Origin of the sequence: Roseibium porphyridii (genome assembly GCF_026191725.2) — a bacterium.
GTDB lineage: Bacteria > Pseudomonadota > Alphaproteobacteria > Rhizobiales > Stappiaceae > Roseibium > Roseibium porphyridii.
This window is the reverse complement of the sequence record NZ_CP120863.1, coordinates 1,369,628-1,427,298: the sequence shown is the minus strand read 5'-3', so window position 1 is coordinate 1,427,298 and position 57,671 is coordinate 1,369,628. Positions and strand designations below refer to the sequence as shown.

General features: G+C 56.2%; 53 protein-coding genes (2 of these 53 running past the window's edge). 26 read left to right on the top strand and 27 right to left on the bottom strand.

Going from position 1 to position 57,671, the window contains the following annotated elements:
* The 15 genes from K1718_RS06725 to K1718_RS06655 all read right to left on the bottom strand — a co-directional run.
* Nucleotides 1-190, bottom strand: partial view of a feruloyl-CoA synthase gene (locus K1718_RS06725; RefSeq protein ID WP_265683248.1) — the beginning only. It extends 1,637 nt beyond the left edge of the window; the window shows 190 of its 1,827 coding nt (coding positions 1-190); its start codon is at nucleotides 188-190; its stop codon lies beyond the left edge, outside the window.
* A 24-nt stretch (nucleotides 191-214) separates the two neighbouring features.
* Nucleotides 215-700 carry a MarR family winged helix-turn-helix transcriptional regulator gene (locus K1718_RS06720; protein WP_152500196.1) on the bottom strand — a complete coding sequence of 162 codons (486 nt, stop codon included), beginning with the start codon at nucleotides 698-700 and terminating at the stop codon, nucleotides 215-217.
* Between the two features lie 4 nt (nucleotides 701-704).
* On the bottom strand, nucleotides 705-1,472 hold the full coding sequence (locus tag K1718_RS06715) for a crotonase/enoyl-CoA hydratase family protein (RefSeq protein ID WP_265683247.1): 768 nt from the start codon (nucleotides 1,470-1,472) through the stop codon (nucleotides 705-707).
* A gap of 10 nt (nucleotides 1,473-1,482) precedes the next feature.
* On the bottom strand, nucleotides 1,483-2,244 hold the full coding sequence (locus tag K1718_RS06710) for an SDR family NAD(P)-dependent oxidoreductase (RefSeq protein WP_265683245.1): 762 nt from the start codon (nucleotides 2,242-2,244) through the stop codon (nucleotides 1,483-1,485).
* An 84-nt stretch (nucleotides 2,245-2,328) separates the two neighbouring features.
* The gene (locus K1718_RS06705) at nucleotides 2,329-3,645 is read right to left on the bottom strand and encodes a TRAP transporter large permease (RefSeq protein WP_265683243.1); all 1,317 of its coding nucleotides are present in this window, start codon (nucleotides 3,643-3,645) and stop codon (nucleotides 2,329-2,331) included.
* On the bottom strand, nucleotides 3,642-4,229 hold the full coding sequence (locus tag K1718_RS06700; RefSeq protein WP_265683241.1) for a TRAP transporter small permease: 588 nt from the start codon (nucleotides 4,227-4,229) through the stop codon (nucleotides 3,642-3,644). Before K1718_RS06700 ends, K1718_RS06705 begins: the two co-directional genes overlap by 4 nt.
* A 67-nt stretch (nucleotides 4,230-4,296) precedes the next feature.
* Entirely contained in the window at nucleotides 4,297-5,337 is a 1,041-nt protein-coding gene (locus K1718_RS06695; RefSeq protein WP_152500191.1) for a TRAP transporter substrate-binding protein, read from the bottom strand.
* Nucleotides 5,338-5,749: 412 nt separating this feature from the next.
* Nucleotides 5,750-7,396: a dihydroxyacetone kinase subunit DhaK gene (locus tag K1718_RS06690; protein ID WP_265683240.1), complete on the bottom strand. Its 1,647-nt coding sequence runs from the start codon at nucleotides 7,394-7,396 to the stop codon at nucleotides 5,750-5,752.
* 11 nt (nucleotides 7,397-7,407) lie between these two features.
* Nucleotides 7,408-8,403 carry an ABC transporter ATP-binding protein gene (locus K1718_RS06685; protein ID WP_152500189.1) on the bottom strand — a complete coding sequence of 332 codons (996 nt, stop codon included), beginning with the start codon at nucleotides 8,401-8,403 and terminating at the stop codon, nucleotides 7,408-7,410.
* On the bottom strand, nucleotides 8,396-9,493 hold the full coding sequence (locus K1718_RS06680) for an ABC transporter ATP-binding protein (RefSeq protein ID WP_265683239.1): 1,098 nt from the start codon (nucleotides 9,491-9,493) through the stop codon (nucleotides 8,396-8,398). Before K1718_RS06680 ends, K1718_RS06685 begins: the two co-directional genes overlap by 8 nt.
* A 5-nt stretch (nucleotides 9,494-9,498) precedes the next feature.
* Nucleotides 9,499-9,687, bottom strand: coding sequence for a hypothetical protein (locus K1718_RS06675; RefSeq protein ID WP_152500187.1), 189 nt, complete (start codon nucleotides 9,685-9,687; stop codon nucleotides 9,499-9,501).
* A complete protein-coding gene (locus tag K1718_RS06670; RefSeq protein ID WP_152500186.1) occupies nucleotides 9,684-10,625 on the bottom strand; it encodes a carbohydrate ABC transporter permease in 942 nt (313 codons plus the stop codon). The genes K1718_RS06675 and K1718_RS06670 overlap by 4 nt, the downstream gene beginning before the upstream one ends.
* Entirely contained in the window at nucleotides 10,622-11,569 is a 948-nt protein-coding gene (locus K1718_RS06665; protein ID WP_152500185.1) for a carbohydrate ABC transporter permease, read from the bottom strand. The genes K1718_RS06670 and K1718_RS06665 overlap by 4 nt, the downstream gene beginning before the upstream one ends.
* Before the next feature lie 168 nt (nucleotides 11,570-11,737).
* Nucleotides 11,738-13,057 (bottom strand): ABC transporter substrate-binding protein, encoded by a 1,320-nt coding sequence (locus K1718_RS06660; protein WP_152500184.1) that lies wholly within the window; start codon nucleotides 13,055-13,057, stop codon nucleotides 11,738-11,740.
* 228 nt (nucleotides 13,058-13,285) lie between these two features.
* Nucleotides 13,286-14,314: a LacI family DNA-binding transcriptional regulator gene (locus K1718_RS06655; RefSeq protein ID WP_265683233.1), complete on the bottom strand. Its 1,029-nt coding sequence runs from the start codon at nucleotides 14,312-14,314 to the stop codon at nucleotides 13,286-13,288.
* Between the two features lie 324 nt (nucleotides 14,315-14,638).
* On the opposite strand from K1718_RS06655, the gene K1718_RS06650 reads away from it, so the two are divergent.
* The 12 genes from K1718_RS06650 (at nucleotide 14,639) to K1718_RS06595 (ending at nucleotide 28,709) form a co-directional block, all read left to right on the top strand.
* A complete protein-coding gene (locus tag K1718_RS06650) occupies nucleotides 14,639-15,715 on the top strand; it encodes a hypothetical protein (protein WP_152500182.1) in 1,077 nt (358 codons plus the stop codon).
* Between the two features lie 17 nt (nucleotides 15,716-15,732).
* Nucleotides 15,733-16,866, top strand: a complete 1,134-nt coding sequence (locus tag K1718_RS06645; protein WP_265683230.1) for a hypothetical protein — start codon at nucleotides 15,733-15,735, stop codon at nucleotides 16,864-16,866.
* A 9-nt stretch (nucleotides 16,867-16,875) separates the two neighbouring features.
* Complete coding sequence (locus K1718_RS06640; protein WP_265683228.1) at nucleotides 16,876-18,825, top strand: AAA family ATPase; 1,950 nt, start codon at nucleotides 16,876-16,878, stop codon at nucleotides 18,823-18,825.
* Nucleotides 18,822-20,198: a DUF6638 family protein gene (locus K1718_RS06635; protein ID WP_265683227.1), complete on the top strand. Its 1,377-nt coding sequence runs from the start codon at nucleotides 18,822-18,824 to the stop codon at nucleotides 20,196-20,198. Before K1718_RS06640 ends, K1718_RS06635 begins: the two co-directional genes overlap by 4 nt.
* The gene (locus K1718_RS06630) at nucleotides 20,195-20,866 is read left to right on the top strand and encodes a DUF1523 family protein (RefSeq protein WP_209006853.1); all 672 of its coding nucleotides are present in this window, start codon (nucleotides 20,195-20,197) and stop codon (nucleotides 20,864-20,866) included. The genes K1718_RS06635 and K1718_RS06630 overlap by 4 nt, the downstream gene beginning before the upstream one ends.
* Before the next feature lie 288 nt (nucleotides 20,867-21,154).
* A complete protein-coding gene (locus K1718_RS06625; RefSeq protein WP_265683225.1) occupies nucleotides 21,155-22,186 on the top strand; it encodes a LacI family DNA-binding transcriptional regulator in 1,032 nt (343 codons plus the stop codon).
* A gap of 85 nt (nucleotides 22,187-22,271) precedes the next feature.
* Nucleotides 22,272-23,576 (top strand): ABC transporter substrate-binding protein, encoded by a 1,305-nt coding sequence (locus K1718_RS06620; RefSeq protein ID WP_152500177.1) that lies wholly within the window; start codon nucleotides 22,272-22,274, stop codon nucleotides 23,574-23,576.
* A 122-nt stretch (nucleotides 23,577-23,698) separates the two neighbouring features.
* Nucleotides 23,699-24,565 (top strand): carbohydrate ABC transporter permease, encoded by an 867-nt coding sequence (locus K1718_RS06615; RefSeq protein WP_152500176.1) that lies wholly within the window; start codon nucleotides 23,699-23,701, stop codon nucleotides 24,563-24,565.
* Nucleotides 24,566-24,577: 12 nt separating this feature from the next.
* Nucleotides 24,578-25,408, top strand: coding sequence for a carbohydrate ABC transporter permease (locus K1718_RS06610; protein WP_265683222.1), 831 nt, complete (start codon nucleotides 24,578-24,580; stop codon nucleotides 25,406-25,408).
* A gap of 11 nt (nucleotides 25,409-25,419) precedes the next feature.
* On the top strand, nucleotides 25,420-26,424 hold the full coding sequence (locus K1718_RS06605) for an ABC transporter ATP-binding protein (protein WP_265683221.1): 1,005 nt from the start codon (nucleotides 25,420-25,422) through the stop codon (nucleotides 26,422-26,424).
* Nucleotides 26,421-27,194, top strand: coding sequence for an L-iditol 2-dehydrogenase (locus K1718_RS06600; RefSeq protein ID WP_265683219.1), 774 nt, complete (start codon nucleotides 26,421-26,423; stop codon nucleotides 27,192-27,194). Before K1718_RS06605 ends, K1718_RS06600 begins: the two co-directional genes overlap by 4 nt.
* Nucleotides 27,195-27,197: 3 nt before the next feature.
* Nucleotides 27,198-28,709 carry a mannitol dehydrogenase family protein gene (locus K1718_RS06595; RefSeq protein ID WP_265683217.1) on the top strand — a complete coding sequence of 504 codons (1,512 nt, stop codon included), beginning with the start codon at nucleotides 27,198-27,200 and terminating at the stop codon, nucleotides 28,707-28,709.
* Between the two features lie 3 nt (nucleotides 28,710-28,712).
* Here K1718_RS06595 and K1718_RS06590 read toward each other — a convergent pair whose 3' ends face one another.
* Genes K1718_RS06590 through K1718_RS06575 form a run of 4 tightly spaced genes read right to left on the bottom strand, consistent with a single transcriptional unit; the run spans nucleotide 28,713 to nucleotide 32,707 of the window.
* A complete protein-coding gene (locus tag K1718_RS06590) occupies nucleotides 28,713-29,570 on the bottom strand; it encodes a heme ABC transporter ATP-binding protein (protein WP_265683216.1) in 858 nt (285 codons plus the stop codon).
* Nucleotides 29,571-29,580: 10 nt separating this feature from the next.
* Nucleotides 29,581-30,717 carry a FecCD family ABC transporter permease gene (locus tag K1718_RS06585; RefSeq protein ID WP_265683215.1) on the bottom strand — a complete coding sequence of 379 codons (1,137 nt, stop codon included), beginning with the start codon at nucleotides 30,715-30,717 and terminating at the stop codon, nucleotides 29,581-29,583.
* An 8-nt stretch (nucleotides 30,718-30,725) separates the two neighbouring features.
* Nucleotides 30,726-31,622: a heme/hemin ABC transporter substrate-binding protein gene (locus K1718_RS06580; protein ID WP_265683214.1), complete on the bottom strand. Its 897-nt coding sequence runs from the start codon at nucleotides 31,620-31,622 to the stop codon at nucleotides 30,726-30,728.
* Nucleotides 31,619-32,707, bottom strand: a complete 1,089-nt coding sequence (locus tag K1718_RS06575) for a hemin-degrading factor (protein WP_265683213.1) — start codon at nucleotides 32,705-32,707, stop codon at nucleotides 31,619-31,621. Before K1718_RS06575 ends, K1718_RS06580 begins: the two co-directional genes overlap by 4 nt.
* Nucleotides 32,708-32,974: 267 nt before the next feature.
* On the opposite strand from K1718_RS06575, the gene K1718_RS06570 reads away from it, so the two are divergent.
* From K1718_RS06570 to K1718_RS06545, 6 genes are all read left to right on the top strand, one after another.
* The gene (locus tag K1718_RS06570; protein WP_265683211.1) at nucleotides 32,975-35,089 is read left to right on the top strand and encodes a TonB-dependent receptor domain-containing protein; all 2,115 of its coding nucleotides are present in this window, start codon (nucleotides 32,975-32,977) and stop codon (nucleotides 35,087-35,089) included.
* Nucleotides 35,090-35,162: 73 nt separating this feature from the next.
* Nucleotides 35,163-35,591 carry a hypothetical protein gene (locus K1718_RS06565; protein WP_265683209.1) on the top strand — a complete coding sequence of 143 codons (429 nt, stop codon included), beginning with the start codon at nucleotides 35,163-35,165 and terminating at the stop codon, nucleotides 35,589-35,591.
* A gap of 10 nt (nucleotides 35,592-35,601) precedes the next feature.
* Complete coding sequence (locus K1718_RS06560) at nucleotides 35,602-36,285, top strand: MotA/TolQ/ExbB proton channel family protein (RefSeq protein WP_265683207.1); 684 nt, start codon at nucleotides 35,602-35,604, stop codon at nucleotides 36,283-36,285.
* Nucleotides 36,275-36,661, top strand: coding sequence for an ExbD/TolR family protein (locus tag K1718_RS06555; RefSeq protein ID WP_152500166.1), 387 nt, complete (start codon nucleotides 36,275-36,277; stop codon nucleotides 36,659-36,661). Before K1718_RS06560 ends, K1718_RS06555 begins: the two co-directional genes overlap by 11 nt.
* Nucleotides 36,658-37,059, top strand: a complete 402-nt coding sequence (locus tag K1718_RS06550) for an ExbD/TolR family protein (protein ID WP_265683205.1) — start codon at nucleotides 36,658-36,660, stop codon at nucleotides 37,057-37,059. The genes K1718_RS06555 and K1718_RS06550 overlap by 4 nt, the downstream gene beginning before the upstream one ends.
* Complete coding sequence (locus K1718_RS06545) at nucleotides 37,056-38,156, top strand: energy transducer TonB (protein WP_265683204.1); 1,101 nt, start codon at nucleotides 37,056-37,058, stop codon at nucleotides 38,154-38,156. The genes K1718_RS06550 and K1718_RS06545 overlap by 4 nt, the downstream gene beginning before the upstream one ends.
* 11 nt (nucleotides 38,157-38,167) lie before the next feature.
* Here the strand turns inward: K1718_RS06545 and K1718_RS06540 are convergent, their stop codons facing one another.
* Both K1718_RS06540 and K1718_RS06535 read right to left on the bottom strand, forming a co-directional pair.
* Nucleotides 38,168-38,869, bottom strand: coding sequence for a GntR family transcriptional regulator (locus K1718_RS06540; protein WP_152500163.1), 702 nt, complete (start codon nucleotides 38,867-38,869; stop codon nucleotides 38,168-38,170).
* A gap of 13 nt (nucleotides 38,870-38,882) precedes the next feature.
* Nucleotides 38,883-40,262, bottom strand: a complete 1,380-nt coding sequence (locus K1718_RS06535) for a formimidoylglutamate deiminase (protein WP_265683202.1) — start codon at nucleotides 40,260-40,262, stop codon at nucleotides 38,883-38,885.
* 79 nt (nucleotides 40,263-40,341) lie between these two features.
* Here K1718_RS06535 and hutI point away from each other — a divergent pair, with 79 nt between their 5' ends.
* From hutI to K1718_RS06500, 7 genes are all read left to right on the top strand, one after another.
* A complete protein-coding gene (hutI, locus tag K1718_RS06530) occupies nucleotides 40,342-41,547 on the top strand; it encodes an imidazolonepropionase (RefSeq protein WP_265683200.1) in 1,206 nt (401 codons plus the stop codon).
* Complete coding sequence (hutH, locus tag K1718_RS06525) at nucleotides 41,544-43,100, top strand: histidine ammonia-lyase (RefSeq protein ID WP_152500160.1); 1,557 nt, start codon at nucleotides 41,544-41,546, stop codon at nucleotides 43,098-43,100. Before hutI ends, hutH begins: the two co-directional genes overlap by 4 nt.
* A complete protein-coding gene (hutG, locus tag K1718_RS06520; RefSeq protein WP_265683198.1) occupies nucleotides 43,087-43,917 on the top strand; it encodes an N-formylglutamate deformylase in 831 nt (276 codons plus the stop codon). The genes hutH and hutG overlap by 14 nt, the downstream gene beginning before the upstream one ends.
* Nucleotides 43,914-45,587 (top strand): urocanate hydratase, encoded by a 1,674-nt coding sequence (gene hutU / locus K1718_RS06515; protein WP_265683196.1) that lies wholly within the window; start codon nucleotides 43,914-43,916, stop codon nucleotides 45,585-45,587. Before hutG ends, hutU begins: the two co-directional genes overlap by 4 nt.
* A 51-nt stretch (nucleotides 45,588-45,638) precedes the next feature.
* Entirely contained in the window at nucleotides 45,639-46,736 is a 1,098-nt protein-coding gene (locus K1718_RS06510) for a TRAP transporter substrate-binding protein (protein ID WP_265683195.1), read from the top strand.
* 194 nt (nucleotides 46,737-46,930) lie between these two features.
* Nucleotides 46,931-47,434, top strand: coding sequence for a TRAP transporter small permease subunit (locus tag K1718_RS06505; protein ID WP_265683193.1), 504 nt, complete (start codon nucleotides 46,931-46,933; stop codon nucleotides 47,432-47,434).
* Nucleotides 47,431-48,981, top strand: coding sequence for a TRAP transporter large permease (locus K1718_RS06500; RefSeq protein ID WP_152500155.1), 1,551 nt, complete (start codon nucleotides 47,431-47,433; stop codon nucleotides 48,979-48,981). Before K1718_RS06505 ends, K1718_RS06500 begins: the two co-directional genes overlap by 4 nt.
* Here the strand turns inward: K1718_RS06500 and K1718_RS06495 are convergent.
* From K1718_RS06495 to K1718_RS06470, 6 genes are all read right to left on the bottom strand, one after another.
* Nucleotides 48,975-50,135, bottom strand: coding sequence for a glycoside hydrolase family 3 protein (locus tag K1718_RS06495; RefSeq protein WP_265683189.1), 1,161 nt, complete (start codon nucleotides 50,133-50,135; stop codon nucleotides 48,975-48,977). The genes K1718_RS06500 and K1718_RS06495 overlap by 7 nt on opposite strands.
* Before the next feature lie 214 nt (nucleotides 50,136-50,349).
* Nucleotides 50,350-51,627, bottom strand: a complete 1,278-nt coding sequence (locus K1718_RS06490) for an aspartate aminotransferase family protein (RefSeq protein ID WP_265683187.1) — start codon at nucleotides 51,625-51,627, stop codon at nucleotides 50,350-50,352.
* 28 nt (nucleotides 51,628-51,655) lie between these two features.
* Nucleotides 51,656-52,780 carry a mandelate racemase/muconate lactonizing enzyme family protein gene (locus K1718_RS06485; RefSeq protein WP_265683183.1) on the bottom strand — a complete coding sequence of 375 codons (1,125 nt, stop codon included), beginning with the start codon at nucleotides 52,778-52,780 and terminating at the stop codon, nucleotides 51,656-51,658.
* Nucleotides 52,777-53,892: a mandelate racemase/muconate lactonizing enzyme family protein gene (locus K1718_RS06480; RefSeq protein WP_265684671.1), complete on the bottom strand. Its 1,116-nt coding sequence runs from the start codon at nucleotides 53,890-53,892 to the stop codon at nucleotides 52,777-52,779. Before K1718_RS06480 ends, K1718_RS06485 begins: the two co-directional genes overlap by 4 nt.
* Nucleotides 53,893-53,897: 5 nt before the next feature.
* Complete coding sequence (locus tag K1718_RS06475; RefSeq protein ID WP_265683181.1) at nucleotides 53,898-54,992, bottom strand: alcohol dehydrogenase family protein; 1,095 nt, start codon at nucleotides 54,990-54,992, stop codon at nucleotides 53,898-53,900.
* A complete protein-coding gene (locus K1718_RS06470; RefSeq protein WP_265683179.1) occupies nucleotides 54,989-57,469 on the bottom strand; it encodes an FAD-dependent oxidoreductase in 2,481 nt (826 codons plus the stop codon). The genes K1718_RS06475 and K1718_RS06470 overlap by 4 nt, the downstream gene beginning before the upstream one ends.
* 77 nt (nucleotides 57,470-57,546) lie before the next feature.
* On the opposite strand from K1718_RS06470, the gene K1718_RS06465 reads away from it, so the two are divergent.
* Nucleotides 57,547-57,671: the start of a MurR/RpiR family transcriptional regulator gene (locus tag K1718_RS06465; protein WP_152500151.1), read on the top strand. 784 nt of this gene lie beyond the right edge of the window; only the first 125 of its 909 coding nucleotides appear in the window; the start codon lies at nucleotides 57,547-57,549; its stop codon lies beyond the right edge, outside the window.

Genomic DNA, 57,671 nt, shown 5'->3' with positions numbered 1-57,671 from the left:
CCCGCCAACCGGCTCCACTGCGTTCCGCCAGGAACACACGCCCGGGAGCGTCTTCTGCCCATTGATGCAGCCAGTCACCCGTCCGCTCAACACTCGGGCTGAGCTGATGGTTGGAGCGCAGCAGAATGGACCCGTCCGGACGATTTTCCCTGCTGACCGAGTGTGACTGGAAGTCTGTCGTGCGTTTCATGACTTTTCCCGATAGCCAAACGCGTCAACGGTCGCGTTGACGGTTTGCCTCGATCGCCTGAAGGACCTTGAGGGCAACGGCCTTTTCATCCGGGCTCACCCCTTTCAAAAGCGCAGCTTCATGCGCCGTGACGACCGAAAGCGCTTGCTTGCACAAGTCTTGCCCGGCAGCGGTTGCCTTGAGTGCATAAGCACGCCGGTCGTTGGGCAATCGATCTCTCAGGACCAGACCACGGCGTTCCAGCTCGTCGACAATCACCACCAGATTGGGCCGCTCGATATCCATGGCTTCCGCCAGTTGCGACTGGCGAAGCCCTGGATTATCGACAATCAGAACCAACGCCGTATAAGTGAGCATTCTCAATTCAAGCGGTTTCAGGGTTCGACTGAGGTCCGATTGGATGACATTGAATGTTCGCTTCATCTGATACCCATGAAACGATCTCAACGTCCTGTCATTGACACTGACAACGGTGTCTTCTGTTTCGATATCGGCAGCTGGTTTTTTCATGACATCACCTGAATTTCGGACTGCGTTTTTCGATAAAGGCGGCCAGACCCTCTAGTGCATCCGGGCTTGTTTGCGTGAGTGCGGCACAAAGGCTTTCGGTAAAAAGGCCATCGGCCTTCGACATGTCGGAAATGCGCGACAACGCCTGGATCATGATGTAATTCGACAATGGCGCATTCGACGCGATCTTGCGGGCAAGCTCTTGCGCTTTCGCCAGCGCCTCGCCCGGGTCGACGACATAGTGGGTCAGACCCAGAGATAATCCCTCGTCAGCGTCATATTTCCGGCCCGTGAGCATCATTTCGGTCATGCGATCAGCGCCCAGTATCCGTCCGACGCGAACCGAAGCCCCGCCTCCAACGAAAATACCGCGACGACCTTCTGGAAGCTGAAAGAAGGTGGAGGTTTCGGCAACACGGACATGCGTCGCGCTTGCCAGTTCCAGACCACCTCCGATAACGGCCCCGAACATCGCGGACACAACTGGCAGGCCCCCGAACTGGATCCTGTCCATCACCGAGTGCCATCCGCGTGAATGATGCAGGGTGCCTTCCGCGTCTCGGGCAACATGTTCACTCAAGTCAAGTCCGGAGCAGAAGTGACCGGCGGTCCCTGTAATGACCACCGCCTTCACGGTCTTCGGCGCGCTTGCAAAAAACCTGTCAATTGCTTCAAGCAGGTCATCGCACATGGCGTTGCGCTTGTCGGGACGGTTCATCATCAAGGTGGCGATGTCGCCGCTTACCTCAATGTTCAAGATCGGTTCGTTCATCAGAATATCCTCAACGCGGTGGCAGGCGCACCGCGCCATCTAGTCGGATGGTCGTTCCATTGAGAAACGGGTTGGTGACGATCTGTTCGGCCAACAGAGCAAATTCTTCCGGCTCTCCGAGACGCGGTGGAAAGGGAATATTCTCCGCAATTTTCGCCGAGACCTCTTCCGGAAGGCCTTCCATCATCGGCGTTTTGAAGAGGCCAGGAGCGATCGTCATCACGCGGATGCCGTGCTGAGCGAATTCCCGCGCGGCCGGTAGGCACATGGAAGCAATTCCACCCTTTGATGCCGCATAGGCAGCCTGCCCGAGCTGACCGTCCTCAAATGCGACGGAAGCGGTGTTGATGACAACGCCACGCTCCCCACCTTCTAGAGTGCCCGCTTCGCAAAGCCGCTTGGCTGCATGACTCATGACGTTGAAGGTGCCGAACAGGTTCACCTTAAGCGTTCGCTCAAAGACATCGAATGAAAGCTTGCCTTCCTTGCCGACGATGCGAGCCGCGAACCCGACACCAGCGCAATTGACAATGATGCGGGGCACGCCAAAATGGCGAACGGTTTCGTCGAGCGCGCGGCCGACATCCACCTCGTCGCTGACATCAGCATGGACAGCAAAGCCACCAACCTCTGCGGCAAGCGAGCCTGACCGTTTCTTGTCCAGATCGAGCACCGCAACCTTTGCACCCTGATCGGCAAAGCGACGGACGGTTGCAGCGCCAAGTCCGCTGCCGCCACCGGTCACAAGCACGACCGTTTGCGCTATTCGCATCTCGCCGGCTCCAATTCAGTGTGAACTATCATTGTTATATTCCATATCTATTTTCACACACCAAAACCCTCAACAGCTGGGCGGCTAACCGCCCAGAAGGAACAGGGTGATGGAGGGGAACAGCACCAGAATAATGACCCGGACGATGTCCGATGTGACAAACCACAAGACAGCCTTGTAGGTTTCCTTCATCGGCGTCGATCGATCCATGGCATTGATAATGAAGAGGTTCATGCCGACAGGTGGTGTAATCAGACCCACCTCGACGACGATCAGGACAATGATACCGAACCAGATCGCGACATGTTCCGGGCTCATTCCGAAATCAAGCGCGCTGATCACGGGGAAGAAAATCGGAATGGTCAACAGGATCATAGACAAGCTGTCCATCAGGCAACCAAAGGCCAGATAGAACAACAGCACCAGCGTCAACACCATCCACGGACTGAAGCCCTGACCGACAACCCAGCCGCTGAGTTCTTGCGGCAATTGACTGAGCGCCAGGAAACCATTGTAAAAACCGGCCCCGAGGATGATGAAGAATATCATCGCCGTGCTCATGGCGGTCTGGATCATGCTGTCGATAAACATCTTCCAGGTCAGATTGCCGGACAAAAGCGCCAGAACACCAGTACCGGCCGCGCCGACGGCCGCCCCTTCTGTCGGGGTGAACCAACCGAGATAAATGCCTCCGACAACCAGTCCGAAGACGAGCAGGACTGGCCAGACTTCGAGCATGGCGCGCATTCGTTCCGCATAAGGAACAGGCTCGCGAGTCCCGGCGGCTGCCGGATAGAGCCGCACGTAGATGGAAATGGTGATCATGTAGCCGATGGCCGCCAGTAAGCCGGGGACGAAAGCGGCCAGAAACAGCTTGGCAATGTTCTGCTCTGTCAGGATCGCATAGATCACCAGGATCACTGACGGCGGAATCAAAATGCCAAGTGTGCCGCCTGCAGCCAAGGTCGCAGTAGAAAAGCCCCCGGAATAGCCGTAACGACGCAATTCAGGTAGGGCCACCCGGCTCATGGTCGCTGCGGTGGCAAGCGACGAGCCACAAATGGCGCCAAAGCCCGCGCAGGCACCAACCGCCGCCATTGCGACACCGCCCTTGCGATGTCCCAGCCAGCTTTCGGCTGCCTTGAACAGCGACGACGACATTCCAGAATGTGTTGCGAATTGCCCCATGAGCAGAAACATCGGAATGATCGTCAGCGAATAGCTGGAAAAGGTCGAGTAGGTTTCGCTCTTCAGCTTGGACATAAAGATATTCGGCGTACCGGTGGCAAGCCAGAGACCACCGAGCCCGCAGATCATCATCGCAAGACCAATAGGCGCGCGCAGGAAAATCAGCACCAAGAGGACGGGAAAGGACAGATAACCGAGTTCCAGGAGGCTCAATGGACTTCCCCCTCAGCATCTGACTTGAGCCTGCGGCCAGTAACGAGCTCAATCGTCCGCGCAACGGCGCAATAAACGGCCACCACCGAGGCGACCAGAGCAGCGCCAAAGCTGAAGGCAAATGCCCACCAGACCGGAAATTGCAAAATGAAGGTAGTTTCTTCGTAACGCATCTTGTCATGCATGCCGACAAAAAGCCGCCAGGTGATCAACAGGATCAACGCACTCAACAGAACTTCCCAGAACGTCTCCAGAAACCTGTTCAGCCAATGCGGAAAGCCGGTTGAGAACACATCCACGGTCGCGTGGCCACGCCGTAACTGGCAAATTGGCAGAAAGGCAAAAATCGTAAAACTGATACCTGCTTCCAAAAGTTCGAAATCACCTTGAACAGGTCCAACGCCAGTTGCAATCAAGGCTTTTGCGCCGCTCTCCGAGAGCGAAGTCAAAAAGCCGGAATGTCCTAGCGTGTTCAGACCTCTGCCGAGAACGCTGACACACGTCAGAGCAATGAGCCCGGTCAGCACCAGCCCGCCAAGGATCGCCATGAAGCGCGCCAGACGCTCCACCAGATGAGACAGCATGTATCCGTTTCCTGTGGGAAAAGAGCCCCCGGACTTAAGGCGTCCGGGAGCGTTTGCGAGGCTTTCGTCAGTTGGCCATCAGTTCAGCCGCACGATCCTTCAGTGCTTTGCCGTCTATGCCTTTGGCATCCATCTCGGCAATCCACTCGTCGATGGTACCTTGCGCGGCGGTGCGCCACTCGGCAATCTGTTCGGGTGTTTGCGTGATGATGTTGTTGCCACGCTCCACGGCAGCTGCACGCGGTCCGGCATCATCTGTCTGCATCTGCTTGCCGGCAAAAGCCGAGAAATCTTCACCCGAATTGGCATCGATTATCGCCTTCAGGTCATCCGGCAGCGCGTCGTACTTGTCCTTGTTCATCGCAAAAATGAAGGATGTGGTGTAGAGCGCGTCACCCGGGAATTCAGTGTGATTGCCGACAAGCTCATTTACCTTGAGCGCACCGACAACTTCCCAGGGAATAACCGACGCATCGATCACACCTTTGCTGAGTGCTTCCGGTATTGCCGGGACAGGCATGCCGACCGGTGTCGCTCCAAGATTGGAAAACAGCTTGTTCGTCACGCGGGTCGGTGCGCGCAGCTTGACCCCGTTCAGATCGTCAAGTGTGGTGATTGGCTTGCTGGAATGGATGACACCCGGGCCATGGACCCAAAGACCAAGCGGTTTGAACAGCTTGAAGTCTTCATCCATCATGGTTTCTTCAGCCAGCTTCCAGTAGGCCCTGGACATTGACTCAGCGTCGGTCATCGTGAAGGGAAGCTCGAACACTTCCGCGCGCGGAAAACGGCCCGGCGTGTATCCGGCCACCGTCCAGACAATGTCGACGGCACCGTCGATTACCTGGTTGATCAACTCCGGCGGTTTGCCGCCCAACTGCATGGCCGGATAGCGCTCGATCTTGATGCGACCGTCGGATTCCGCTTCAATCTTGTCCGCCCAAGGGTCCAGCACGTTCTTGGGAACATTTGCCTGAGCCGGCAGAAACTGATGCAGACGAAGCGTAACTTCCTGCGCAACCGTGCTGGACGCCGTGCCCGCAAGTGCAATCGCAGAAACAGTGGCCGCTACGGCCAGTCTTGCAACCTTCTTATGCAAGTTGATCATTATGTCCTCCCTGTTCGATCAACTTCAAAACAAGACCGGATTCCTCCTACCCGATCAAGTGATGAACTATAATAGTTATACTTTATAACTTTTATCAAGCCCAAAACGCCAAATGCCCCACGCCCAGGCACAGGTCTGGAAATGCGGACGCTTTGCAGGATCATGGATTTTATCGATATGCCTCATGAAACATCACAGCTGCCTGATAAATTTGCCGGAGTTTGTGATGAATTGAGTGCGATGGCAAGACCTAGATTGGCTTAAGCCGACAACGGACTGAATTGCTCGGGTCGACACAGATCTGCCGAGGCGGACACGCAAAAAAGGTTGGCGATCGCTTAGGCCCTGGAACAGGAAGACAAAAAAGTCCGGCCGGAAACCGTTGCCAGCACCGGCCGGAAGGGGTCGGACATCAAGCCGACTGGGAAGTCAAAGCCGGTGCTTCAGCCAACTGCTCAAGCAGGCGCGCAACGGCTTCAGCGCCGGGGTCATTGTGACCTGAGAGGTTCGCCTCAGACACATAAGACGCCCGTCCTGCCCGTGCTCGGGTAATTCGTGCTGTCGCGTCAGCGCCCTGACGTGCCTCCGCGGCGGCAGCCCCGATGCCGTTCTCAAGGGCATTCAGGGCCGGCATCAAAGCGTCGATCATTGTGCGGTCACCCGGCTCAGCTCCGCCAACTTGCATGATGCGGTCGAGCCCCGCCTTCAAAGCGCCGATTGCACCATGCCCGCTGGAAGAGGCATCGCCAGCGGCCGCAAAGAAAATCGCGAGCAACACCCCGGACGACCCGCCCATGGTCTGGCTAAGCTCCAGTCCCACGGCACGGTAAAGCTGGGTCAGGTCAGCCAGCGGGAGCCGGTCAAGGGCCTGGATCAGCGCGCGAGCGGCCGTTGCCAGTGTGCTTCCAGTGTCGCCGTCACCCGACTTTGCATCGAGTGCATTCAGGTCAGCTTCGGCGTCAATCAGGATATTGCAGCACCGCTCGATGAACGCGCGGGTTTCCGGGTTTTTCGACGGCAACGGCTGGATCGGGGACAACCCGTCCGGCAGCGGTCGCACGGAAACAGGGCCGAGCGCCAGACATCCCGGCCAGGCCCATGGGGCTACGGGAGCCTGCAACAACGCCTCTTCGGCCTTGCCCACCGGCAACATCGAGACGGAAAATCCATGCATATCGAGAGACGTCATCATCGCCGCCGGGCCAATGACCCAGCGGATCTGGCTGCCGATCCGAGAGGCTGTCATCTCCTCAAGAAGAACCGACATTTCGAGAGGTGTCGTGCTGCCGAGGTTGTTCAGGATCGCAACATGTGGCCCGGGAGCCAGGTTTGGAGCCAGGCGTTCGACCACCATGGCCATCGCTGCCTTGGCGTTGGAATACTCAACCTGTTCGATGCCGGCTTCTCCGTGGATGCCCAGTCCGAGTTCGGCTTTGCCAACGGCAATCCTGTCTTCCTTCGGCGAGCCAGGAATTGTGCAGGTGTCCAGTGACATGCCGATGGAAATCGCCCCCTTGATCGCCTGCTCAGCTGCAGCAGTGATTGTATCGAGGTCGGCACCCTGATCGGCCAGGGCCCCGGCAATCTTGTGCACGAACAGCGTACCGGCAACGCCCCTTGCCTGAGGCAAGTCCGGCAAGGCAACGTCATCATCGACAATGACCATATTGACCTTCAGACCGAAGGCACGGGCGCGTTCGACGGCCAGACCGAAGTTGAGGCGATCTCCCGTATAGTTTTTCACGATGAGCAAGCAACCGGCTTTGCCCGTGACGGCCAGAATTCCTGCCAGCACCGCGTCGACCGAAGGAGACGCGAAGACCTCGCCGCAGACAGCTGCAGTCAACATGCCCTGACCGACAAACCCGGCATGGCTCGGTTCGTGGCCGGATCCCCCGCCTGAGACCAGCGCCACTTTCGATTTGTCCCAGTCCGTTCGTACGACAACCTTGATGTGAGGATAGCCATCCAGTCGGGCCAGCCGTCCGCCTGCGGTTCTGAGCGTCCCGTCAATCGCTTCAGTGACGAGCGTTTCCTTGGTGTTGATAAACTGCTTCATGTCCCGTCTCCTCAGGCAATTCTGGCGCCGCTGGCGTCAAAAAACAGTGGATTGCGTGGCTGAATGGCAAGCGTGTCGCCAGGTTCATATGTTGTGCGACTTTCCGACAAGGTGACGATCTCATGCCCATCTAGCGACAAATGCAGGCGAGTCTGGTCTCCAAGATGTTCAACGCGCCTGATCTGCGATGGCTTTCCCTCACCTTGCGCAATGTGCTCAGGTCGAAGCCCGATTGTTTTGGCTCCGGACGGCGCCCCGGCGAACATGTCGGCAGGCAACACATTTATCCGCGGTTGTCCCAACCGTCCGGCGACATAAAGATTGACCGGATCTTCATAGATCTCCCGCGGCGTTCCGAATTGGACGAGACGTCCTTCGTCAAGCACTCCGACATGGGTTGCCATGGTCATTGCCTCGATCTGGTCGTGCGTAACGTAGAGCATCGTCGCCCCCAGACTTTCCTGAATGCGCTTCAGCTCAATCCTGAGGTCGGACCGCAGCTTGGCATCGAGCGAACTCAGCGGTTCATCCATGAGGTAGATGGACGGCGAGCGCACAAGGGCGCGCCCGATCGAGACACGCTGCATTTCACCACCGGACAGATTGGTCGCCTTGTTGTTCAGTTTGTGGGAAATCTTCAGGACATCGGCCACTTCCGCAACTTTTCTGTCGATTTCCTGTTTGGGCGTCTTCAACAACGGCGAACGCAGCGGAAAGGCCAGGTTGTCGCGTACGCTGAGATGCGGATACAGCGAATACTGCTGAAAAACCATGGCGACATTGCGCTGTGCCGGCGTGTCGTTGGCCACGGAACGACCACCGATCATGACATCGCCCTGATCGGGCTGCTCAAGACCTGCAATCAGACGCAGGATTGTGGTCTTGCCGGCCCCGGTCGGTCCAAGCAATGTCACAAAAGCACCGTTTGCAATGGTCATCGTGACATCGTCAACGGCCTGCGTGTCACCGAATGCCTTTGACAGATTGGCAAGTTTGACCTCAGCCATGGGCCAGCACTCCTTCATTCAGAGAGGACCTCAATGCGCGACCCGACTGGTTGTCGAACAGGGTTACCGTAGACCCGTTGAATTCCAGCCCGACATGTTCGCCTGCACGCACTTTGTTGTCGGAGGGTATTCGGGCTTTCAGCTCTCCACTCGTTGATTTCAGCGTTACGATTTGCGTGGTGCCGAGATATTCGGCCGCAAGAACCTCGCTGCGGAACCCGGCATTGTCCGAAAGGGATATGTGCTCCGGCCTGATGCCGAAGACCATGTCGCCTTCAAATGGCTCCTGAAGCATTGGAACAGCAAGATCCTCGTGGTGCATTTGCACCGATGAAGAACCGGCGTGTACCTCACCATGGAAGCGCAGAAAGTTCATTGAGGGCGAGCCTATGAAATCTGCAACGAACATGGTGGCAGGCTTGTCGTAGATGTCCTGCGGCGTACCGAATTGTTCGATCACACCATGGTTCATGACGACGATCTTGTCGCCCATCTGCATGGCTTCCAGCTGATCGTGTGTCACATAGACAGTGGTTGCGTTCATCCTGTCATGGAGTGCGCGCAGCTCTTCAGCCATCCGCTCGCGAAACTCCGCATCAAGGGCCCCGAGCGGCTCATCCATCATGAACGCCTTGGGATCGCGGACGATTGCCCGGCCCAATGCGACACGCTGGCGATCGCCACCTGACAGTCCGCCGACCGGACGATCGAGGATGTCCTCAATGCCGAGGATCCTCGAAACTTCACCTACCTTTTCTTTGACCTGGCTCTTGGGCATGCCCTGACTGATCAACGGGTAGCTGATGTTCTTGCGCACGTTCATGTGCGGATAAAGCGCAAACATCTGGAAAACAAAGGCGATGTCGCGTTTGCTCGCCGGTTTCTGACCAACCTCCTCGCCGTCAATATAGATTTCGCCCGAGGTCGGCAGTTCCAGTCCGGCGATCATACGAAGCGTCGTTGTCTTGCCACAGCCGGATGGGCCAAGCAGCATGAAGAACTCGCCGTCCTCGATCTTGAAGGAAGAGGACTGCACGGCCGTGAAGTCACCGAATTCCTTTCTGAGGTTCCTGATCACGATTTCAGCCATGACGGTTACTCCGGAAAATGGCTGACAACGATGAACATCACCGTTCCGGTCAGCGTGACTATGAAGGAATAGGTGTAGGCCCAGAGGAAAAGCGGTTGCATCAGCATGATCACACCGACGGCGATCAGAATGGATGCGAGCATTTCCCAGGACCCGCGGCGAAAGCGGGCCAATCCGCTGACAAATTCACTCATTTGCGTACCGCTCCGAAGGTTATGCCGCGCAGAAGGTGCTTGCGGAGAAGAACCGTGAAAACCATGACCGGGACCAGGAACAACGTTGCCCCTGCTGCAACCGCCGGCCAGTCCTGGCCACCGACACCGATAATGGTCGGGATGAATGGGGGCGCCGTCTGGGCTGTGCCCGATGTCAGCAGCACCGCAAATGCATATTCGTTCCAGGAAAAGATCAGACAGAAGATGGCTGTCGAAGCGATCCCGGTTGCCGCCTGAGGCAACACCACCTTGTAAAATGCCTGGAACCGCGTGTAGCCGTCGATCAGTGCAGCCTCCTCGTATTCTCTCGGGATCTCATCGATGAAGCCCTTGAGCAGCCAGACAGCCAGCGAAATGTTCACGGCCGTATAGAGAAGGATCATACCCAGATGGGTGTCGGAGAGTCCCAGAGTGCGGAACATCAGGAAGATCGGAATGGCGACCGCAATCGGAGGCATCATTCGGGTCGACAGGATGAAGAACAGGAGATCATCCTTCAGTGGCACCTTGAAACGCGAGAAGGCATAGGCGGCAAGCGTTCCCAGGAAAACCGAGAGGAAAGTGGATCCGAAGCCGATAATGACGGAATTGAGGAAGCGTTCGCCGTAGCGGGACGGACCGGCAATTACCATGTCGCGGTCCCGCACAATTTCCTCATACCAGGTCGCAGGCGGTGGAAGCGCTTCCAGCTGTTCGGGTGTGACGCGCGTTCGCGTTGTGAAGAGATTCACATACCCTTCCAGGGATGGCTCGAAGACCACTTTCGGTGGGTAGGCGATGGCATCGTTCGGCGACTTGAAGCCGGTGGTCAGGATCCAGACCAGCGGCAGGAGCGTGATCACCGCGTAGGCAATGACCAGAGAGCCAGCCACCCACTTCTGTCGTGCAGACGGTTCTGTGATGGAATAGCTGCTCATCTTTCTTTCACCTTGTTAAGCGCCTTCACGTAGATCGAAGCCAGACCGAACACAGTCACGAACAAGATGATCGCGTAAGCGGACGCATATCCGGTTCGCCATTTCTCGAAGGCTTCACGCTTCAGGTTGATGGAGGTGAGTTCGGTGACAGAACCAGGTCCACCGCCGGTCAGCTGGACGACCAGATCGAACATCTTGAAATTCTCGATGCCGCGGAAGAGCACGGCCAGCATCAGGAACGGCAGCACCATGGGAACGGTGATGGTCCAGAACTGGCGCCATCGGCTGGCACGGTCGATTTCCGCTGCCTCATAAATGTAGTCAGGTATCGATCGGAGTCCTGCCAGACAAATGAGCATGACAAAGGGTGTCCACATCCAGGTGTCGACAATTACAATTGCCCAGGGCGCGAGAGCGACATCGCCGATCATCTGGAAAGAGGAGGGATCGACACCCGTGAGAAAGGAGATCCCGTAGTTGAAGAGGCCGATCTGCGGCTGATAGAGAAACGTCCAGAAGTTGCCCACCACAGCCGGAGACAGCATCATCGGCAGGACGATCAGTGTCGTCCAGAGATCGTTGCCCTTGAACTTGCGATTGATCAGCCAGGCAAGTGTGAAACCGATCAGGACCTGCAGAAAGATCGTCCAGAACAGGAAGTGAGCCGTTGCCTGCATTGTCAGCCAGATGTCGCCATCGGTCAGAATGCGCTCGTAGTTTCGAAGCCCGATATAGTCGACTTCCCTGTTCGGCCTGTTGGCGCGAAAATTCGTGAAACTCAGGTTGATCGTCCAGATCAACGGGAAAATATTCACCGCAAGCAGCAGGAAGATCGTCGGGGCAACAAACAGCCACGCTATCGCGCGATCGGAAAGCCCTTTGATCTTACCGGCGACGCCTGGAGGCGTCGCCTTAGCTATGCGGTCGATGGGAGTGTCGGACATAAGCCGCCCTTCTTAAGGTCCATGGAATGAAAGAGGCTGACCCTTGCAGGATGCGTTGGTCGCACCGAAGTTTCGCTTGGGGCCGGGCGCAATCGGTCAGCCCGCTCGGGCCAGACTTTCAGTGGCAGGCAGCCGCCTTGGATGCGGCTGCCTGCAGTTCACGCTCGCTTAGAGCTTACCCTCGTCTTCGAAGGTTTCGGTCCAGTCCCCTATCAGTTTGTCGAGAGCTTCCTTGGCCGTTCCCTGGTCGGCAACGACGTAGTCATGAAGGCGCTTCTGCATGGCCAGCAACAACTCGGCATAGGCCGGCTCCTGCCAGAAATCCATGACACCATCCATGGCGAGAAGGAAGTCGGACGCAAATGGGGCACTGTCGGCAAAACCCGGGTCGTTGAGAACGCTCACGTGACAGGAATAGCCGCCGAGATCCCACCATTTCTTTTGAACGGAAGGCTGAGCAAACCACTTGATGTATTCAAGTGCCGCATCCTGATTCTCTGAATAGGCCACAACGGAGATGCCCTGTCCGCCAAGCGTTGAAGCTTCCTTGTTCTGTCCCGGGTTCACAAAGAAACCGATCTTGTCGCCACCGATGTCCGGATCTGCATAAAGACCGGGGAAGAATGCAAACCAGTTCATGGCGATTGCCACCTGACCTGATTTGAAAGCATCAAGCGACTGTTCCATGTAGCTGTCGGTGTAGCCCGGAGGTGTTCCGGTTTTGTAGAGTTCTTTGTAGAACTCAAGACCGGCAACAGCTTCAGGCGAATTGACCGCGCCTTCCATGTCATACTTGCCGGGCGTCATTTCATACTTGAAGCCGAACGGGTACATGGCGCTTGTTGCGCCCATGGTGATGCCTTCCGATCCGCGCTCGGTGAAGATCGCAGCGCCGTAGCGCGTCTGACCGTCAATCTCGCGGCCTTGGAAGAACTGGGCAATCTCAAGAAGTTCCGCCTGTGTCTTCGGGGGCGCCAGATCGCGACCATGCTCTGACTTGAAAGCTTCCTGAATTTCAGGAAGAGCAAACCAGTCCTTGCGATAGAACCAGCCGTTGGCGTCGCCCATTGCCGGAAGCGCATAATAATTCGGCGTGCCTTTCGGCCAGGTGGAATAGGCATAAACGGTCGCCGGAGCGAAATCGTCCATGCTGATGCCTTCCTTGTCGAAGAACTCGTTCAGCTTGACATAATGACCGTTTTCAGCCCCGCCGCCGATCCACTGACTGTCACCGATCAACAAGTCGCAAAGCTTGCCGCCCGAATTCAGTTCATTGAGCATCCGGTCGGCAAAGTTCGGCCAGGGCACGAACTCAAACTTCATTGTGTGGCCGGACTCCGCTTCGAATTCCTTCGACAGCTCTACAAGAGCGTTCGCCGGATCCCAGGCTGCCCAGCAAAGCGTCAAGTCAGCGGCCTGCGCGTTGGAGACAGAAAGCCCGCTCATGGCGGCAAATGCGGTCGCCGCGAATAACTTCGCAGTTTTCATGGATGTAATCCTCCCGAATTGGTGGTGCGCCGGCACCTGCCGGGGCAACGCACTCCTCCAAGTGCGCGCTGACGGTAATTGACATACGTATGTCTGGTCAACACAAAAACTGACATACGTCTTTCTTTTTGACGTAAAAGCAACGAAGAACCGCACTCGATTGCGGAGTAAATTATTGAAAAATATCAACTAAAAAGAAATCTTCGTCGTCAGATCAAACTTCAAAAATCAATAGAGATTCTCACGCATGATGATCTCAATACGGATTTTTTCCTGTGCCTCATAGATATCGGCACCGTCGCACTTGGCCCGCAAGACACGGATTGCGCTGCGGACGAGATGACCGACATTCTGGGCAATGATCGCGTCAAGTTCCCCATCGAGAAGCGCCTGACGCGTCACCGCGGTCAGGTCATGCGCAATGACGATCAGGTCCTCCACCCCGGATTGAGCCCTCAGCGCATCCAGCATGACCGTGTTGCCAGACCCCATCGAATAAACCGCCTTAAGGTCGGGATTGGCACCCACAGCATGGCCCAAAGTCTCGCGGATACGTTCTGCGTCGTCATGAAACTCGATTGTCGGCAGCGTCTTGAGCAAAGGAAATTCCCGAGAAAGCACTTCATCAAGCCCGAAGCGGCGCTCGATGCTGTCACGAGCGACCATTGAATTGGTGACGACGAGGATACTTCCTGTTTCGTTTCGCAGAAACTTGCCAAGGAGTGCTCCGGCTGTCTTACCGGCAGAAAAATTGTCTATTCCTGCAAAATAGTCGCATCCGGAATTCGGCAAATCGGAGACCAGCGCAACCACATAAATGCCGGCACTTTTGATGTGCGCAATGGCGTCGCGAACCTGCGGCGTTTCCGGAACCATGATCGCAACGCCGTCGAGTGATGACAGATCGAGTGCATTCAGGTTGTCGACGACGGCATGCGGATCAGCGGCATTGACCGACAGGATGCGGAACTCGGTTCGGTCAGCGACCTGAGCCCAGGTCGCTTCGTGAATGGCGGCAACAATGGTTTCAACCAGGTGATTGGGGCCCTCGGGCAGCACGAAAGCAAACTTGTATCGCCTTTGCTTGGCAAGATTGGCAGCGTTGGTGTCGCGCACATATCCAAGCTTTCTGACGGCAGCCTTGACCCGCTCGGCATTTTTTGGTCGCACATCAGCACGGCCATTGAGAACCCTGTCGACCGTCGACAGACTGACGCCGGCTTCGCGCGCGATATCATGCACTGTCGGCTTGACCATCACCCCTCCTTCAGGAACTCAATGTCGCGCAACGAACTGACATACGTCAATCAATTTTGCCATATCATCAAATTTCGAAACCGAATTCCCAAAGCAGGCTCAGTCACTTGTCGCCTGGTCTTTGCCGTTGGAGGAGCTATTGTCCCATATCGGTTTCTACGAAAGCTTTTTCGGAATAAAGCGATTCAGGCGGATCGGCAACGCAAACCCGGGAACGGGATTTACAACCGGGTTAACGGACCGGAGATAGCGCGTTGTAATTGTATTTCCATGGAGAGTTGTTAAATAGAAGACGTAAAAATTATCAATTTCGGGAATGGTCAAATGGCGGATTTCAACGCTCAGATTGAAAAGTCTAAAACGGAAGTGGCAGCAGCGCGCCAGAAGATTGACGAACTGACCTCAAAAATTGAATCGGCGCGCACGAAACTCGATGCCGGCCAGGACATTTCCATCGACATTGAAAACGCGACGCTGGATGACGTGCATGCCCACACCGAACTGATGGGTGCCAACATTGCCGAACTCATCATGGGGCTTGACGATGTGACGGCGACCTTTTCCAAGGACTTCGACGCCATGCGGTCCAAAACCGGCTGGGAAAGCTTCATCGGAATCTTCTCAAAGGCACGGTCGGACAGTATCCGCCAGGAGCGGATGCGCAGCGCCAGCATCGACGACAAGCTGCAGGACTTGATCACCAAATCCAATGTTATCGGACAGCTTCTGCAGGACCAGCTCAACACCCTGAACGAACACAGCAAACGCGTTGAAACCAATTTGGGCGAAACACTCTCACAGCGCGAGCAAACGGTCGGGACGCTTGAGGACATCAAGGCAAAAATCCTGGCCATGGATCCGGATATTATTGCCCTTGAAAACAAGATCTCCGTTGAAACCGACGCTGCTGAGCGCACCAAGCTGGAGAGTCAGCTTGCGGAAAAGAACGCTGAGTACAATCGGCTCGCCCAGGAAGAACAGGTCAAACTGGCAGAAAGCCAGACGCTTGAGCGCTACATCGAAAAGGGCAAGACCTGGGTCGACAGCCTGCAGAACCAGGCCGCAACGCAGATGGTCCTGATCAACAAGCTGCAGACGGACACCAAACAACGCGTTGTTCTTTATGATGCCCTCGTGAAATCCTTGAAGACTGCGCAGCAACAGGACATCGCCCACAAGATCAACGAGATTGGCGTTGCGACCGACAAGGAAGCGCAATCGGCCATGGCCGCCATCGGATCCGCCACGAACCAGCGCATGGCGGACATGATGGAAGCGCACGAGGACCACATGGTGTTTGCGCGCAAAGTTCTGGAAGAAAAGGCAAAATCGGACGAGCGGTTTGCTCGCCGGTTCCAGCAGATCGTCGACAAGCACGACAAAAACGCCTATGGCGCTTAGGGGTTGAGGACTGAGCCTTGGATCTGACCCTGGATCACAGGACACTGGAAGAAGCGCATGAAACGCGGCGCTACTTCGCCAAATTTGAGCGCATCATCTCGCACTTGAAAGGCGTCGCCGATAGTGTTGTCTCTGAGAACACGGCGCTGGCAAGTGAAATCCCTATCCTGCAGGCCTACCTGGACCGATTGTCAGGGACCTTTACGGCGCTTTCCTACAAGTATCTGCTTGCTGGACGGGTCTCCGACAAGCTGCCCAACCTTCTGAGCATCGATCGCCAGGACAGCGGCTTCCCTGTCTACCAGGAGCTTCTGCAGATGGCCAATGATGCCATGCAGGCGCAAAACCATCTCAGATCGCTGCCGACAATGCGCGATCTGAAACTGGCGATGGTCAACCATATCCTCCAGGAGAATACAGTTCCGGTAAACCTGCAGTTCGCAGCATCCGAACGCCAGTATTATGATGAGCTGGCCAATGCGGAACTGTTCTGGGCGCGCAACGACCCGAGAATTGCATGGTCCGGAAATCTCAGTGAAAAACGGCGTCGGTATCGGCTGCATTGGGCGGTTTATGACAGCCAGCAGAATATTCCGTTGATCTACATCCTGGACCTTGAAGACACCGGCAGGCGGCCACTTGCCAAAGACGAGCGCCGATGGCCCCGCGTCCAGAGTCAGTTGGTGGCTCAATCGGCAGCGTCCCTGAAACTCCTGACGATTGCGCGTGGGTTTGATCGCGACTTCGACGATATCCACCCCAAGCGCCTGAGGCGGTTTTTCGTTGGCCCGATGTACAGCCACACATTCACGCAGCAATCTGGCCCCTTGCGTGAAGTTCTGGCACAGGCCGGGCAAAAACCGGGCGAGGACTGGGCGCTGGCCTGGACGACAGAAACACTGTTGGCCGCCAATATCGAATATGAACCGAGCGGGTTTTTCTCAACTGTCGAGCGTCAGATTTTTCAGCTGGACCCACTTGCGGCGTCCGCCCAGGAAGACACAGGCACTGCAGGCCACACACATCAGCAGCGATCTCTGATCTTGCCACAGCGGCCTTACCAGGTACTGGAAGAACTCGACCCACCCGGGTTTGCCCATATCCGCAAATATGCCGTCAGCCCGAATGGCAAAATTCTCAGCTACAAATAGGTTTTTCGCGTGACCCTGACCAACGACCTGATGGAACTGAAAGAAGACAAGATCCGCGAGAAATACAAATTCGCGGAAGCCTTGCTTGAGGGGTTCGACCACACGCCGCGCATTGCCGCAAGGCGCGAACCCGACATGGTGCGCGAACGCTCACCCGGGCTGGGCGGCCGGCGCCGGTTTCGGTCGACCACTCCGGGCCTGGTCACCCGGTCAACGGCGCGCCCCGAAGGTGTCCAGCTGACAGCTCGAATCCTGGAGAGCGACGACGATGTTCTGACAACACCGACGCAGGCAAGCATCCTGCGCGCGCTCCGCCGAGCGCTTTCCGTAGCGCAGGTTACCGCAGACCAGTTCTCCGAACAGACGGGCCTTGCAGATCTCAAACGCTCCAATCTGGCTGGTTCACTCGATGCTTCGCATAAGGTGCGCTTTCAGGAACTTCTTTCCGCCTCTGCTCTGATTTCGCTCCACGTCTTTGCAAACATGACGGACTTTCTTCTGTCCGGCCTTGCTGCCGAGAGTGGCGAAACGGACATCCAATGCGGCGAAGTAGAGGAAATCCTGATCGACAACGACCAACTTGCATTGCACGGCGCACTTTGGGAACTCGACCAGGAAATCACCTCCACCGGCATTGAAACCGATAGTCAACTGGTGGCCCTGATTACCTCGTTCTGCGAACAGTTGATGGAAAAGGTTACCTTGCGCGCGGAAGGCAACACTTCCCTGAAGCCCTTCTCGGATGACCGGTACCGGGTTGAGGCTGACGATTTTGAGATCACCGGCTTTACTCCCTCGGCCCGGGCCCGCACGACGACGTTGACCATGGCGTTCAAGAAACCCGAAGAGGTCGTCGGCAATCACATTGCAAAATACCAGGCAATGAAGCTGTCAAAGATGCTGATGGCTTATGACTTTGAGCGCAAACTGAATCCGTTTGCCGAGCTCGGAGGCTTCATTTTCACGTTTATGGGCGACGGCAAACCGGGCACCGGTAAAACCACGCTCATTCAAATGATGGCCGGCATGATCAATGAATATTGTGCAGTGGCCGGATACCCGTTTCGCTACGAAAACCTGTCGACGGAGAGCATCGACAGTTACCAGGGCAAGTCGGCCCAGAACGCCAAGGCTTTCATTCGTAACGTGACCGACCCGAATGTGATCGGCTTCGGCACGGTTGACGACATCGACCAGCTTGCGGGCAAGCGCGGTGACCGGCAGTCATCTGCCGGTCAGCTGGAGATCACGGCGGTTCTGATGGAAAGCTTTGCCGGCGCCAATACCGTCGTGCGCGGCAACTGCACGTTCGGAATGTTTTCCAACTATCCGGAGAATGTAGACGATGCCTTGCGCCAGCGGGCCGGTGCCCGCTTTCTTGTCGACGGACCTCAGACCCGTGAAGACTATATCGACATTCTGCATCTGCTGATGGGCAAGAACCACACGATCCCTGTCGGCAACCATGACCTTTTTGAAGCCCAGGCAATCAAGAAAGCCGTGGCGGCGTCCTATGACAGTCATTCGCAGCCACAGGAAGATGCACTGTTGAACGTTTTTCAGAAGATCAGCTCCGATATTGGAGCGCTGGATACCATAGCCAAACTGGGCGCATACCTGAAAGCCATTCAAGAAGCAGACGAACGTTTCACCGGCCGTGCAATCAAGAACATCACTGACGCCGTCAAAGTGCGTGCGATGGACTTCGAATTGCCGGACGAATGGATGGAAAACCCTGATCTTTTCCTGTTCAAGGACTATGAAACCAAGAAGTCCATGATCGCGGAGCTGGCGCAACCGATCACGATCGAAATGGTTATCCAGGAGATCAATCGCTACGCCGACAGCGAGTTCCGCTATGCGGACAAGTCCGACGAGGCCGCGATTGAAAATGCCGTGCGAGACATGCAGCGTATGGAAGAAGCCAAGAAACGCTTCATGGAGACATCCCGCTCATGATGCGTCTGGTCAGACATGGGCTGATGTTCGGCAATCTAGTGGAGGTGACGTCGCCTTCCATGGTGAGCCGGTATAATCGCGCCCTGGAACATCTGACCGGAAAGACCACTCAGCTGGAGGAATTCCACATCGACATCTCCGGATTTTCGCCGGAGATCGGTGACGAGTTGGACGATCCGAACTATCTTAATCCACACGGCTGCAATCGGCTGTTCATCGTCTTGTCGACTGCGCAAAAAACAGCACCTCTGCTCAACGCCCATTTCTCCTTCTCCCGCACCGTTTTACGGCGCTACATCGACCAGAATGAAGAGCAGCTGTTTGCGCTCACGTTGCACGATGCGGTGGTCGGCGAGCTGCTGAACACGGTCTATACGATCCGCTCGCCGCTTGACCTTTTTGACATCCGTCAGATCGATATCGAGGCTGACACGGTCGGCGCACATGTCGAGGCCAGCGAGGAACTCTCTTCAAAGATCCACGCATTCATGAGCGAGCCGGATGGATGGTGGGACGATGTGCTGATTTCCGAGATGATCGAGTTGTCCAAACATACGGGCGACATCATCCGCACACCGTTGAAGCTGGAAACGCAAAGTTTTGAGGAAGGAAACTTCCACACGTCCCACTATGGCGGGCTTTATGTTTTTCGCGACGTGAAACGCACCGCGTGCATCGCCTCCAGAAATGTGGACATCGTTTCAGACTTGCCCGTCAAGTATGTGCTGACGCTGCAGGACCGAAAAGCGATTGCCACATATCTGACAAGGAACGGTTTGATCGAGGCCATCCACGATGTCCTGGGCACCGACGCGATTGACATCCTCAACCAGAAACTCGACTTCATCGCGATCGACCTGGCCGCATCGCTCGGCGAAGACCTTTCAGACATTTCGCGACGGGATCTGCGCAACCTCAAGCGAAAATACCATAGCGACCTGCCGGAGGCTTACCATGCATTGGAAAGCGCCGTGCGCCGAATGGCCGCCGGCAGAAAGGTTCGTTGGCCGGATCCGGACGACCCGGCTTTCTTTTATCTTTTCCGGTCAAGCGATCATTCGGACAAGATGTTGGTCAACAGGCTCCTGGCTGAGTTGACACCACTCGACTTCAGGCAACTGTTCATCTGCCACAAGGATGCATTTTACGACCACTACCGAACTTGGAGCGAACCCAAGAAGACCTTCGTCGCGCAATTCCTCGCCGAAGAATATATGGTCGACAAGGCTGGCACGCGCCGCGAACTGTTTGGAGCCGAACCGGGAATGCAAGAAGATTACCTGGATTATGGCTTCGGTCAGGACATGGGACCCTGGGGAGCCATACCCAAAACCCGTGACGACGACGACGACGATGAGGACGACGACGATTGATCAAGTATCTTAAATGGATCATTGGCATCCCGCTGGTGCTGATCATCGTGGTATTCGCCCACTACACTTTGCCGGGCCGCGATGTCGTGCGGATCGTCGGCACGGACGTCAAACGAATGGACATTGGTTCTTCGTCCTGGTTCTGGGCTGCACCCGATGCAGGAACCAATCCAAACTGGACCAGGGACGTCCGCTTCATCAATACGGTTTGGCCGGACGGGAAACCACGCGTTTACCGAAACGAAGACACCGACTGGGGCTGGCCGCCCTATTTCAAGTTCGATTCCAGCAACATCACTGCACAAGCGCAGGACCTGGCCAAGAAAGAGGACGAGGTCTGGATTGCGGTCACTCATTACGGCTGGCGCATTGAACTCTTCACGATCTTTCCAAACGCAATCGATATCGAAGAGGTGGAAGGTCCGGATGTTCTGCTGATACCCTGGTTCAACATCATCTTCATCCTGGTGCTGTCCGCGCTCGCATTGCTCGTGCTCCGCACCATGAGCCTTTTCAAGAAAAAGCGGATTGATCCGGTCGTGGAAGGGATCGACGACTTTATGGATGATGTCGGAGAGAACGCCGAACAGGCCAAGGCGAATGCTCAACAGCGCGCGAATGAAGCCACTAGCGGCTTCCGGCGCTGGCTGAAGCGCTGGTTTGGCTGACAAGGCGACTGCCTCCAGCCGCAGAGCGCGCACCGTTTGCGACGAAACCTGCCTTCCGCCAGGCTTTCCGCCGATGTGACCTACACACCTGATATCGTGGCCGGATTTCCCTTCAATCATGAGAATTTGATGGGATAGCCCGCAAATATTGGCGACGTTGTTTCTTGACCCGACCAATGCAAAGTTTCTATTGTAAATAAAAAATTTTACACGCGGAAAGTTTTTGCCGCCCACTTGGCAGTAAGAACTTGACCAGAAACGATAATGGGCGGAGCGTCAAGGCAACTGATGACGGATCGAAAAATCAGGAACATGGAGGAGTTTGCCGCCGTCAGCGGGATCTCCAGACCGACCGTATCGAAATACTTCAATGATCCTGACAGCGTGCGCCAGTCAACGCGTGAACGGATCGAGCAAGCGCTTGAGCGTTACGATTTCCGCCCCAACATCTTTGCGATCAACCAGAACCGCCGACTGACCAAGAATATCGGGATTGTTGTTCCCTATCTGGCCGACCCTTTTTTCGCTGAAATCGCCCGAAACATTGAGCGACGCTGCATTGACGCCGGCTATTGGCCGATCCTGTTCAGCTCTCACGGTCAACAAAGCCTGGAGAACGACATACTGGGAAGCCTGCGCTCCCTGAAACCAGCCGGAGTGCTGCTTGCACCGCTCGGCCGTGCATCGGACCACAGCTATATTGAAAAATTCTGCAAGGACGTCCCGACGGTACTGTTCGACAGTAATATTGAAGGAATTGGCGAGGCATTTGTCGGCTCGGACAATTTCAGTTTCGTCTCGCAGACCGTCGAATACCTGACGCGATCGGGCGAGCCGCCATGTTTTTTCGAGATGACCACGCCTGCGAACCCAAACGCAAACAAGCGCCGAGCGGCCTACCTCGAGATGATGGACAAGCTCGGTTTCGAACCTCATGTGGTCAAGGTTGAAGGCGAAGGGTGGGCCTTTGAAGAGATTGGCCGCCAGGGTGCACTCCGAATTCTGGAGGTGCATGGATTTCCGACCGACACGATCCTTTGCAGCAACGACCGTCTCGCAATCGGACTCCTATCTGCCTGTTACGAAAAAGGTTTTCGGGTTGGCCGCGGAGAAGGTTGCGCATTGCGGGTCGCATCACATGACGATCACCCCTTCTCCAGGTTCACCTGCCCTTCGCTGACGACAGCAGCTCATGACTATGATTCCGTCGCGAACCATGCCTTCGGAACATTAAATAACCTGATCGAAGCCGGCGGCACCTTCAACGACCGCGAGGAAACCCTGTTCGCAGCTCGGTTGGTGTTACGCGCGTCCGCCTAAAATTTTACGCGCGCAAATTTTTTCTTGACGCCGGGTAATTATTGCCTCAAGGTTTGGTCAACATCCAAGCCAGGGAGGACATAGGATGTATTTGAAGAACGCATTACGTGCGGTCACAGCACTTACTTTGATCACAACAACCAGCGCCTTTGCGGAAACGATCACGATCGCGACCGTGAACAATGGCGACATGATCCGTATGCAGGGTCTGACGGAAGACTTCACGGCAAAGACCGGTCATACGGTCGAGTGGGTCACTCTTGAAGAGAACGTCCTGCGTCAGCGCGTCACTCAGGACATCGCCGCAAAGGGCGGTCAGTTCGACGTCTTGACCATCGGCATGTACGAGACCCCGATCTGGGCGGCAAACGAATGGCTCGTCTCGCTCGACGACCTGCCGGCCGAATATGACAAAGACGATATCCTGCCCGCAATGCGCGCCGGACTGAGCCATAGCGGCAGCCTTTATGCGGCACCGTTCTATGGTGAGTCGTCGATGATTATGTATCGCACGGACCTCATGGAAAAAGCCGGTGTTACGATGCCGGATGCTCCGACCTGGAGCGATGTCGAAGCCGCTGCCAAGGCCATGACGGACAAGGACAACGAAATCTACGGCATCTGCCTGCGCGGCAAGGCCGGCTGGGGTGAGAACATGGCGTTCATCACCACCGTTGCCAATTCCTTCGGTGCACGCTGGTTCGATGAAAACTGGAAGCCGCAGCTCGACACACCAGAGTGGAAAGACGCTGTCAGCTTCTATAACAACCTTCTGACCAGCTATGGCCCTCCGGGCGCGTCCACCAACGGGTTCAACGAGAACCTGGCACTGTTCCAGCAGGGCAAGTGCGGTATGTGGATCGATGCGACTGTTGCAGCATCCTTCGTGACCAACCCGAACGACTCCACGGTCGCAGACAAGGTCGGCTTCGCACTCGCGCCGAACAAGGAAGGCGTTGATAAACGCTCGAACTGGCTCTGGGCCTGGGCACTCGCCATTCCGGCCGGCACCCAGAAAGAGGCAGCTGCCAAGCAGTTCATCGAATGGGCAACCTCGAAGGAATACATCGAGCTCGTAGCCTCCAAGGAAGGCTGGGCCAATGTACCTCCTGGAGCACGTACATCGCTCTACGAGAACCCGGAGTACCAGAAGGTCCCGTTCGCCAAGATGACGCTCGAAAGCATCAACGCGGCCAACCCTGACAGCCCGACTGTCAAGCCGGTTCCTTACGTCGGCATTCAGTATGTCGCTATCCCGGAATGGGCTGGCATCGGTACGGCTGCTGGTCAGGAATTCTCGGCAATGGTTGCCGGTCAGCAGACCGTTGATGAAGCGCTTGCAAAAGCTCAAGCGAACACGGCTGAGGAAATGGAAGCCGCCGGCTACTAAGGGTTTCCTCCCCCGACTGCGAGGGCGGAGCACTTCCGCCCTCCCTTTTTACACTACCCACCTGCTCCCCATAGCCCCGCTCGTCACGGTAGACTACTGCCGTCAACAGAGAAGGTGTGTCCATGGCTACCCAGCACTCCCGCTCCGCCGCTCGAATAATGATGGCTCCTGCAGTCATTCTGCTTCTCGGCTGGATGCTTATTCCGCTCACCATGACCTTGGTATTTTCGTTCAAGAAATACCTTCCGCTCCGCGGCGGTGATCTTGGTTGGACCGGTTTCGACAACTACGTCCGCTTCGTCTCCTCCAGTGCCTTTTGGCCAAGTGTTCAAACGACACTCATCATTGTCGGAGGCGTCCTGCTCATCACGATTTTCTTCGGGGTCCTGCTCTCCATGCTTCTGGATCAGCCCATGTGGGGCCAGGGCATCGTCCGCATTCTCGTGATCGCACCGTTTTTCGTAATGCCGACCGTTTCGGCACTCGTCTGGAAAAACATGTTCATGGATCCGGTGAACGGCCTGTTCGCGCACCTTTGGAAGGCCTTTGGTGCACAGCCAATTGAATGGCTGAGCGATCTGTCGCTGTTTTCGATTATCCTGATCGTTTCCTGGCAATGGCTGCCCTTCGCGACACTGATCCTGTTGACTGCAATTCAGTCGCTGGACAGTGAACAGCTTGAGGCTGCCGAAATGGATGGGGCACCGCCCCTGTCGCGTTTCGCCTTCATTGTCCTGCCGCACCTGTCACGCGCCATCACAATCGTCGTGTTGATCCAGACGATCTTCCTGCTGGCGATCTTTGCGGAGATTTTCGTGACCACAAGCGGCGCCTTCGGCACCCGCACACTGACCTACCTGATCTTCCAGCGTGTTCTGGAAAGTCAGAATGTCGGCCTCGGATCTGCCGGTGGTGTCTACGCAATCATCCTTGCCAACATCGTTGCCATCTTCCTGATGCGCATCGTCGGCAAAAACCTGGACACCTGAGGAGGGAAAAACATGGCACGTTCTGTCACTACCCGCCGCAAGACGATCAACACCGCCGTCGCATGGGCAATCGGTTTTCTGATCTTCTTCCCGATCCTCTGGACCATCCTGACCAGCTTCAAGACAGAGGCACAGGCGATCAACGACCCACCGCTGTTCCTGTTTTTTGACTGGACGCTGGAGAACTATGCGGTCGTCCAGGAAAGATCCGACTACATGCGCTTTCTCTGGAACTCGGTGATCATTGCCGGCGGCTCGACCGTTCTCGGCCTCATGATCGCCATACCGGCTGCATGGTCGATGGCCTTCGTGCCGTCCAAGCGCACCAAGGACATCCTGATGTGGATGCTGTCGACCAAAATGCTTCCAGCGGTCGGCGTGCTCTATCCGATCTATCTCCTGTTCATACAGCTGGGTCTTCTCGACACGCGAACAGGTTTGACCATCGTGATGATGCTGATCAACCTGCCGATCATCGTCTGGATGCTCTACACCTACTTCAAGGAGATCCCCGGTGAGATCCTGGAAGCAGCCCGCATGGATGGCGCATCGCTGAAAGAGGAAATTCTCTACATCCTCACGCCGATGGCCATTCCCGGAATCGCTTCCACAATGCTGCTCAACTTCATCCTTGCCTGGAACGAAGCGTTCTGGACCCTGAACCTGACCGCCGCAAAAGCAGCACCTCTCACCGCCTTCATTGCCAGCTATTCCAGCCCGGAAGGTCTTTTCTACGCCAAGCTGAGCGCAGCTTCGACCATGGCGATCGCACCCATCCTGATCCTTGGATGGTTCAGCCAGAAACAACTGGTTCGCGGTCTCACCTTCGGCGCGGTTAAATAGGAGTTCCCAAGATGGGCCAGATAACTCTCAACCAAATCACCAAAAGCTTCGGCGATGTCCAGGTGATCCCTCCGTTAGACCTTCAGATCAACGATGGCGAGTTCGTCGTCTTCGTTGGCCCCTCCGGCTGCGGCAAGTCAACGCTCCTGCGCCTGATTGCAGGTCTGGAAGACACGACTTCGGGCGAAATCAACATCGATGGCAGAGACGCGACGGAAGTTCCGCCCGCCAAGCGGGGACTTGCGATGGTGTTCCAGTCCTATGCGCTCTACCCGCATATGTCGGTACGCAAGAACATTGCCTTTCCGCTTCGCATGGCCGGCCTCGACAAGGCCGCCCAGAACGCAAAGGTCGAAGCCGCTGCCAAGGTTCTCAATCTGACAGACTATCTGGAACGCCGTCCGGGCCAGTTGTCCGGCGGCCAGAGACAACGTGTGGCAATCGGCCGGGCAATTGTCCGCGAGCCTGCAGCGTTCCTCTTCGACGAACCGCTCTCAAACCTCGATGCCGCGCTGCGTGTGAACATGAGGCTTGAGATCTCGGAACTTCACCAGTCGCTTGAAACCACGATGATCTACGTGACCCATGACCAGGTCGAGGCCATGACCATGGCAGACAAGATCGTGGTGTTGCAGGCAGGCGTCATCGAACAGGTCGGATCGCCGCTGGACCTTTATCACACACCAAAGAACAAATTCGTCGCAGGCTTCATCGGATCTCCGAAGATGAATTTCCTGATGGGCGCCTATGCTTCGGAATTCGACGCGACCACCATCGGCATTCGGCCGGAACACCTCAGTGTTTCGGCGACCGAAGGCAAATGGGCCGGCAAGGTCGGCGTGTCGGAGCATCTGGGTTCAGACACCTTTCTCTATGTCGAAATTGAAGGTCACGATGAGCCACTGACAGTGCGGTCTTCCGGCGAAGTCGCATTGCGGCACGGTGACGTCGTTCATCTGACGCCAGACCCTGAGAAGATCCATCGCTTCGACAATCAAGGCCTGAGAATGGCATGACACGGCTAGAAGGAAAATCAGCGCTGATTACAGGCGCCGCACGTGGCATCGGCAAGTCGTTTGCCGAACGCTACGTGGCAGAGGGTGCAACTGTCGCCATCGGCGACATCAACCTGGCAGGAGCCGAAGCGGCAGCTCGTGACCTCGGGCCGAACGCCTATGCGGTCGAACTCGACGTCACTGACCAGTCCTCCATTGACGCAGCCATCTTGTCGATTGAGGAGAAAACCGGCGGCCTTGATATCCTCATCAACAATGCCGCTCTCTTCGACCTGGCACCAATTGTCGACATCACTAGAGAGAGCTACGACCGGCTTTTCAGCATCAATGTCGCTGGAACACTTTTCACCTTGCAGGCTGCCGCAAAATCCATGATCAGGCGTGGTCAGGGAGGCAAGATCATCAACATGGCCAGCCAGGCCGGCCGACGCGGTGAACCTCTCGTCGGCGTCTACTGCGCCACCAAGGCTGCCGTGATCAGCCTGACCCAATCCGCAGGTCTCAACCTCATCCGCCACGGCATCAATGTGAACGCAATCGCGCCGGGCGTTGTGGACGGGGAGCACTGGGACGGTGTTGATGCGCTCTTTGCAAAACACGAAGGACTGAAGCCGGGTGAAAAGAAGGCTTCCGTAGGCGCCGCTGTGCCCTTCGGCCGCATGGGCACGGCGGACGACCTCACCGGGATGGCGGTTTTCCTGGCAACACCTGATGCCGACTACATCGTTGCGCAAACCTACAACGTCGATGGCGGCAACTGGATGAGCTGACCAATGACACAAAAACTGAACAACACTGTGCTCTCATCCCTGCCGGCGAGAATTGGCCGCCCGAGATATGACCGGGCCCAACTCACGGCAGGCATTCTTCATATCGGTGTTGGCAATTTTCACCGTGCTCATCAGGCTGTCTATCTCGACAATCTCTTTCAGCTTGGTGAAGGTCTCGACTGGGCAATCGTCGGTGCGGGCCTGAAGCCCTATGATGAAGTCATGCGTGCCCGGCTTGCAGACCAAGACTGGCTGACCACGATAGTCGAGCTGGAGCCGGAGGGACTTAACGCCCGCATATGCGGAGCGATGATCGACTTTGTCGAGGTAGACCCTGCAGTGCTCATCGCGCGCCTGACCGATCCAGCCATTCGCATCGTATCTCTGACAATCACCGAAGGTGGCTATTTCGTTGACCCGAATACGGGTGGATTCGATGCCGGGCATCCCGAAATTCTGGCCGATCTTCATGACCCTGCCAATCCGAGAACGGTATTCGGCATTCTTGTCGCGGCGCTTCTGAAACGCCGGGACATCGGGCTTGCGCCTTTCACAGTCATGAGCTGCGACAACCTTCCGGAAAACGGCCATGTGACAGAACAGGCCGTTGTCGGCTTTGCCGAAGCTCTTTCTGCAGAAACAAGCGCCTGGATTAAGGGCAATGTCGCATTTCCGAGTGGAATGGTCGATTGCATCACACCGGCGACAGGTGATCGCGAACGTAGTCTTGTGACGGAGACCTTCGATCTCGAAGATGCGGCGCCCGTTGTTTGTGAGCCATTCCGGCAATGGGTTTTGGAGGACAAATTTCCCAGCGGCCGCCCACCACTGGAAAAAGTCGGCGTCGAGTTCGTTGAGGATGTCGCACCCTATGAGCTCATGAAACTCCGGATCTTGAATGGAGGTCACGCGGCCATAGCCTATCCGGCTGCTTTGCTCGGCCACTATTTCGTCCACGATGCGATGAATGATCCGCTGATCCGTAACTATCTGCGCAAACTTGAGGAGGAGGAAGTGATACCGACCGTGCCTCCAATTCAAGGGGTCAGTTTTCAGTCTTATCTGGAAACCGTGATGACCCGATTTTCGAACCCGGCGGTTGGCGACACGATCCCAAGGCTTTGTTTCGACGGTTCCAACCGGCAACCAAAATTCATCTTGCCGACAATCCAGGAACGTCTCGACAAGGAACAATCCGTCGACGGGCTTGCCCTTGAAACCGCCCTTTGGTGCCGGTACTGCCTCGGTGAGGATGAAACCGGCCACCAAATCGAGTTGCAAGACGGCAATTCAGTCCTGCTAAAGAACTGGGCCGTGAGTGTATTCAAACAGGGCGAAGAACCGTTCGAAATGCCCGACCTGTTTGGGCCGCTTGGCAAGGACGCACGCTTTCTGGGTGCATTTGCCGAAGCGGTCAGCCAGATTGCTGCAATCGGCGTCGCCGACACACTTCAGAATTACATCGAAGGTGGGTCGGGCAACGCAAGGCCTGAGCGGCGGATACCGGCAGGCTGAAATTCAGTCAGTGGGCACCGCTTGTCCCGAGCCCGGCCGGAATCGTGCGGGTGTGACCAAAGGGTCATCACCATTTTCGTTGGCCGTCATCATCAACGGAAAGTCATAAGCTGCCGTCAAAAGCTCCGCAGTCATGACCTCTTCCCGGCGTCCAAAGGCAAGACCATATCCGTCTTTCATCACAAGAACCTTGTCCGCGAACGCAAGGGTCAAATTGAGGTCGTGCATGACCGTGACGACCCCGCCGCCGCTATCTGCGTAGTCCCTGGCCAACTGCATGATCTGATACTGGTGTTTTATGTCGAGGCTGGACACCGGCTCATCCAGAAACAGCCAGTGGGGTGGCGCGTAAACCGGGACGGGCTCCCAAACCTGAACCAACACTCTGGCGAGCTGGACACGCTGCTGTTCCCCACCGGACAGGTCCTGATAGGATCGTTCTTCAAAGCCGTTCAATCCGACCTTCGCAAGGGCTTCGCTCACCCGTAAGTAGCGGTCCACACGCTCTTTCTGACGGCCTGGAAATCCGAGGCCGACGACTTCTGTGACATTGAGCGGAAACGAGATCTGAGAATCCTGGGGCAGAACGCCTCGAAGATCAGCCTGTTCTCCGGGCCCCAAATCACTGACCTCCCGTCCCGCCAGCTCGATCGACCCGCGATAGGCGCTTTCTCCCGTTATCGCTCTCATCAAGGTCGTCTTGCCAGACCCGCTTGGACCGATAATGGCAAGAACCTCACCAGCCGCTGCACTGAACGCGATCTCCTTGACGATTTCGACCCGGCCAGCGTTGACACCCACGCCGGAAAGCTGGAGCAGTGTTTCCGGCTCAAGGTCTTCGGATCTGTTCAAGTGGAGCATGTGCAAGCCTTCATGAGAAACCCATCAGCCCCCGTTTGCGCAACAAGATCCACAAAAAGAAAGGGGCGCCGGCAAAGGCCGTGATGATACCGATCGGCAATTCAGCGGGAGCAACGATAGTGCGGGCGAGTGTGTCAGCGGCAATCAGAAGCACCGCGCCCAGGAAGGCCGACGCCGGCAGCAGGTATCGATGGTCCGGGCCAATGGTAAGCCTGAGAAGATGAGGCACAACAATGCCGACAAAACCGATACCACCACTCACGGCGACAGATGCCCCAGTAGCTCCGGCCACCATCAGGATACTCACATTTTTGAGCAACTGAACCCGGATCCCGATATGTCCCGCTGCTGCCTCACCAAGGATAAGGGCATTGAGCCCTCTGGCCAGAAAGGGAACACAGACAAGCATTGCCAGAATAATGGGGGCCGCAGACGCAAGTTTGCTCCAGTTAGATCCTGCAAGTGACCCCAGGCCCCAGAACTGCAAGTCTCGGAGCTGCTGGTCGTCAGCCACATACACAAGAAGGCCTGTCATTGCGCCTGTCAGTGCACCCAGAGCGATGCCGGCGAGCAGCAGCGTCGCAACCGACGTGATCCCGCCTCTTGTGCCTATGCGATAGAGCACAAGTGTTGTCATCAAGCCCCCGGCAAATGCCGCAAGAGGCACCGCATAGATCCCCAGAAAGGTCATGACCGGCGCCAGAACGGAACCGCCAAGAACGATGAACACTGCCGCGCCGAACCCTGCCCCCGCCGATACGCCAACAATTCCCGGGTCAGCCAAAGGGTTGCGGAAGAGCCCTTGCATGACAGCGCCGGATACCGCCAGCGCAGCGCCAACAAGCGCGCCCAGAAGAACACGCGGCAGGCGAATATCCGTGACGACGATCCAGTCGCGCGGAGAAACGCCCTCCGGAACACCGCGATCACCGCTCAAAAGGACAGCCAACATTTTGGGGAGCATGTCGAAAATCGGAACGGCGATCGGTCCAATTGCGAGACTTGCCACCATCACACCAAGCGACACCAGAGCCAGCAAAGCAGTTGCAGCTTTGGCAACCGGTTCCCGGTCACCGGTTTTGAAGTGCATAAGGCGGACTGAACGGGACTTCACCCGATTGCCGCGCCGGGCGATGGCTTCGCTCATCACCGTGCTCAATTTCGGTAGTCTGCCAGCTTTTGCGATAGCTCTCTGATCGCATCAGCGGTTCGTGGGCCAAAGCCAAGCAGGTATTGGCCCCTCATTCTGATTAGCCGATTGTTTTCAGCTGCGGGCGTCTGTGCCAACGCGGGATGCCCAAAGAGTTCTTCCGGACCCGCTCCGTGGTCTCCTGCACGCGTCATCATCAGAACAACATCCGGTGCGGCACTGATGATGGCCTCATCGCTCAATTGCTTATAGCCCGTAAAATCGGAGACAGCATTTACTGCTCCCACCAGGGAAAGAATGCCATCGGCCTCCGTATCCACACCACCGGCCATGATCCGACCACCGCGAGTAGACAGAATGAACAAGACGCGCATTCCAGAAGCTTTGCCTGAAGCACTGACTTGTGCGGCCTCGAGATCGGCAGAAATCTTCAGGGACAACGCATCCGCTTTTTCCGGCACTCCAAGCGCTTTTCCGACGGCCTGAACCTTGCCGACGATGCCTGCAGCAGTAAATTCTTCCGGTATCATCGCAATCGAGATACCGCTTGAATTGAGCACTTCAACAGCTTCAGGAGGCCCGCCACCTTCCAGCATGAGGATCAGGTCAGGATCGACAGACAGAACCCCTTCCGGCGACAACGCCCGGATGTAACCGACATTGGGCAAATCGTTTACCTGATCAGGAAACACGCTCGTTGTATCCCTGGCGATCAGTCGGTCCTGTTCTCCGAGCGCGTAGACAACCTCAGTCACCGACCCGCCGACCGACACAATGCGGCTTGCTTTGCTGCTTGTGTCACCCCCGGCGAAGATTTGCTTGCTCGGTGCAAACAGCGCCATGACGGTCAATGCGACTGCTGCAAAATAGCTGCACAGTTTTGAAAACGAGTGTTTTTTCATTCCGCTGCTCCCAGGGCAAGTGACCGGTCTAATCTTGGGAGGTTTTCAGCAAGTCCCCGCCAATCTGTGCGCTCCGAATTGCCTTCACCGCGCACCCCAAAGAATTGGATGATATGCTGACCGCTGCTGTTAAATGCTTCAACAGAAGTCACGTACCCAATATCCGCAGGTTTTCTGACTGCCCAGACTTCGTGTATATGATCTGTTCTGAGATGGAGGTGAAACGTCGGATCCATCACGTTAATCCACGGACCCTTGTCGATGACCATATTGATGCGGCCAGAGTGAATCTGGATGCATCCACGATTGCCGACGAAACACATGATCGGAATGGCTTCCGAAGCGGCAAGTCGCAAGAGCGCCGGTACCGAGCCTCGATCAAGTGGCCAGGCCCAGGCGTCCCCTGCGAGTTCGAAAGCACTGAGACGGTCAAGTTCCAGATCCCGCAGCATACCGTGGAACTGATGAGGATCCGTCAAAGCCTGCCAACGGTCCCGCAAAACGTTGCCGACATTATGTGAAGGTTGCTTTCGGGAAAACGGCTCGGCTTCCAAAACTTCCGGCAAGAGATCCGGTGTCTGATTTTCAATCAGGATCGCTGTCACCAGGCGATCCCAGGCCTCAAGATCGGTTGAGGGGCGGGCATGAATCTTTTGAACCGCATCTCCATGGGCGTCAAAAAACTGCAAGGAGCGGCGAACATCCTTCCCGTCGCTCCGCTGCACTGCAAATCCATGAACCCAGTTCGAGGGAAACATTCGGGTGTCGATCTGCTCGCCCAACATCAGCGCCGCCCGCTTACCGTTGATGAACTTCTCAAACGGACCGATTTTTTCATGCACGGCGCTCTCGTTGCGGGTGAGCGCCATCACCTCTCCGAGCTGCGCCAGGCCGGGAAACAGAACCTCAAAGTTAGGCGAGATCCGATGCGTTCCATGACCGACAAAACTTGCAACCAGTTCGGCCTCAGAGACGCCGATGTGATCAGCCAGATCCCGGTCGCGCATCTTCGGGTTTTGCTTACGAGCCCTTCTGATCTCATCGGCAGTTGGCTTGGTTTCGACAGTTTCCAAAGCGGCATTCATGGCATTGCCTTTGTAGACATTTGGAGTTGATGGCAGCAGGCACCACGGACCTTCGTCGAATTAGCGTTTCTGATAACTCACTGAAAAACAGCAGCAATCTGGAACCATTCCAAACAACGTCAATTTCGAGGCGCTCGCAATCTAATACTTGACTCCTATACTCATGTTTCCTATTGACCGCAATACCTGAGTCATAGACTCATGTTTAAAACGCTGTTTGAGAGGCAGCGAAATGGACGCGTTAACGCGCACTCTTGGAGATTTTTAATGGGGCATAGCAACATCAATCACACCCGGCTAATGGGTGGAGTTGCTCTTTGGGTATTGACTTTAAACGGCTTGGCCGTCGCTCAGGATGTCACAACGGAAGTACCTGTTACGATTGTCACTGACACGGCAACAGGCAATATCGTGACAAAGCTGCAACGCATCGTGGTCGGATCAGGTGTCGACAAGGTTGCCATCGACACGCCGCAAGCTGTCACCGTGCTTGATCAGGAGGCGATTGACGACGAACAAGCGATGACAATTGGTGACCTTTTTCGCGAGGTCCCAGGGGTTACGGTTGTGGGCAGCGACCGGATAGGTGGCCAATCCTTCAATATTCGCGGCATCGGTGATCTCAGCGCTTCTGACGAATCCAAGATCATCGTAACCGTGGACGGAGCGACCAAGTTTTTTGAACAGTATCGCGTCGGCTCGTTTTTCTCAGACCCAGAACTTTACAAGCAGGTTGAAATTCTACGCGGTCCGGCATCTTCAACGCTCTATGGTTCAGGTGCATTGGGTGGCGTGATCAATTTCACAACCAAAGACGCAAGCGATTTCCTGGAAACAGGAGAAACAGTCGCCGTCAATGTGAAAGGCATGTACGATTCCAACGGTGACGGTTTCCTGACCTCCGGCACGTTTGCCGGACGTGTCACTGAAAACACAGAAGTGCTTTTGAACGGCAACTTCCGGCGATCCGACGACTATCAGACAGGAGACGGCGATTTAATCGACGGCTCGGCATTCGACGCCTATTCCGGACTTGCCAAGGTCACGCACTATTTCGGAGATGCCAAGGAACAATCCGTTCGCCTGTCATATCAACGTTGGCAGAGTTCCGCAGACGATACAGAATATTCGCAAACAGGGACGCTCGGTTTCGGAGAAGTCGATCGGGACATCACCGATCAGACCATCGTATTCCGATACAACAATCCAGCATCGGACAATGCGTTGCTCGACCTGGACATAAATCTGTCTTTCTCTGACACAACCGTTGATCAGGAAAATGCAACTTCAACAATCCCTTCCCAGTTATTTGAAGACAGCGAATACGGATATCGCACCTGGCAGGGCAAGATCGAAAACACGATCGAGCATTCAGGTAACGGATTCGAGAATTTCCTCACATTCGGCACACAACTTTCGCATCAGCAGCGTATTGCCGACGCTGAAAGTGGTGCGATCGGATTTCACCCTGAGGGAACGGATACAAAATTCGGTTTCTTCGTCCAGGACGAATTCATCTGGAATGAGAAGCTGACCATCATTCCAGGTGCTCGGGTTGATTTCGTCAACTTGTCTCCGGACGGGTCCATTTCAGGGGCCTCTGAACAAAATGAAGTCGCATTCTCTCCCAAACTTGCAGCACTTTATCGGTTCAATGACACATTCTCGATTTTCGGCTCGGTTGCCCATACGGAGCGCGTGCCGACACTTGACGAGATGTTCTCAAGCTCGGGTGCCACACGCACATATCCGGGCGGCCGCAACGCAAGCCTCAACCTTGAAAAAGAACAATCGAACGCAGTCGAAGCTGGGGTATCGCTATCATTCTTTGATGTCTTTCAAGATCAGGATGGCTTGCAGATCAAGTCGACTGCTTTTTACAACGACTTGAAAGACCTGATCTCAACCAATCCGAACACCGGTCAAAGCACCTCGGTACCTTACTACGTCAATATTGACGAGGCCGAAATTTGGGGGCTTGAGGTCGAGGCAGCCTATAACTCCAGATATGTCTTCAGCACATTGGCGTACAGCCTCGTCAGAGGTGTTGATCAAGAGACAGGCAGCACTCTGGATTCGATCCCTGCCGATACGCTCGCCATGACAATTGGCGGACGCGTTCCTGCCTATGATGTCGAGTTCGGTTGGCGCGGCCTCTTTGCCGCAGGCATCGACAGTGGAGCGACAACGGGTCCCTTCCCGGGTTACGGCGTCCACGATGTCTTCGCGAACTGGAAACCTCGCGAAGGCCTCCTTCAAGGCTACGAACTGCGCGCCGCGGTCGAGAATGTTTTCGACAAGGACTACCAGAACAATCTGGCAGGAGACCCGGGTCGAGGCCGGACCTTCAAGCTGACAATGAACAAACAGTTCAGCTGGTGACGGCACCTAGCTTTCTCGCCGCCTGTCTTCATGGGCGGCGAGACCTAATACAAAATGCTCAGGAGTGAAGACTTTGAGGTTCAGCCAGATAGCAGCAGCATATGCAACTGCGCTTTTGATGGCGGGTACAGCTCCGGCCCAATCACAACAAGAGACACCCCACATCTCGCTTGAGCTCAACAAGTTGGAAGCCAGCGGCACTGCTTGCCGGCTGTCATTCGTCATGGAAAACCGGAGCAGTCAGGACATTGACGCGGCATCCTATGAAATAGTTGTTTTCGGAAAGAACGACGTCATCAACCAAATGTCCGTCTTTGATTTCGGCGTTCTACCGCAGGACAAAACCATCGTGCGTCAATTCGAACTGTCGAATCTGACTTGCGAAGGCACAGGCAAACTGTTGATCAACGGACCTGCCGGCTGCAGCACAGAGTTTGTCTCCGGCCATTGTACCACCCCACTTTCGCTTCAGAGCCGGACAAGCGTCTCTCTCATCCAGTAGGAGCACACCCATGCTTTATGATCTGTTCAATCATGTCTCTGCCCTGCTCGCACTGGGCGGCCCGGTTGTCACTGTGATTGCCGGTCTTTCCGTAGTTGCCTTGGCACTGATCATTGTAAAGATCGCAGAGTTCCAGATGTGCAGGATCGGAAACGCTCGAAACACACGTGAGGCGGCTTCTTTGTGGCAGCAAGGCCGATATGCCGACGCGGCGGCCCGCGTTGCCCAACCGAAAAGCGCGGCTGAAAAAGCACTGCGAACCACTCTGACGCTCCTCGAGCAACGAGCCGAAAAAACAGAAATTGAAGAGCAGGTCAGCGTACTGGCAATGGGAGACCTGCATCATTTCTCAAAAGGTGTCAGGGCTCTGGAGGCCATTGCGCAGATAGCGCCTCTGATTGGCCTCTTCGGAACTGTTCTTGGCATGATCGACGCATTTCAAGCACTCCAGGCTGCAGGAAACAACGTAGATCCTTCCGCACTTGCAGGTGGCATCTGGGTTGCCTTGATGACAACGGCCGCAGGTCTCGGCGTCGCCATGCCAGTGTCTTTGATCGTCACCTGGCTTGAAGCGCGGCTGGAGGCCGAACGTGTCGCGACAGAAACACTGACGTCTTCACTGTTTCTGAAACAAGGAACAATCAGCGAAAAGGCCGGCGTGCAGCCCGGACAACAGTTCGCCTATGCATCTTGACCGTCCAGTCCGTAAGCAAAATCCGATTTCTCTGACACCTTTGGTGGACGTCATTTTTCTGCTTTTGCTGTTTTTCATGCTGTCCTCGACTTTCACAAGCTTCGCACAGGTGAAAATCGGAAATCCTGCGGGAAGTGGAGGTCGAGGCGCTGTTCCGCAGGCCATGCTTGTTCTTGACCAGGCCAGGCTGATGCTCAACGGCAGAGAAATTGCGCAAACAGACCTCTACGCCAAGGCACAGGCATTGCAGACGCGCGAAATCGACAGACTGTTGGTGCTGGTGCGCGGTGAAACAACAACGCAGCAACTCATGACTGTCATGGACCAGCTCAGCAACATTCATGGGCTCACAATCATAGTTGCAGGTCCAGAATGATCAGGGTCCGGCGAAACAAGCCCAAAAGGCCTTTGGAAACCACGATTTCCCTTATCAACATCGTGTTCTTGATGTTGATATTTTTCCTGGTCACCGGGCAACTTACACCGCCTCAAGATCCTGACGTCATCCTGCCTGAGACAAAGAGCTCAGATCCCCTGCCGCCACCGGACGCCCTTTATGCACGCGGCGATGGCGCACTGGTATATCGCGAAGCACCTGTGACCGCTGCGGACTATTTGGCAAACCATTTACCGGAGCGCGAGGGTGCGCCAAGACAGGTCAAACTGGCAGCAGACAAAAATCTGGGAGCAGGAAAACTGCTGCAGCACGTCAAAGCCCTTTATGGCGCTGGTGCTGACGCCGTTGTCGTCGTCACACGGACCACCGACAAATGAAATCAATCCACCGACTGTTTTTTGTCGCTGTCTTGTTGTCGCTGGCAATTCACGTGATTGCCGCTGCCCTCACGATGACAGACGCTCCAGCTCTAAAGCATTCAGGTGGCGGCGCAGTACAGCATGCAGTGTTGGGAGAAGCTGCCTTCAACACGATTGTTTCCGGTTCAGTCGAGCAGCTGGCGACCACCGTTCCAGTTGACGCAATTGCGACCCGAAAAGCGATCAAGAGCGCAATAAGCGCAGCTTCGAATGTTGAGGCAATCACCTCATCGAAGAGCGAGACTGCAACGCCGGTAAAGCCAAGTCTAGTTGCGACTGTTATTCCAAGGCGTCAAACAACAGTCCGTCTTCCAACCGCGCAGACAAATGCTCTGGCAGTTACATCTCGAGCGCTCGCTCCCGAAAAAATTGCAAGAACTGTCGGCAGTAAGGCCCAAACACCTGAAAAAAACATCACACAGGTGCCACTCATCGCCTCTGCACCATCAGCGACCTTGAAACCAAGCCATGCGCAGCCGACACCGGTCCTTCCAAATGCTGCAAATACCGAAAGCGTGACAGCTAAACCAGTACCGGCGAACGAACTTGCTGCAATCGAGGCGGAAAATGCGCCAACTGCTGAACCTGCCGAAACGACACCCAGCCCGCGTATCAAACCGAAACCGCCAGTCCGCGAGGTAGACGAAGCAGTTCCTGAAAAACGGACTAAACAAGCACGGAAGCCGCAATCAGCAAGCCGAAATGGGGCGAGTGGGACGTCCAGCCGCACGGCTCAAAAGGGCGGATCGCAGCGAAAAAGCAAGGCCAAGTCGGCAGGCAACGCGGATGCAACCAACTACCCTGCGAAAGTTCACCGGAAACTGCTGAGGTCTGTCAGAGCACCCCGTGGTGGAAAACGGACCCAAAGTGATGCCGTGGTTCGATTTACTGTTCGAAAGAACGGTTCCGTTACTGGCATTCGACTTGCCAAGTCTTCGGGTTCGAAACCATTCGATTCAGCCGTTGTAAAAGCCGTTCAGCGAGCAGCACCTTTTCCTCCCATCCCCGGCTCTCGAGCCTCCTGGTCCTTCACCTTGCCCGTTGCCATGAGGTGAGGCCGGCAGCGTCAGATCTCGGTCCGCATTCGATAGCCAGGAGCGAAAATCAGGTGCACATGGGTGATCGGCATGTTGCCGGCCCACGTGATGCGTTCCATCGCAAAAAGGGCGGTTCCGCTGCCCGCATCCAGTTTGCGGGACAGGGTCTTGTCTGCACTTACTGCAAAAAAGGAAATGTCGCCGTGGCTGTAAGGCGCATTATGGACCAGCCACTCATTGGCACTGACCTCGTCAAAGGCCGTATCGCGGGCCTCCGGCGCTGCGTTGAGATTGATATAACGCTCTTCGTAAGCATAGGGCCTGTTATCGGCAAAGTGCAGCGTCTTCAGGTAAAGCACATCCTCACTAAGCGTAGCCGGAAACGCACCATGTAACATGGGAGGTAGAGGGCGAAAGTCCCGTTCCAGGAGACTATGGCGATAGGTCCTGCCCGTCGCCTCGACTTCTTCCCGTATGATTGGAATTGTCAGGGTCGCCCGTTGAGGCGGGTTGAGTGCGACACGCGTTCCCGCCCGCCGTTTGCGCACAACAAGGCCGCTTTCCGCAAGGTCCCTGAGCGCTCTGTTGACAGTTGTCCGGGCGCAGCCAAATTCCTCGGCGAGATCAGCCTCATGCGGGATCTGCTCACCCGGTTGCCAGACCCGGCTATGTATCCTTCGCAACAGCTCCTTGCGAATGCCTGTCCAGGAATTTGTCTCGGTCAACGTCAAGTGGTCAGTCCAGTTAAAGTCGGTCGCGCAACGCGGTCATCGTGGCCCGGTATTTAGCGCGGATGGCATCGCCTTTTACATGGTTTCCACCCGAAACAACATGCCGTCCGGCAGACCAGACTTCCGAAACCATTCGATCATCACCGGCGAAGACAAAGGTATCGAGGACTTCGTCGCCCTTGCGGCCGTCAAGATCGATGGCATTCCCGTCGAGTGCAACCAAATCTGCAAACTTGCCTGCAGCGATTGATCCCGCGCTTCGGCCCGCAGCCTGAGCGCCGCCTGTCGCAGCCCCTTCAAAAAGTACGCGCCCTGTCGACTTTTCTGATGTTGCAACTGTTGCCCGGCTCCGATCTCTCAAACGCTGAGAATATTCGAACGTTCGCAGCTCTTCTGAAAGGGAAATCCGGATATTGGAATCCGAGCCAAACCCGAAACGGCCGCCTTGCTCCATAAACCGGACCCCATCGAAGATACCGTCGCCTAGACTGGATTCCGTAATCGGGCAAAGTCCGGCCACAGCACCGGTCAAAGCGAGCGCTTTCGTCTCCTCCTGCGTCATTTGGGTGCAGTGAATAAGGCACCAGTTCGGTTCGACTTTTTGGTTTTCCAACAGCCATTCCACCGGGCGCGCTCCCTTGGACGCGAGGACTTCCTCCACTTCAGGAATTTGCTCGGCAAGATGCATATGAAGCGGCTTGTCACCTGCCAGGTCTACCGCCGTTTTCAGACCGGCTTCATCCACCGCTCTCAAGGAGTGCGGCGCAATTCCGATCACCGCATCATCCGGCAATGCCTTGATGAACATGGCAGCGCGCTCAAAAAGCGTCTCAAAACCTTGAAGGTCGTTTCCGAAGCGGATCTGGCCCGCAGCAAGTGCGCGACGATCACAGCCGCCATATTGATAAAGCACGGGCAAATGGGTCAGACCAATACCAGTGCTGGCGGCAGCCGCGATAATCCTGTCAGACAGTTCAGCCGGATTGTCATAGGGCACCCCGCCAGGCTGGTGATGCAAATAATGGAATTCTCCGACGGCGGCATATCCTGCTTCCAGCATCTCCATCTGGACAAAGGCCGCAATCGCTTCGACATCATCAGGCGTCAACGCATCAAGGAAACGAAACATGATCTGGCGCCACGTCCAGAAACTGTCGCGCGGTCCTATGCCGCGCCGCTCACTCATTCCTGCCATGGCCCGCTGGAAGGCATGACTATGGAGGTTCACCGGTGCCGGCAAAAGAACTGCAACCCGTTGTCCGGCCGGATTTGCGCCTGTCACCACATCCTTGATTCTTCCGTCCAGACCCAGGCTCACCACAACATTTTCCGCCCAACCGGACGGAAGCAGCGCCTGCTCTGCAAAAACCTCTGTTGCCGAGTTGGTCGCCATGCCGTTTTCCTTCGTTGACACCTTAATATGTGCATGCATATTATCGAATAGCGCAATCTAATCAAGCCGAGGATGGGCCTTGTCCAGACGCCTTCTGACCAACGCCAAGCTCGCGACATTTACCGCCAACGGCGCGGCCTACGGACTTGTCGAACAAGGTGCTTTGGTGATCGACGGAGATCGGCTCGCATTTGCAGGTCCGGACCAGGATCTTCCGAGACAGGACCGCGAGCTTCCATCCGAAGATCTTGAAGGCAGGCTGGTCACGCCCGGGCTGATCGACTGTCACACGCATGTTGTTTTTGGCGGCAACCGCGCACGTGAATTTGAAATGCGTCTTCAAGGTGCGAGTTACGAGGAAGTCGCGCGTGCTGGCGGTGGCATTGTTTCAACTGTCTCAGCGACACGGGCAGCAAGCGAAGAAGATCTCCTTGCTTCCGCGTTGACGCGTGTTGACGCGCTGATCCGTGAGGGCGTAACCGCTATCGAGATCAAGTCAGGTTATGGCCTCGACCGAGAAACGGAACTGCGCATGCTGCGCACCGCACGTAGCATTTCCCGAAAAAGACCGATCCACGTCAGAACCAGTTTTCTTGGTGCGCACGCTGTCCAAGCTGAATACAAGGATCGGCCTGACGCTTACCTGGAAGAGGTCTGCCTGCCAACGCTGGAAGAGGCAAATGAGGAAAACCTCGTGGATGCCGTCGACGGCTTTTGCGAGGGCATTGCCTTTTCTCCCGAACAGATTGCGAAAGTTTTTGACAAAGCCAGGGAGCTCGGCCTTCCGGTGAAACTTCACGCCGAACAACTCTCAAATCTCGGCGGAACAAAACTTGCCGCATCCTATGGTGCGCTCTCGGCGGATCATCTTGAGTATCTGGATGAGGCAGGTGCAAAGGCACTCAAGAAAAGCGACTCGGTTGCCGTTTTGTTGCCAGGAGCTTTCTACACTTTGCGCGAAACGCAAATGCCTCCGCTTGAGTTGCTGCGTCAGGAGGGCGTGCCAATTGCGCTGGCAACGGATTGCAATCCGGGGTCTTCGCCTCTCGCATCCTTGCTGACCACAATGAACATGGGCTGCACACTGTTCCGCATGACGCCGGAAGAAGCTCTTGCCGGTGTTACACGAGAAGCCGCACGAGCATTGAACCTTGAAGACCAGGGCTGCCTCAAGGCCGGCATGCGTGCGGATCTTGCCATCTGGAACGTCGACCACCCGGCCGAACTGTCCTACCGCATCGGCTTCAACTCACTCCAGAAACGTATTTTCGGAGGCTCTGAATGAGCACCCTCACCCTGACCCCAGGCAACGTGACACTGTCTGACCTGGAAGCGGTATTCAGGAACGAAACAGCGGTGCGCGTCGACAGAAAGGCCAAACCGTCAATCGACGAAGCTGCCGAACGCATCGCAAAGGCTGCCGGAGGCAGCGATGCCGTCTATGGCGTCAACACCGGTTTCGGCAAACTGGCCAGTGTCAAAATAGCACCGGAAGATACGGCAACCCTGCAACGCAACCTGATCCTGTCCCATTGTTGCGGCGTAGGTGAACCGCTCGACCGTCCGACCACGCGCCTGATGATGGTATTGAAACTCTTGTCATTGGGGCGCGGTGCGTCTGGAGTGCGTTTCAAAATCCTCAAGCTGATTGAGGACTGTCTGGAGAAAGGCATCACGCCCGTTGTTCCGTCTCAGGGCTCCGTCGGCGCATCAGGCGATCTTGCACCGCTTGCGCATATGACAGCGGTTCTGATCGGCGAAGGCGAGGCTGACTATTCGGGCACCAGGATGCCGGGCGGCGAAGCGCTTGAAAGAGCCGGTCTGGCTCCGGTGGTACTCGGCCCCAAGGAAGGCCTCGGCCTCATCAACGGCACTCAGTTTTCAACGGCCTGCGCCTTGTCTGGACTTTTCGAGGCCTGGCGGCTTGCCGAGGCAACGCTCCTCACCGCTAGCCTATCCACCGATGCCATCATGGGATCGACAGCACCGCTCCTCCCGGAAATCCATCAACTGCGCGGCCACCGTGGTCAGATCGAAGTTGCACACTCCATGCGCGCGATCATGGAAGGCTCGGAGATACGCGACAGTCATCGCGAGGATGACCAGCGTGTTCAGGACCCCTACTGCATCCGTTGTCAGCCACAGGTCGCCGGTGCCTGCGTCGATCTTCTGCGCATGGCGGCGCGAACTCTGGAGATTGAAGCCAATGCCGCAACCGACAACCCGCTGGTGCTGATAGATGCAGACCGGATCGTATCCGGCGGCAACTTTCATGCAGAACCTGTCGCATTTGCCGCCGATCAGATCGCACTGGCAATTGCCGAGTTGGGAGCAATCGCCCAGCGCCGCGTCGCCTTGATGGTCGACCCCAGCCTTTCGTTCGATCTGCCTCCGTTTCTCGCAAAAGACCCCGGCCTGAATTCCGGAATGATGATCGCCGAAGTCACCACTGCGGCATTGATGAGCGAGAACAAGCATCTGGCGAACCCGTGTTCAACGGATTCAACACCGACCAGTGCCAATCAGGAAGACCATGTCTCGATGGCTGCCCACGGCGCGATGAGGCTTGGGCGCATGAATGCAAACCTCGCACAGATACTAGGCGTGGAATTGCTATGCGCGGCAGAGGGTGTTGAACACCGGGCTCCACTCAAGACCAGTGCAGCTTTGCAATCTGTCCTTGCCAGGCTACGGCAAGACGTCCCGGCCCTTCAGGCCGACCGTTATATGGCACCCGACCTTGAAACCGCCGCTGAATTTGTGCGCTCGCGCGCGCTCGCTTCCGTTGTTGCACAAGATCACCTGATCAGTCTTGGAGACACATATGCAACCGGTTGACGTCATCCGGGGCGACGGTCCCATTGTCCTGGGCGTTCCCCACGCCGGCACTTTCGTGCCGGACAACATCCGCGCTCGCTTGAACGAGACCGGACTGAAGCTCGCCGATACGGATTGGCATGTCGATCGGCTGTACGAAGGTCTTCTTTCAAGCGCGACCATGGTGAAGGCAGGTTTTCACCGCTATGTCATTGATGCCAATCGCGATCCGGCTGGCGCTTCCCTTTATCCGGGACAAAACACGACAAGCCTTTGCCCGGCGACCGATTTCGATGGACGTCCCATTTATCATAATGGCCAGGAACCGGACGCAGCGGAGATCGAAGCCCGACGACTTGCCTGGCATGCCCCATATCACGCGGCCCTTGAAGCCGAGATTAAGCGGGTGAAGGCATTGCATGGCGTTGCCATCCTTTATGATTGCCATTCGATCCGGTCAGTTGTGCCGTTTCTCTTTGAAGGGAGATTGCCCGACTTCAACACCGGCACAAACAATGGTGCTACTTGTGCCCCGGCTGTCGAAGCAGCCGTCGTCAGCAACACCGAAACTGCCGCAGGTTACACGTCCGTGCTCAACGGACGTTTCAAGGGCGGTTGGACCACCCGTCACTACGGGCGTCCAACTGATGGCGTGCATGCCATACAGATGGAACTTGCCCAAAGGACGCACCTCAAAAGCGAAGACCTGCCATTTGCCCTTGACGAAGAGAAGGCAGATCGGTTGCGAACCCCTTTAAAGACTATCTTGAGCGCGCTCGAAAAGCTTGCGCCGATCCTCAAGCAAAAATCATCCGAAATTTCTGGGAGCGAACAATGACCGATCGTCGCCACAACGCCCGTGACGTCTACCCGCCGACCGGCACGGATCTGAATGCAAAGTCATGGCTGACCGAAGCACCGCTGCGCATGCTGATGAACAACCTTCACCCGGACGTCGCTGAAAATCCCCATGAACTGGTGGTCTATGGTGGCATCGGCAGGGCGGCACGAACCTGGGATGATTTTGATCGCATTGTCGCGGGACTGAAGAGCCTGAATGACGACGAAACACTTCTGGTGCAATCCGGTAAACCGGTTGGCGTTTTCAAGACCCACAAGGATGCGCCTCGCGTCCTGATCGCCAATTCCAACCTGGTGCCCAATTGGGCCAATTGGGATCACTTTCACGAGCTCGACAAGAAAGGCCTGGCCATGTACGGCCAGATGACAGCTGGCTCCTGGATCTATATCGGCACACAAGGCATCGTTCAGGGTACCTATAAAACCTTCATGGAGGCCGGCCGTCAGCACTATGAGGGCAATCTCAAGGGGCGCTGGATCCTGACCGGTGGTCTTGGCGGAATGGGTGGAGCACAGCCGCTTGCTGCGGTCATGGCCGGAGCATGTTGCCTCGCCGTCGAGTGCGACGAAAAAAGCGCCGACTTTCGTCTGCGCACGCGCTACGTCGATGAGAAGACACACTCCCTGGACGAAGCATTGGACTTGATTGACCGCTGGACAAAGGCGGGCGAGTCCAAGTCGGTCGCCTTGATAGCCAACGCTGCCGATGTCTTTGCCGAGCTGGTCAGACGCGGCGTCAAACCGGATATCGTCACCGACCAGACCTCCGCCCACGACCCGGTCAATGGCTATCTTCCCCAGGGATGGACAGTCGCCGAATGGCGGGCCAGAGCCGAGACCGACCCGAAGGCGGTGGAAAAAGCGGCTCGCGCCTCAATGAAAGTGCATGTCGCAGCAATGGTCGACTTCTGGAATGCCGGGGTTCCGACACTCGACTATGGCAACAACATTCGACAAGTGGCGCTTGAAGAAGGCCTGGAAAATGCCTTTGCCTTTCCGGGCTTTGTCCCGGCCTATATCCGGCCGCTTTTCTGTCGCGGCATCGGTCCGTTCCGCTGGTGCGCTCTCTCCGGAGATCCGGAAGACATCTACAAGACCGACGCCAAGGTGAAAGAGCTGATCCCGGACGACCATCATCTGCACAACTGGCTCGACATGGCAAGAGAACGCATAGCGTTTCAGGGTCTGCCTGCCCGCATTTGCTGGGTCGGACTGGGCCAGCGTCATCGCCTTGGCCTTGCATTTAACGAAATGGTCCGCACTGGCGAGCTGAAAGCGCCAGTGGTCATCGGCAGGGATCATCTGGACAGTGGTTCGGTGGCATCGCCGAACCGGGAAACCGAGGCCATGAAAGACGGTTCTGACGCCGTTTCGGATTGGCCACTTCTGAACGCACTGCTCAATACGGCATCAGGGGCGACCTGGGTGTCGCTTCATCATGGCGGCGGCGTTGGAATGGGGTTCTCGCAGCACTCCGGCATGGTGATTTGCTGCGACGGCACCGAGGATGCGGACCGACGCATCGAAAGGGTGCTCTGGAATGACCCGGCAACAGGCGTGATGCGTCACGCGGACGCCGGTTACGAGATCGCGCTCAATTGCGCGAAAGAACAGGGGCTCAACCTACCGGCTATTCTGGGATCATAAAACGCACGGCTGGAGGCTCCGAACCATTACCTGTGAACGAGGGATTATACGATGAAAAGACGTGATTTTCTGAAAGCAGGCGCTACGGGCACCGCGGCCGTTGCCGCTTCGACGCTGGCAGCGCCCGCTATTGCACAAGACGTTCGCCAGTGGCGCATGGTCACTGCCTGGCCCAAGAACCTTCCAGGTCCGGGCGTCGCAGCGCAGATGCTGGCGGACCGCATTACGGCCCTTTCCAGCGGCAAGATCGAGGTCAAGCTTTTTGCTGCCGGTGAAATCGTTCCGGGCAACGGAGTGTTCGACGCCGTCGGTCAGGGGACTGCTGAACTTTACCACGCGGTTCCGGCTTATTGGGGTTCCAAGTCCAAAGGCATTCTTCTGTTTGGTTCACAACCCTTTGGCCTGACGGCTCCAGAACAAGCCGGCTGGCTGATCCACGGGGGTGGACAGTCCCTCTATGACGAGATTTATGCACGCTTCAATCTGAAGCCGTTCCTGTGCGGAAACTCCGGACCGCAATGGGCCGGCTGGTTCCGGACCGAGATCAACAGCGTGGACGACCTGAAGGGCTTGAAATTCCGTTCTACAGGCTTGGCCTCCGAGATGTGCTCCAAGATGGGCATGGCTGTTCAGGCGATGAGTGGCCCCGCAATGTTCCAGGCCTTGCAATCCGGCGCTCTTGACGCCGGTGAATTTATCGGACCATGGACTGACAGTGCTCTGGGATACTACCAGATTGCCAAAAACTACTATTGGCCTGGCGTCGGTGAACCTTCCTCTGCAGAAGAATGTGCCGTCAATCTGGATGCCTACAACGAACTCCCGGACGATCTGAAGGAAGCCGTCGCACGTGCCTGCGCCAGCCTCTACAACGACGTCCTGACGGAATACAACACCAAGCACGCACAGGCCTTGACCCAGTTGGTCAACGACCACGGCGTGATGGTGCGTAAACTTCCGGACGAAGTCATCGTTGCAATGGGGAATGCAGCTGGCGAAGTGATTGCCGACCTGCGTGCAAGCGACGATGAACTGGTCGTTCGGATCACCGAGAGCTTCCTGAATTATCGCAACCTGATGCGCGACTACATGCCTTATGCAGACAACGGCCAGATGAACGCCCGCGTCATGGACTACAGCTACGACTGACGTGGCAAGGAACACGCCGGTGGACAGGAACACGTCTTCCCACCGGCGTGGCCAACTCTTTTCAAATGTCTCGTTTAAGGACAGCAAGCCCGTTGTTTGAAAAAATGAAGGGTGACAATCGGCAAGATTTCCCGTCCTAATTCAGGCTTGGAAAAGCACGATCCCAACCAATTGAAAAAGGCAGGGCGACCGCGATGGACAAACTGGCGGGCGCGCTTGAGCGCGTCAATTCTGTCATCGGCCACATATTATGCCGGGCCGCGCTCGGCATGCTGCTTTTGCAATTCGTAATCGTTCTGCTGCGGTACGTCTTCGGCTTCAGCTACATTTTTCTGGATGAGGGTGTGCTCTATTTTCATGCGTCCATTTTCATGCTGGGCGCCGGTTATACCTTTCTCGTCAATGCTCATGTACGGGTCGACATCTTCTACGCCAAGCTCGATGAGCGTCGACAGGCCTGGATTGATCTATTCGGTCATCTCTTCCTGTTGACCCCGGCCCTGATCGTTCTGATCTGGTTCTCCTGGCCGACCGTGCGCGGCAGTTGGGCCATTTTGGAAGGAGCGATATCCGTTGGCGGTATACCTGCCTCCTTCCTGCTGAAATCACTCATTCCCGCTTATTGCATCTTGTTGCTTATCCAGGGTTTGGCCGCGTTTTTGCGCGACCTTCAAAAACTGAAGGGCGCAAACGCATGAGCCTGCCGCTCGATCTGATCATGTTCGGCGCGTTGATCGCCTTCATCCTGCTCGGTTATCCAGTAGCGTTCACAATCGCAGGTGTCGCGACTGGCTTTGCGTTGCTCGGATGGTTTCTCGGTGACTTCAACATTCAGCTGATGGGCGCGATGGGCCAGCGTTTCTTCGGCGTTCTGACCAATCCGGTTCTGACCGCAATTCCGCTGTTCGTGCTGATGGGTGTCATCCTGGAAAAGAGCCGCATCGCCGAGGATCTCCTTGAAACCATGGGGCGTCTTTTCGGAAAGATGAACGGTGGCCTCGGCGTATCGGTCGTTCTGGTCGGAGCATTGCTTGCCGCCTCCACTGGCATTGTCGGTGCAACCGTTGTCGCCATGGGACTGATCGCGTTGCCGACCATGCTGCGCAATGGCTATGACCCGAAGCTTGCCTCCGGAATGGTCTGCACAGCCGGAACGCTTGGACAGATCATTCCGCCATCGACACTGCTGATCATTCTCGCCGATGTGATGTCGAATGCGTTCCAACAGGCACAATACGCACAAGGCAAGTTCACCATCGAGACAATCTCGGTCGGTCAGACCTTTGCCGCCGCAATGGTGCCGGGTCTGCTGTTGGTCGCCGTCTATTGTGTCTACATCATCGGACGAGCCGCCTTGTTTCCCAAGGACGCCCCGGCCATGAAGGAACATGTTGCTCCGCCGTCTTCAGCCGAAATCGCAGGAGCTGTGGTTCCACCCATCCTTCTTATAATCGCCGTGCTCGGGTCCATTCTTGGCGGCATCGCGTCTCCGAACGAAGCAGCGTCGGTCGGGGCCATCGGTGCCATCCTTCTTGCCGGTCGCAGACTTGGCATTTCAGTACGACTGATCGTATTGGCAACCGGTGCGCTTCTTGTCCTTGCTGTCGCCGCTTCGCTGCTTCCTGTCCGCCTGCAACGGTCCGACACGTCCATCGGCGGGTATGTGCTTGCCGCGCTCTATGCAGGATTGGCTCTCTTTGCCCTCGGCGTAGTCCTTCGCATTCTGAAGGCGGCATTTTCGGACGGGCTTTTGAAAGCCTCGCTCCTGTCGACATTGACCGTCACGTCGATGATTTTTGCCACCATCTTGATGGCAAGTTTCTTCTCGCTCGTCTTTGTCGGTCTGGGTGGCGAAGATCGCGTTCATGCATTGCTGAACGAAATGCCGGGGGGCCCAACCGGCGCGCTGATTTTCGCGATGCTTTTTGTTTTCATTCTCGGTTTCTTTCTCGATTTCGTCGAGATTTCCGTGATCCTGCTGCCGGTTCTGATCCCGCCCCTCATCCTGATGGGGATCGACCCGATCTGGCTGACCGTGCTGATCGCGATCAATCTGCAAACCTCGTTCTTGACGCCACCTTTCGGCTTTTCGCTCTTTTATCTGCGTGGTGCGGCTCCGAAGGAAATCACGACGGGTCAAATCTATCGCGGAGTGGTTCCGTTCATCGGATTGCAGATTGTTGCCGTCGCGATCCTTTGGTTTTTCCCGATCATCGCGACCTGGCTCCCGCGCTGGCTTTACTGAACGTTTTGCAACATACAGCGATCCGGGTCCGGCGCAATTTCCGAAAGCCACGCTTCAAGATCGCTGGAGGAAGCAAGCGCAAATGTGGACGCACCGCCAAGTCTGGCTTTAAGGGCAACAATTCTGTCATGAGCGGCGATGATCTTTTGGGCCAATTCCGGGTCTTTTGCGGATGCCTCAAGCAGAATGTCAGCCACTATTAAGGGGATGTCCGGGTCCGGTCGTTTGTCGTTTGCAAACAGAAGAATATCCGTTCCCCCGGCAACTGCCTTTACAACAGCATCTTTCAGGGAATGATTTCGGCGAATGGCATCCATCTGCAAATCGTCCGACATGATGACGCCGCCAAATCCGAGATCTTCACGCAAGACGCTGGACAAGACGACTTGCGAAAGCGACACCGGGCCTCTTTCGCCCTTGCCCTGCAGTTTTCGATTGATGACATGGGCAGTCATGATGATGTCCGCCCGGTCCTCATCAATCAGCTTGCGAAAGGGCTCAAGTTCCTTTTCCGACCAGCTTCGTGAAACATCAACCGCGCCTTTGTGACTGTCCCGGCGGCTCGACCCGTGGCCTGGAAAATGCTTCAAAGCGGTCAGGACGCCATGCCTGCGGTGCGCCTCGACAAATGCTCCGCCATAGGCTGCAACGCGGTCCGGATCACGAGAATAGGAACGGCCAAGTCGACCAATGATCGGATTGCGCGGATTGATGTCCACATCCACGACCGGGCCGAGGTTAAGTGTGAATCCCCACTCTTCAAGTCCTGCGGCGAGCACACCATAAGCATCGACGGCATCGGACAAACTTGACTGCTTTGCGATCTGTTTTGCCGATGGTGTTTGCGGAAATCCGTGGTGGCGTTTGAGGCGCTGGACAACACCCCCTTCCTGATCAATTGCGATCAACGCCGGCATCCGGGAAGGACTTGCGCTCCGAAGTGCGCCATTCATCCGGCGCACGGTTTCTTGGTCCCGAAGATTGCGTCCAAGATAAAGAACGCCGCCAATTGCACCGGATTGAAGTTGCCCGCGGACCTTTTGAAACCCAGACGCTTCAGGCCGGTCTCCCAGAAATCCGACCACAATCATCTGGCCGATCTTGTCTCTGAGGTCGACGCGTTTTTCTTCTGGAGCGCCTGCGCCCTCCGGCATTGACGCAGCCAAACTCACAGCCACAGCACCAAAAACGCCCAAGGCGGGTAAAAAGACACGACCAATGAGAAGTCTGATGCAGCATTTTGGCATCCGCCGGGCTCCGTACGATCGACGGTTTTTCTCAAGTCCGGACTTGTGCGGCCCTACACGCGGTCACGTCGGATTGAGACGAACGGTCGAAGTGCAAGGAGGGATATTATGCTGAAACAGATCAGGCCACCAGTGCGCGTGCAGCTGTCTCCATCGCCGCTTCCGTTTGAACCAGATCGGCTTCCGTCAATGCCAGATGCGTATAGAGTTTGCTGTCAGGCTTCAGTATTCCGCTCGAACGCATGCTTTGATTGAAGACTTTTGCCTTGTCTGCATCACCTTTCAGAACGTCACGGTAGCTCTTCACTGGTGTATCGGTAAAGACAACGTCGAACAGCACGGGATCGCCAACGATTTGATGAGCGATACCCTGTCCGTTCAGCGCATTGGTAAGCGCAGCCATCAACCGCTCACCATGTTTCCTGATGGTCTCATAGGCCCCTGGGCGCTTGAGAATTTCCAATGTCTTCAGCCCCGCGACACTGGCAACAGGGTTGCCGCTGAGCGTGCCGATCTGGAAAGTGAACCCCTTGTCTCCGACAATTGACCTGTCGAAGTGGTCCATGATTTCCTTCTTCCCGGCAACCGCAGCCAGGGGGAAACCGCCGCCAATCACTTTGCCCAGCGTGCACAAGTCAGGAACGACACCGTAGGCCTCCTGCGCGCCACCGTAGGCGAGCCGAAACCCGGTGACGACTTCATCGAACACCAAGACGATACCGTGTTTTTCAGTCTCTTCACGAAGCGTTTCGAGAAAACCCGGCTCTGGCGGGATAAGCCGTTGCAAAGGTTCAACGATCACGCAGGCAATGTCATTGGCGTGCTCCGCAATCAACTGCCGGGCAAACTCCGCATCGTTGAACGGTGCGATCAACATGTCGTCTCGAACGCTTTCCGGCGTTCCGGCCGTATCGGATACGGCCTGCGGGAAGTTGACCAGAGTTTTCGGCGACAGGCTCATCAAGGCCTCCGCCGACATGCCGTGGTAGCCACCTTCGAATTTGAGGATCTTGTCCCGTCCGGTATGAGCCCGGGCTAGCCTCATGGCGTACATGTCGGCCTCGCCTCCGGTCGAGACATACCGGATCTGGTCGGCGCACGGCACGGCTTCTACCAGCACTTCGGCCAGTTCGATGCCGCGAGCGTTGTTGGTAAAGAAGGTCAGGCCCTTTGCGAGTTGTTCTTCGACAGCCTCCAGCACTTCAGGATGACCATGGCCGATCAACATCGGGCCTGAGCCAATCAGGTAGTCAATAAACTCTGCACCGTCCTCGTCCCACACTCTCGAACCCTTGCCTTCGCGAATAACGATGCCAGGTTCGAAGTTTCCGAAACCAGCCGCCGGCAACACTTTGGCAGCACGATCCGTCCAGTCTTTTTGAGAAATCGAGGTCTTCATCGCGTGGCCTCCTTCGGCCAGATTTCAATTATGCGGCAAGGGAAAGAACCGGGTCGCCGAGGTCGTCCGCATTTGGCCAAACACCGAGCCCCGGTCCTTGCGGCGGTGCAAGTCGACCGTTGTTGCGGCTTGGCGCTTCCGGGTCAAGGCGTGGAGTGACATAACCCGACAGATCACACACATTCATGATCGAGCCTGGCGGCGTTGCTGCTGCAACATGCAAAGCGGCAGCTGTTGCGATGTCAGACCCCCAAGTGTCTTCGACGCACATCTTCGCCCCAAAGTGCAGACAGAGATCCCTTGCCCGGCGTAGTTCGGTAATGCCACCAAACTTGCTGAGCTTCAAAGCGACAGCATCCATGCAGCCAAGCTCGTAGGCCTTGAGTAGTGTTGCCATGTCATGCGCATTTTCGTCGAGCTTCATCGGAAGTCCTGTCGCGGCTCTGACGGCAGCGCATTCTTCCAAAGTCGCGCAAGGCTGTTCCAGCATGAGATCCAAATCCGCGACGGCCCGGCCGACACGTGTCGCGTCAAGCCTCGTGGCACCGCAGTTCCAGTCCCCATACACCAGTGCACCGCCACCAACGGCTTCCCGAACCTTTTTCAGACGGCAGACGTCTGCCTGCCAGTCATCATCCGCACCAAGCTTGACCTGGATCTGGCGCATACCGGACGCAATCGCCTCCTGTGCCATTCGTGCCATCTCATCAGGGTCTATGCAGGTAATGGAATGATAGAGCGGCAGGTCAGAGCATTGCCGGCCACCAAGGAGCGTATAAACCGGCACTCCGCAGGCTTTGCCCGTCAGGTCCCAAAGTGCGATATCGATAGCAGATTGCGCATAACGATGCCCTTGAAGATGAGACCGGCAGGCCGTCATCAGGGCCTCGACCCCGACCGGGTTCGAACCGATAAGGACAGGGGCCAATTCCTCAAGCGCCGGGGCAACGCCGCGTGCATATGCAGGCAGATAGTGCGGGATCGGACAAACCTCGCCCCAGCCGGAAAGCCCGGTGTCCGTGTCGATGCGAAGGACCATGCTGTCAACCGTGGCACAGGTTTTTCCGGACGCCATGTAATACGTCTCATGACTTGTCAGGGGCACCCGCCAAAGGGTCAAAGCAGAGATGCGAATGTCTGGAAAATTGGTCACCGCGCACCCCCATAGACCGCAACAGGTTTGCCAAGTCGGTCAGGATCAGGAACAACTCCAACACCTGGCGTATCGTTGAGAGTGACGAACCCATCCACGTTGCGCCCGCCCTGGCCCGGCACCGGGTCGTGTGCAAGATGCGCGTGACAAAGCCAGCTTGCCAATCGGTTGGCGTCAGGTGTCGAGGCAGCAAGATGCAAACTTGCCGTATCTGCAAACGCGCTGCCGCCAGTGTCTTCTATGTGCATTTGCCAACCGACCGAGACACCGAAGTCGCGAATTTGCCGGGCACGTGTCAGCCCGCCGACACGATTGGGTTTGACCTTCACGCCCTGGCAAGCCCCCAGTCTCCAGGCATCAAGATGATCCTGAAACGTATGCAGGCACTCGTCGAGCATGATCGGCTGTGGAACCCTGGCTGCAACGGATGCAGACTGTTCCAGCGTTTCGCATGGTTGCTCGATCCAGTCGCGCGCTTTGACTGCGTTCAGAACCTGCAGCGCAACGCCCGGTGTCCAGGCTCGATTGACATCGAAAGTCACCTCTTCGCCTTGTTTCAAAGACGCCGAGATCGCCTCGATACGTTCGATATCAGCGGCAAAGTCCTGCCCGCCGATTTTGGCAGAATGGGTGCGATATCCTTTTTCGCTCGCGGCCATGATATCGGCAATCATTTCGTCCGGTGAGCCGGTCGATATGGAAGAATTTACGGCGACCGCAGCCGGTGTTTCCGTGCCCAGCAACGTCCACAACGGCAGTTCGAACGATTTGCCGAGCAGATCCCAACAGGCAATGTCGAGGGGCGCTTTTGCGTAAGGATGACCCGGCAGCTGGACGTCCATCGTCCGGTTGATGTCATCCAACGCACGTGGATCCCGCCCGATCAGTGCAGGAGCGAGAATACCAAGGGCAGCTCTCAGTCCATCGCCATAGGCGGGCAGATAGGTATGGCCCCAGGGGCAGCCTTCGCCCCAACCGGCAAGACCCTCATCCGTTTCGATACGGATGAAGGTGCTGTCGATTTCCTCAAATTTCAGCCGCCCTCCGGACAGCCAGTAAGGTTTCGCCAGCGGCAACGCGACCTGCCAGACAGAAATGCAAGTGATCTTCATGCTTTTCACGGCACCACCACAATGTTGCCTGCGTGTTTCTTGTCGATAAAGGCCGTCTGCGCAGCATGGAAATCCTTCAAGGGATAGGTGGCGGCCAGAACAGGCCGGATTTCCTCCCGTTCGATATAGCCCACCAGGTCACCGAAGATATGCGGTGCGACTACGGTTGAACCGGTAAAGGTCAGATCTCGCAAATAGAAAGTCCTTAGATCGAAGTCGACGATCGGGCCGGCGATTGCCCCGGAACACGTATACCGTCCGCCTCTTTCAAGCGCGTCGATCAGCGATGGCCAGTGGTCTCCGCCGACAATGTCGGCGACGACAGAAACAGTCTGACTGCCGATCGCCGAATTGAGCGCGGCCTTAAGGTCCTCCGGCGCACGCTCCAGAACGACGTCTGCGCCAAGTTCCTTGACAATTTCATGCTTCGAAATGGACGCAAGTCCAATGACCGTGGCACCGCGCCGTTTCGCCAGTTGGATCAGCGCTGAGCCAACGCCCCCGGATGCACCGGTGATCAGAACCGTGTCGTCTGCGCCCACTGCCGCTCGACTGAGCATGCCTTCAGCGGTCGTATAGGAACAGGAGAAGGTCGCCAATTCCGCATCGCTTAGCGACGAATTGATGGCAACAACGTTTTTCGCATCGACCTTTGTGTATTGGGCATAACCACCGTCACATTCTGAGCCGAAATATCCGGTCTTGTCGCGGTTCTTTGGATCCGACCAGTCACGCAGCCAGCAATCGACAAGCACACGTTGGCCTAGAAGGTTTTGAGGCGCTCCGTTACCCAAACCAACGACAACCCCGACGGCATCGGCTCCTTGTATGCGCGGAAAGGTGATCGGCCGACCACCCCAGGTCGGATCGCTTTCATCAACCTCTTCATATGCGCCGCCCGTAGTCGCATCCGAAACGGTCTTGGAATACCAGCCGGACCGAGTGTTGACGTCAGTGTTGTTCAAACCGCAGGCACCGACCTTGATCAACACTTCACCTTCCGTCGGCACAGGCACTGGCCAATCTTCGTGCCAGACCAGTTGATCAAGACCGCCGTGACCCTCCAGAACCATGGCGTTCATCTTTGCCGGAAGGCTCATTCGGCTGCGACCTCCACCCTGGCATCGGTGCGTGGCAACAGACTGTCTGGATCGTAGGCTGGAACTTCAAGCACCCGCGCTTTGCGAGGCGAATTCATGATGACAACTTCAAGTTCCTGGCCTGGAGTTGCGGCGTCCGGTCTGACATAGGCAAATGCCAGAATCTTGCCAACCGTGTGGCCATAGGCGACGGAGCTCGTTGCCCCAACCGCTTCTCCGTTCAACAACACAGCCTCACCGCCATGGCCGTCTTCTAAACCGTCAGGTTCAACTTCCAGATAGACGCATATCCAGGACAATTCGGCCGCCTCTGCGCTGTCGACCGTTGCCGACTTACCGAGGAAATCCGCCTTGTCCAATTTGACGAAGCGCATCACATCCGCTTCCGGCAAGGTGACTTCGTTGGTGAGTTCTCCCGCGCCTTTAAACCCTTTTTCCAGACGCAACGCATTCATGGCAAAAGAGCCGTAGTCGGTCAGCCCAAGCGGTTCCCCTGTCTTCCACAGAGCGTCATAGACTGCGAGCATGTCCTCGCGTGGAATGTGGAATTCCCAGCCAAGTTCGCCTGCATAAGACATACGCAAAGCCCAGAGCTTCCTGCCCGCGACTTCAATTTCCTGCGCTGTCAGCCAGCGAAATGCAGCATTGTCGAGCCGCGCTGATGTGTTCGGCTGCAGGATGTCGCGAGCCAAAGGTCCATTGAGCGTCATCGCGCCCCACTCAGTGGACAGGTTTCGAACCGTTACGGCTTCGCCGTTAAGTTCTTGTGCCAGATGGTCCAGCAGCCGCTGTTCGAAAAAGGCAGCGCAAACAAGATAGAAGCGATTTTCTTCAAGCCTGACGACGGTCAGCTCCAATTCGATCCGACCCCGTCGATTGAGTATGTGGGTGAGCGCTATGCCGCCAACCTTCTTGGGCAGCCTGTTTGCAACGAGCCTGTCCAGATAGGCCTCAGAATCCCGTCCGGTGAGCTCAACCTTGGTGAAAGCCGATATGTCCATTATGCCGGCGGCTGATCGAACGGCACGCATCTCCTCACCTACGACATCATGCCATTCCGCCCGCTTGAAGGAATAGTAGTCCCTTTGTTCCAGACCGTTTCGTGCAAACCAGCGCGGACGCTCATGACCATAAACCTCTTCATAGACAGCCCCCTTTTCCTTCAACCGCTCATAGAGCGGGCTGGGCTTGACCGGCCGTCCTTCGAGACGATTGAAATGGGGGAACGGAATTTCGTGCCGAAGACAGTAGTCTTCCTTGGCCTTGACCACTTGCCAGTCCTTGTCCGCATAGTCTCCAAATCGCCTTGGGTCGAATTCGCGCATGGAGATGTCGGCAGCACCGTGAACCATCCATCGTGCGAGTTCCCGCGTCAGCCCCGGGCCCCAGCCAATGCCGATTTGTGTCCCGCAACAGCACCAGTAATTTCGCACACCGGGAGCCGGCCCAATCAACGGATGGCCATCAGGCGGATGGGAAATTGCACCATGAACTTCGCGCTTGATGCCAAGTTCAGAAAAGATCGGCATCCGGTCCATGGCATTTTCCAGCCATGGCATGATGCGGTCATAGTCCGCTTCAAAGAGTTCGTTTTCAGCCTCCCACGGGCAGAACTCTTCCCACACGGTGTTGGGATTCTCCTTTTCATAAATACCGATCAGGCCGCATTTCTGCTCCATGCGAATGTAGCCGGAGACAAGTTTGTCGTCGCGGATCACAGGCAGCTCCTGATCCAGCTCCAGGAATTCAGGAACTGTGTCTGTGACGATGTAGTGGTGGGTCATGGAAGTCATCGGCAGTTGAAGCCCACTCCACTCACCCATCTGCCGTGCATAGGTGCCACCCGCATTGACCACATGCTCGCAGGTGATGTCTCCAAGCTCGGTCGAGACTTTCCACTCACCATTGGCCTGCTGTTTGATGTCGGTTGCCCGGCAGCGCCGAACGATCTTCACGCCGAGTTTTCGGGCACCGATAGCCAGTGCCTGGGTCACGCCTGACGGATCTGCGTGCCCGTCTTCCGGCGTATGCAATCCGCCCAGAACGCCATCCAGATTGTAGAAGGGATGCAACTCACGAATACGGTCAGGGCTGACAAGCTCCATGGGAAACTTCAGGGCTCTGCCGACGCTCATGGTGTGGCGCAGCCAGTCCATCTCGTCTTGTGTGTAGGCAAGCCGGAACGACCCGCAACCATGCCAGGTGACCGATTGTCCGGTCTCTTCCTCCAGCAAGCCGGAATAGAGATCGATGTTGTATCCGACACATTTCCCGAGGCCGAAACTCGATGTGGAATGCGTGATCTGACCGGCGGCATGCCAGGTCGATCCGGAAGTCAGTTCGGCCTTTTCAAGGAGCACGACATCCGACCAGCCTTCATGCGCCAGGTGGTATGCGAGACCGCAGCCCATGATCCCGCCACCCACGATGACCACACGTGCGTGTTTGGGCAGTTTCGACGTTTCCGTTTCCGACAAGACTTAAGCTCCATGGCCGGTGATTTTTCGATGGACAGCGTAATTGTACAAATGTACTCTCGTCAATCATGAATGATATGAATGTACCAAAAGCAGATTTGAAAGCCCCCCAGGACGTGCTGGAAGACCTGGCGACCGAGCTTGAGGAACTCACGCCGGAGTTGCGCAAGGCCGCCAGCTATGTGCTTGAAAACCCGAATGA

Excerpts from the sequence above, each read along its gene's own strand:
- K1718_RS06575 (WP_265683213.1), bottom strand. The coding sequence starts at position 32,707 with ATGAATGCCGCTTTGGAAACTGTCGAAACCAAGCCAACTGCCGATGAG.
- K1718_RS06625 (WP_265683225.1), top strand. The coding sequence starts at position 21,155 with ATGACGGATCGAAAAATCAGGAACATGGAGGAGTTTGCCGCCGTCAGC.
- K1718_RS06580 (WP_265683214.1), bottom strand. The coding sequence starts at position 31,622 with ATGAAAAAACACTCGTTTTCAAAACTGTGCAGCTATTTTGCAGCAGTC.
- hutG (WP_265683198.1), top strand. The coding sequence starts at position 43,087 with ATGCAACCGGTTGACGTCATCCGGGGCGACGGTCCCATTGTCCTGGGC.
- K1718_RS06655 (WP_265683233.1), bottom strand. The coding sequence starts at position 14,314 with ATGGTCAAGCCGACAGTGCATGATATCGCGCGCGAAGCCGGCGTCAGT.
- hutH (WP_152500160.1), top strand. The coding sequence starts at position 41,544 with ATGAGCACCCTCACCCTGACCCCAGGCAACGTGACACTGTCTGACCTG.
- K1718_RS06595 (WP_265683217.1), top strand. The coding sequence starts at position 27,198 with ATGACACAAAAACTGAACAACACTGTGCTCTCATCCCTGCCGGCGAGA.
- K1718_RS06690 (WP_265683240.1), bottom strand. The coding sequence starts at position 7,396 with ATGAAGCAGTTTATCAACACCAAGGAAACGCTCGTCACTGAAGCGATT.
- K1718_RS06550 (WP_265683205.1), top strand. The coding sequence starts at position 36,658 with ATGATCAGGGTCCGGCGAAACAAGCCCAAAAGGCCTTTGGAAACCACG.
- K1718_RS06675 (WP_152500187.1), bottom strand. The coding sequence starts at position 9,687 with ATGAGTGAATTTGTCAGCGGATTGGCCCGCTTTCGCCGCGGGTCCTGG.
- K1718_RS06490 (WP_265683187.1), bottom strand. The coding sequence starts at position 51,627 with ATGAAGACCTCGATTTCTCAAAAAGACTGGACGGATCGTGCTGCCAAA.
- K1718_RS06475 (WP_265683181.1), bottom strand. The coding sequence starts at position 54,992 with ATGAGCCTTCCGGCAAAGATGAACGCCATGGTTCTGGAGGGTCACGGC.
- K1718_RS06570 (WP_265683211.1), top strand. The coding sequence starts at position 32,975 with ATGGGGCATAGCAACATCAATCACACCCGGCTAATGGGTGGAGTTGCT.
- K1718_RS06505 (WP_265683193.1), top strand. The coding sequence starts at position 46,931 with ATGGACAAACTGGCGGGCGCGCTTGAGCGCGTCAATTCTGTCATCGGC.
- K1718_RS06695 (WP_152500191.1), bottom strand. The coding sequence starts at position 5,337 with ATGATCAACTTGCATAAGAAGGTTGCAAGACTGGCCGTAGCGGCCACT.
- K1718_RS06495 (WP_265683189.1), bottom strand. The coding sequence starts at position 50,135 with ATGCCGGAGGGCGCAGGCGCTCCAGAAGAAAAACGCGTCGACCTCAGA.
- K1718_RS06720 (WP_152500196.1), bottom strand. The coding sequence starts at position 700 with ATGAAAAAACCAGCTGCCGATATCGAAACAGAAGACACCGTTGTCAGT.
- K1718_RS06715 (WP_265683247.1), bottom strand. The coding sequence starts at position 1,472 with ATGAACGAACCGATCTTGAACATTGAGGTAAGCGGCGACATCGCCACC.
- K1718_RS06615 (WP_152500176.1), top strand. The coding sequence starts at position 23,699 with ATGGCTACCCAGCACTCCCGCTCCGCCGCTCGAATAATGATGGCTCCT.
- K1718_RS06600 (WP_265683219.1), top strand. The coding sequence starts at position 26,421 with ATGACACGGCTAGAAGGAAAATCAGCGCTGATTACAGGCGCCGCACGT.
- K1718_RS06605 (WP_265683221.1), top strand. The coding sequence starts at position 25,420 with ATGGGCCAGATAACTCTCAACCAAATCACCAAAAGCTTCGGCGATGTC.
- K1718_RS06585 (WP_265683215.1), bottom strand. The coding sequence starts at position 30,717 with ATGAGCGAAGCCATCGCCCGGCGCGGCAATCGGGTGAAGTCCCGTTCA.
- K1718_RS06590 (WP_265683216.1), bottom strand. The coding sequence starts at position 29,570 with ATGCTCCACTTGAACAGATCCGAAGACCTTGAGCCGGAAACACTGCTC.
- K1718_RS06535 (WP_265683202.1), bottom strand. The coding sequence starts at position 40,262 with ATGGCGACCAACTCGGCAACAGAGGTTTTTGCAGAGCAGGCGCTGCTT.
- K1718_RS06500 (WP_152500155.1), top strand. The coding sequence starts at position 47,431 with ATGAGCCTGCCGCTCGATCTGATCATGTTCGGCGCGTTGATCGCCTTC.
- K1718_RS06480 (WP_265684671.1), bottom strand. The coding sequence starts at position 53,892 with ATGAAGATCACTTGCATTTCTGTCTGGCAGGTCGCGTTGCCGCTGGCG.
- K1718_RS06665 (WP_152500185.1), bottom strand. The coding sequence starts at position 11,569 with ATGTCCGACACTCCCATCGACCGCATAGCTAAGGCGACGCCTCCAGGC.
- K1718_RS06710 (WP_265683245.1), bottom strand. The coding sequence starts at position 2,244 with ATGCGAATAGCGCAAACGGTCGTGCTTGTGACCGGTGGCGGCAGCGGA.
- K1718_RS06650 (WP_152500182.1), top strand. The coding sequence starts at position 14,639 with ATGGCGGATTTCAACGCTCAGATTGAAAAGTCTAAAACGGAAGTGGCA.
- K1718_RS06680 (WP_265683239.1), bottom strand. The coding sequence starts at position 9,493 with ATGGCTGAAATCGTGATCAGGAACCTCAGAAAGGAATTCGGTGACTTC.
- K1718_RS06670 (WP_152500186.1), bottom strand. The coding sequence starts at position 10,625 with ATGAGCAGCTATTCCATCACAGAACCGTCTGCACGACAGAAGTGGGTG.
- K1718_RS06560 (WP_265683207.1), top strand. The coding sequence starts at position 35,602 with ATGCTTTATGATCTGTTCAATCATGTCTCTGCCCTGCTCGCACTGGGC.
- K1718_RS06685 (WP_152500189.1), bottom strand. The coding sequence starts at position 8,403 with ATGGCTGAGGTCAAACTTGCCAATCTGTCAAAGGCATTCGGTGACACG.
- K1718_RS06635 (WP_265683227.1), top strand. The coding sequence starts at position 18,822 with ATGATGCGTCTGGTCAGACATGGGCTGATGTTCGGCAATCTAGTGGAG.
- K1718_RS06700 (WP_265683241.1), bottom strand. The coding sequence starts at position 4,229 with ATGCTGTCTCATCTGGTGGAGCGTCTGGCGCGCTTCATGGCGATCCTT.
- K1718_RS06620 (WP_152500177.1), top strand. The coding sequence starts at position 22,272 with ATGTATTTGAAGAACGCATTACGTGCGGTCACAGCACTTACTTTGATC.
- K1718_RS06510 (WP_265683195.1), top strand. The coding sequence starts at position 45,639 with ATGAAAAGACGTGATTTTCTGAAAGCAGGCGCTACGGGCACCGCGGCC.
- hutU (WP_265683196.1), top strand. The coding sequence starts at position 43,914 with ATGACCGATCGTCGCCACAACGCCCGTGACGTCTACCCGCCGACCGGC.
- K1718_RS06545 (WP_265683204.1), top strand. The coding sequence starts at position 37,056 with ATGAAATCAATCCACCGACTGTTTTTTGTCGCTGTCTTGTTGTCGCTG.
- K1718_RS06555 (WP_152500166.1), top strand. The coding sequence starts at position 36,275 with ATGCATCTTGACCGTCCAGTCCGTAAGCAAAATCCGATTTCTCTGACA.
- K1718_RS06610 (WP_265683222.1), top strand. The coding sequence starts at position 24,578 with ATGGCACGTTCTGTCACTACCCGCCGCAAGACGATCAACACCGCCGTC.
- K1718_RS06660 (WP_152500184.1), bottom strand. The coding sequence starts at position 13,057 with ATGAAAACTGCGAAGTTATTCGCGGCGACCGCATTTGCCGCCATGAGC.